We start from the raw sequence: 56,504 nt of genomic DNA on the forward strand, positions 1-56,504 counted from the left end.
GCAGACTGTCGGCCTGCCGCCGCACCTCACCGAACAGCACATCGGCGACCTCGGGGTCCTGCCGGCGCAGGACGTCGAGTTCCTCATCGGGGGGCGCGGTGACGGACATGGACGACTCCGGACGTGGAGGGATGTCAGCACCAATGTAGGCAGCCGCGCCTCACCCCGCCTCCCGAACGTCAGCGCGCGGCGGAGACGCCCGACCCAATCCCCGACGCCCCCCTCGCACCACTCGGCCCCGAGAGGGCCTCCCGGGCTTCGGGACGCTGCGGCGGCCTCCGACCGCCGGACATGACCCGGGCCGTCAACGCTTGGCCGAGACGCCCGTCAGCGCCGTGACCACCGGATCCAGCGCCTGGTTGATCTCGTCGCCGATCGAGCGGAAGAAGGTGATCGGGGCGCCGTACGGGTCGTTCACCTCGTCCGCGTCGACCGACGGGGCCAGGAGCCACCCGCGTAGAGCTGCGGCCGCGCGGACCAGGGCGCGGGCGCGTTCCACCATGCCCTCGTCGCGCGGGTCCGGGAGCGTGGCCGGGTCGATCGCGCGGACCAGGCGGGTGAACTCCTTCAGGGTGAAGGTGCGCAGGCCCGCCGAGTGGCCCATCGAGATGACCTGCGCGCGGTGGTCGCGGGTGGCCGTCAGGACGAGGTCGGCGCGGATGACGTGCTCGTCGAGGAGCTCGCGCCCCACGAAGCCGCTGTAGTCCGCGCCGAAGTCGGCGAGGACCAGTTCCGCGTTGGTCTCCATGGGGGCGCCCTCGTGGCCCCAGGTGCCCGCGCTCTCCACGATCAGGCCGCCGCCGAGGGGGTCGCCGAGGCGGTCGCTCAGGGCATGGCGGGTCAGCCGCTCGGTGATCGGCGAGCGGCAGACGTTGCCGGTGCTGACGTGGAGGATGCGGAAGGTGTCGCTGTCTTCGTGCCCCGCTATGCCACGCCCCTCAGGGGCGGTCAACTGGCCACCTCGAGGTCGGGTACGACCTTCCGGAGCTCCTCCGGGGACAGCGCGCCCTCGCGCAGCAGCACCGGCACCTTGCCCGTGACGTCGACGATGGACGAGGGGACGAGGCCGGGGATCGGGCCGCCGTCGAGGTAGACGGAGACGGAGTCGCCGAGCATGCCCTGCGCCGCGTCGCAGTCCTCCGGCGCCGGGTGGCCGGTGAGGTTGGCCGAGGTCACGGCCATCGGCCCGACCTCGGTGAGCAGTTCGATGGCGACGGGGTGCAGCGGCATCCGGATGGCGACGGTCCCCCGGCTGTCGCCGAGGTCCCACTGCAGCGACGGCTGGTGCCGGGCGACGAGGGTGAGCGGGCCGGGCCAGAAGGCGTCGACGAGCTCCCAGGCCTGCTCCGAGAAGTCGGTGACGAGCCCGTGGAGGGTGTTCGGGGAGCCGATGAACACGGGCGTGGGAACGTTGCGGCCGCTGCCCTTGGCGGCGAGCAGGTCCCCGACGGCCTCGCCGCTGAAGGCGTCCGCCCCGATCCCGTACACGGTGTCGGTGGGAAGCACGACCAGCTCGCCCCGGCGGACGGCGGACGCGGCCTCGCGCAGACCGGTCGCGCGGTCGGTCGACTCGTTGCAGTCGTATCGCCGTGCCATCAGTTCCCGTCCTCCTCGTTCACGTCGTGCTTGCTCATGGCATCGCCTTGCGGGCGGTCGCGAACCGCGGCCGGTTGTTGAGGTCCGGGTGGTCGGCGGCGTCGGCCCAGCCCGCCTCCTCGTTGAAGATCCACGGGACCTGCCCGCCCTGGGTGTCGGCGTGCTCGATGACGACGAGGCCGCCGGGGCGGAGGAGACGGTGGGCGGTGCGCTCGATGCCGCGGATGGTGTCGAGGCCGTCCTCGCCGGAGAAGAGGGCCATCTCCGGGTCGTGGTCGCGGGCCTCGGGCGCCACGTACTCCCACTCGGTGAGCGGGATGTACGGCGGGTTGGAGATGACCAGGTCGACCTGGCCGTCCAGCTCGGGCAGCGCGGTGAGCGCGTCGCCCTCGTGCAGCACGACGCGGGAGCCCTCGACGTTCTTGCGGGTCCACGCGAGCGCGTCCTCGGACAGCTCCACGGCGTGCACCCGCGAGCGCGGCACCTCCTGGGCGAGCGCGAGGGCGATCGCCCCGGAGCCGGTGCACAGGTCGACGATGAGCGGTTCGACGACGTCCATGGCGCGTACGGCGTCTATGGCCCAGCCGACGACCGACTCGGTCTCCGGGCGGGGCACGAAGACGCCGGGCCCCACCTGGAGCTCCAGATAGCGGAAGAACGCCCGGCCGGTGATGTGCTGGAGCGGCTCGCGGGCCTCTCGGCGGGCGACGGCCTCCCAGTAGCGGGCGTCGAAGTCCGCGTCCTTGACGTTGTGCAGCTCCCCCCGCTTGACGCCGTGCACGAACGCGGCGAGCTCCTCGGCGTCGAAACGCGGTGAGGGAACGCCGGCGTCGGCCAGCCGCTGGGTGGCCTGGGCCACCTCGGCAAGCAGCAGGTTCACGCTGGTCCTCCGTGGTGCGGGGTGGGGCTTGAGGGGGGCCTTACGCTGCGACGGACTTCGCCCGCCTTACGCTGCGGCGAGCTTCGCCGCCGAGTCGGCGTCGACACAGGCCTGGATCATGGCGTCCAGGTCGCCGTCGAGGACCTGGTCGAGGTTGTAGGCCTTGAAGCCGACGCGGTGGTCCGAGATCCGGTTCTCCGGGAAGTTGTACGTACGGATCTTCTCGGAGCGGTCGACGGTGCGGACCTGGCTGCGGCGGGCGTCGGCGGCCTCGGCCTCGGCCTTCTCCTGGGCGGCGGCGAGAAGACGGGAGCGCAGGATGCGCATGGCCTGCTCCTTGTTCTGGAGCTGGCTCTTCTCGTTCTGGCAGGAGGCGACGATGCCGGTCGGCAGGTGGGTGATGCGGACGGCGGAGTCGGTGGTGTTGACCGACTGGCCGCCGGGGCCGGACGAGCGGTAGACGTCGATGCGCAGGTCGTTGGCGTGGATCTCGACGTCGACCTCCTCGGCCTCGGGCGTGACGAGCACGCCGGCGGCGGAGGTGTGGATGCGGCCGGCGGACTCGGTGGCGGGCACGCGCTGGACGCGGTGCACCCCGCCCTCGTACTTCAGCCGGGCCCAGACGCCCTGGCCGGGCTCCGTGGCGCCGTTGCCGCCCTTGGTCTTCACGGCGACCTGGACGTCCTTGTAGCCGCCCAGCTCGGACTCGGTGGCGTCGATGATCTCGGTCTTCCAGCCGACGCGCTCGGCGTACCGCAGGTACATCCGGAGGAGGTCGCCGGCGAAGAGGGCGGACTCGTCGCCGCCGGCTCCCGCCTTGATCTCCAGGATGACGTCCTTGTCGTCGCTGGGGTCGCGCGGGACGAGGAGCAGGCGGAGCTTGTCGGTGAGCTCCTCGCGCTGCTTCTCGAGTTCCTTGACCTCGGCGGCGAAGTCGGGGTCGTCGTGCATCAGCTCGCGCGCCGTCTCGATGTCGTCACCGGTCTGCTTCCAGGAGCGGTAGGTGGCGACGATCGGGGTCAGCTCGGCGTAGCGCTTGTTGAGCTTGCGCGCGTTGGCCTGATCGGCGTGGACCGAAGGGTCCGCGAGCCTGGTCTCGAGGTCGGCGTGCTCGCCGACCAGTTCCTCGACCGCCTCGAACATCGGGGGCTCCTGGGTTTTCGTGGGTTGCTACGGGACGGCAAAGCGCCGGTCCCGGCCACCCCCGCACGGGGGCAGCCGAAGACCGGCGCAGTGGCTCGCTACTTGGCGGAGCCGGCAGCCTTGCCGAAGCGGGCCTCGAAGCGGGCCACGCGGCCGCCGGTGTCGAGGATCTTCTGCTTGCCCGTGTAGAACGGGTGGCACTCGGAGCAGACCTCGGCACGGATGGTGCCCTCGGTCAGGGTGCTACGAGTGGTGAACGACGCGCCACAGGTGCAGCTGACCTGGGTCTCGACGTACTCGGGGTGGATCTCGCGCTTCAAGGTGTCTCCTAGTTTCGGGAGGGCTCCGGGTCGCCGCCGCGGGTTGCGGACAGCGTGAACCGGGGCCGACGTACCAGTCTGCCAGGGACCGGCCGCATCTCCCAAAACGGGGGTCGGGCCGGAGGTATTCCCGGGTTCCCGCCGGCTATCTGACGAGGCCGCCGGCCTGGCCCGTGGCGGTGTCCTTCGTGGCCGACGCGGGGATCGGGAGGTCGCTCTTGAGGGCCTTCCAGACCTGCCGGGCCTGGGCGTCGAGGGGGACGACGCGGTTCGGGTCCCGGGGGTCGTACCGGACGGGCAGCGTGACCATGTGGACGTTGCCCGCGGAGATGCCGGAGAGGCCCTTGGCGAAGCCCATCAGCTTCTGGACCGAGTCGAGCTCGGAGTCGGGCGTGATGGCCTTGGTGGCGGCGTCGGCGAGGCCGTACAGCTTGGTCGGGTCGGTGAGGACGCCGACGCCCTTGACCTGCTCGATGAAGGCCTTCATGAAGGCCTGCTGGAGCTGGATGCGGCCGAGGTCGCTGCCGTCGCCGACGCTCTTGCGGGTGCGGACGAGGCCGAGGGACTGCTCGCCGTCCAGGGTGTGCGTCCCCGGGGCGAGGTCGAGGTGGCTCTTGGAGTCCTTGATGGCCTTCGTGGTGGTGATCTCGACGCCGCCGAGCTCGTCGATGAGCTTCTTGAAGCCGGTGAAGTCGACCTCGATGTAGTGGTCCATGCGGATGCCGGACATCGACTCGACGGTCTTGACGGCGCAGGCGGGGCCGCCGACCTCGTACGCGGTGTTGAACATGGCCCGCCGCTCGCCGGGGACGGCGGTCCCCTGGGTGTCGGTGCAGGAGGGCCGGGTGATGAGGGTGTCGCGGGGTATGGAGACCACGCTGGCCTTCTTGTGGCCCTCGTAGACGTGCACGACCATCGCGGTGTCGGAGCGGGCGCCGCCCTCGTCCTTGCCGTAGGCGCCGTTGTCGCCGGAGCGGGAGTCGGAGCCGAGGACGAGGATGTCGAGGGAGCCGTTGTCGACGTCGTCGGGGCGCTCCTTGCCCAGTTGGGCGTTGATGTCGACGCCCTGGAGGTTGCCGTCGAGCTTGAGGTAGACGTAGCCGAGGGCGGCGCCGCCGAGGACGAGGACCGCGGCGGCCCCCGATATGAGAACGGGCGCCTTGCGCCGCCTGGCGCGCTGCTTGCGGCGGGTGCCGCTGCCGGCGCCGCGGGCGCGGCCGCCCTTGTTCTGCTCGGTCATCGTCTTCCCTCCCTCGGCCCTTGGATTCACCTTCAGTGACGGCTCTGCACCCGAAAGGGTTGCACAGCGGACCGTGAGGTTTGCGTGAGCTCTGCCCGGAAACGGCACTGCGCCCACCGTGCGGGGCACGGTGGGCGCAGCGGTTCACGCAGGTCACGACGGGGTTACGGGACCGGGGTCCGGATCTCGTCGTGTGACGCGGCTCTCGCGTCAGTCGTTGTTGCCGGCTCCAGGGGTGGTCTTCTGGATCTGGAGCAGGAACTCGCCGTTCGACTTGGTCTGCTTCATCTTGTCGAGGAGCAGCTCGATCGCCTGCTGCTGGTCGAGCGCGTGGAGCACGCGACGCAGCTTCCAGGTGATGGAGAGCTCGTCGCTGCCGAGGAGGATCTCCTCCTTGCGCGTGCCCGAGGCGTCGACGTCGACGGCCGGGAAGATGCGCTTGTCGGCGAGCTTCCGGTCGAGCTTGAGCTCCATGTTGCCGGTGCCCTTGAACTCCTCGAAGATCACCTCGTCCATGCGCGAGCCGGTGTCGACCAGCGCGGTGGCCAGGATGGTCAGCGAGCCGCCGTCCTCGATGTTGCGCGCGGCACCGAAGAAGCGCTTCGGCGGGTAGAGCGCGGTCGAGTCGACACCACCGGACAGGATGCGGCCGGAGGCGGGCGCCGCGAGGTTGTACGCGCGGCCCAGACGGGTGATCGAGTCGAGCAGGACGACCACGTCGTGACCCAGCTCCACGAGGCGCTTGGCGCGCTCGATGGCCAGCTCGGCGACGGTGGTGTGGTCCTCGGCCGGGCGGTCGAAGGTCGAGGAGATGACCTCGCCCTTGACCGACCGCTGCATGTCGGTGACCTCTTCCGGACGCTCGTCGACCAGGACGACCATCAGGTGGCACTCGGGGTTGTTGTGCGTGATCGCGTTGGCGATCGCCTGCATGATCATGGTCTTGCCGGTCTTCGGCGGGGCCACGATCAGACCGCGCTGGCCCTTACCGATCGGCGACACGAGGTCGATGATGCGGGTGGTGAGCACACCCGGGTCCGTCTCCAGGCGGAGGCGGTCCTGCGGGTACAGCGGGGTCAGCTTGTTGAACTCCGGGCGGCCGCGGCCGGAGTCGGCGGCCATGCCGTTCGCGGAGTCCAGGCGGACCAGCGCGTTGAACTTCTCGCGGCGCTCGCCCTCCTTCGGCTGACGCACGGCGCCGGTGACGTGGTCACCCTTGCGCAGGCCGTTCTTGCGGACCTGGGCGAGGGAGACGTACACGTCGTTCGGGCCGGGCAGGTAGCCGGAGGTCCGGATGAACGCGTAGTTGTCGAGGATGTCCAGGATGCCCGCGACGGGGATCAGGACGTCGTCGTCGGCGACCTGCGGCTCGCCGGCCTGGAAGTCGTCACGGCCACGACGGCCACGACGGTCGCGGTAGCGCCCGCGACGCCCGCGGCGGCCGCCCGCCTCGTCGTCGTAGTCGTCCTGCGGACCGGCCTGCTGGCCGCCCTGCTGCTGGCTCTGGCCGCCCTGGCCCTGGCCCTGGCCGCCCTGGCGCTGGCGCTGGCCGCCCTGGCCGCCGCCCTGCTGCTCGTCGCCCTTGCGGTCGCGCTGACGGTCGCGGCGGTCGCGGCGGTCGCCGCGCTCCCCGCGGTCACGGCGGCTGCGGCCCTCGGCGCCGTCGACGGCGGCCTCGGCCTTGGCGTCGGCCTGCGGCTCGGCCTTGACCTCGCGGGTCTCGGTGCGGGCCTCGGTCTTGACGACCTGGGCGGCCTCGGCCTTGGCCTCGCCCTCCGGCGAGCCGGCGGGCGCGGTGGCACGGCGGCGTCGGCGCTCGCCGGCCGGGGCGTCGTCGGCGGCGGGCTGGCCCGGGATGTCGATCTGCTGCTGGGCGACGGCCTTCTCGGCCTTCTCCGCCTTGGGCGCGGCGGCCTCGGCGGTCTCGCCCGTGCGGGCCTTGGAGGTGGTGCGGCGCTTCGGCTTGGTCTCGGCGGCGTCGGCGGTCTTGGCGGGGGCGGCGGAGCCTCCGGCCTGCGCCTCCTTGATGACCTCGATCAGCTGGCTCTTGCGCATGCGCGCGGTGCCCCTGATGCCGAGGCCGGACGCGACCTGCTGCAGCTCGGCCAGGACCATGCCCTCGAGGCCGGTGCCGGAGCGGCGGCGCCGTGCGGTGCCGGTGGCACCTGCGGCGGGCGCGGCGGTGTCGACACTGTTGTCGGCAGTCACGCCCATCAGATCGGTGGTGTCGCTCACGAAGGGTCCTTCCCTGGAGCGGACGTCGGCCTTCTGGCTCGGCGACCGGTTGTGCTGTCCGGCAGGGTCCTGGTTCGTGGACCGTGTCCGGGGCGGTGGTCCCGCCGGGTACGGCGGAGAGAGAACGTGCTGTGGGTCCGGCCCGAGCGCCCCCTGCTCGGCCCTCGGCTCGAAAGAAGAGCGAGGGGTGTCGTGCCGGTTCCGGAGCGTGCTCGAAACTGCTCAGGCAGGCTGCTCAGGCAGTTGGGGAGGCTCCCGGAAGAATGGGTGGTCCCTGATGGGGACACTCCGCACCGCTCCACAAAGAGGTCGGGTGCAGACTTGAGGTTAACACTACCGGCTCCAACAAACATTCCCCCTCTCCCTCACCGGCAATCTCCTGTCCGAGGCGCACCCGGCGCCCCGGACGTCCGAGGCGCTGCCCGGCGCCCCGGCCGCCACACGCCTAGGGCGCCAGCGGCAGGACGCTCGCTCCGGGCGCGTCGAGGTCGAGCCGGTTGGCGGCCCAGCCCTCGCCCGCGAGGCGGGCGACCTTGTCGGCCGTCCCGTGTTCGGCCAGCGCGAGGACCGTGGGCCCCGCGCCGGAGATGACCGCGGGGATGCCGTCCGCGCGCAGCCGGTTCACGAGGGCGATGCTCTCCGGCATCGCGGGGGCCCGGTACTCCTGGTGCAGCCGGTCCTCGGTGGCCGCGAGCAGCAGCTCGGGGCGGCGGGTCAGGGCCTCGACGAGGAGGGCGGCACGGCCGGCGTTGGCGGCGGCGTCCACGTGCGGGACGGTGCGCGGCAGGAGTCCGCGGGCGGTCTCGGTCAGCACGGGCTTCCCGGGGACGAAAACCACCGGAACGATGGAATCCGAAGGATCCATCCTGATCGCCCGCGCGGCACCGGACTCGGTCCAGGCGAGCGTGAATCCGCCGAGCAGACAGGCGGCGACGTTGTCGGGGTGGCCCTCGATCTCGGTGGCCAGCTCCAGGAGGGCGGCCTCGTCGAGCCTGGCGTCCCCGCCTATGGTCACGGCGCGGGCGGCGACGATGCCGGCGCAGATGGCGGCGGAGGAGGAGCCGAGGCCGCGGCCGTGCGGGATGCGGTTGGCGCAGACGACCTCGAGGCCGCGCGGCTGTCCGCCGAGCAGGTCGAAGGCCGTGCGCAGGGAGCGTACGAGCAGGTGGCGCTCGTCGCGCGGGAGCGTCTCGGCGCCCTCACCGGCGATGTCGACGTGCAGCCCGGAGTCGGCGACCCGGACGACGACGTCGTCGTAGAGCCCCAGCGACAGGCCGAAGGCGTCGAAGCCCGGGCCGAGGTTGGCGCTGGTGGCGGGGACGCGCACCCGTACGGCGGCGGCGCGGAACGCTGGACCGGCCATCGCTCGTTGACTCTCCTTGATTGCGAAACGGTGTTTCGGACAGCGGGTGGTGCAAGGGAAGTACTCGGGACCCGCGCCCCGGGGGGCCGTTTCGGCCGCGGAGGCGACAACGGCAACGACACCGCGCATATGCGTCGGGGCGGGTTCGGTACAGCCTATCGAAGGAAGGTTCTGTGGCGACATAGGGCGCACAGGAGGCGCACGATGCGTGTCGCGAGCCATCCTGTGCGCCTATGTAGGTTCCTGATCGGGTTTCACCCGATCAGGAACCGGCGGAGCCGTGCTGTTTCAGGCCCTTTTCAGGCCAGGCCGAGGCGCTCGGCGGCGGTCGCGGCGTCGACCGGGACGGTGACCGGCTGCGGCGCGCCGGCGACGGCCCAGTCGGGGTCCTTGAGGCCGTTGCCGGTGACCGTGCAGACGATCGTCTGGCCCGGGTCGACCTTGCCCTGGGCGGCGGCCTTCAGCAGGCCGGCGACCGAGGCGGCCGATGCGGGCTCGACGAAGACGCCCTCCTGCGCGGCCAACAGGCGGTAGGCCTGCAGGATCTCACGGTCCGTCACCTCGTCGATGAAGCCGCCCGACTCGTCGCGCGCGGCGATCGCGTAGTCCCACGAGGCCGGGTTGCCGATGCGGATCGCGGTGGCGATCGTCGACGGGTCCTTGACGACCTCGCCGCGCACGAGCGGCGCGGAGCCGGAGGCCTGGAAGCCCCACATGCGCGGGCGGTGGGTGGCGAGACCGTCGGCGGCGTACTCGCGGTACCCCTTCCAGTACGCCGTGATGTTGCCGGCGTTGCCGACGGGCAGGACGTGGATGTCGGGGGCGTCTCCGAGCATGTCCACGATCTCGAACGCGGCGGTCTTCTGGCCCTCGATGCGGACCGGGTTGACCGAGTTGACCAGCGCCACCGGGTAGTTCTCGGAAAGGCTGCGGGCCAGGGTCAGGCAGTCGTCGAAGTTGCCGTCCACCTGCAGGATCTTCGCGCCGTGCACGAGGGCCTGGCCCATCTTGCCGAGCGCGATCTTGCCCTGGGGCACGAGGACCGCGGAGACCATGCCGGCGCGCACCGCATAGGCGGCGGCGGAGGCGGAGGTGTTGCCCGTGGACGCGCAGATGACGGCCTGCGCGCCCTCCTCCTTGGCCTTCGTGATGGCCATGGTCATGCCCCGGTCCTTGAAGGAGCCGGTGGGGTTGGCGCCCTCGACCTTGAGGTGCACCTCGCAGCCCGTGCGCTCGGAGAGGACCTGAGCGGGGACGAGCGGCGTGCCGCCCTCACGGAGCGTGACGACCTGCGTCGTGTCCGTGACCGGAAGGCGGTCCCGGTACTCCTCGATGATGCCGCGCCACTGGTGGGTGCCCTTGTGGGTCATGGGTCCTTACTCCCCTTCAACACGCATGATGCTGGCGACACCGCGCACGGTGTCGAGCTTGCGCAGCGCCTCGACGGTCCCGGAGAGGGCGGCGTCGGGCGCGCGGTGGGTGACGACGACGAGGGAGGCCTCGCCGTCCTTGCCCTGCTGGCGCACCGTATCGATGGATACGCCGTGCTCGGCGAAGACCGTCGCGACCTGGGCGAGCACGCCAGGCTTGTCGGCCACGTCGAGGCTGATGTGGTACCGCGTCACCACGTCGCCCATGGGGCTCACGGGCAGCTGGGTGTACGCGGACTCGCCGGGGCCCGTCGCCTCGTTGAGACGGTTGCGGCAGACGGCGACGACGTCGCCGAGAACGGCGGAGGCGGTCGGCGAGCCGCCCGCCCCGGGGCCGTAGAACATGAGCCGCCCGGCGGCCTCCGCCTCGACGAAGACCGCGTTGTACGCCTCGCGGACGGAGGCGAGCGGGTGGCTGAGCGGGATCATCGCGGGGTGCACGCGCGCGGTGACGGACTCGCCGTCGGCGGCCCGCTCGCAGATCGCGAGCAGCTTGATGGTGCAGCCCATCTGCTTGGCGGAGGCGAAGTCCGCGGCGGTGACCTCGGTCATGCCCTCGCGGTGGACGTCGTCGAGGCGCACGCGCGTGTGGAAGGCGATCCCGGCGAGGATGGCGGCCTTGGCGGCGGCGTCGAAGCCCTCGACGTCGGCGGTCGGGTCGGCCTCGGCGTACCCGAGGGCGGTGGCCTCGTCGAGCGCCTCGGAGTACCCGGCGCCGGAGGTGTCCATCTTGTCGAGGATGAAGTTCGTCGTGCCGTTGACGATGCCCATCACCCGGTTGATCTTGTCGCCGGCGAGGGACTCGCGCAGCGGCCGGATCAGCGGGATGGCGCCGGCGACGGCGGCCTCGTAGTAGAGGTCCTGCCCGTGCTGCTCGGCGGCGGCGTACAGGCTCGCGCCGTCCTGGGCGAGCAGCGCCTTGTTCGCCGAGACGACGGAGGCGCCGTGCTCGAAGGCGGTGGTGATGAGGGTGCGGGCGGGCTCGATGCCGCCGATGACCTCGACGACGACGTCGATGTCCCCGCGTTTGACCAGGGCGGTCGCATCGGTGGTGACGAGGTCCGCTGGGACTCCCCCGCGGACCTTGTCCGGCCGGCGGACGGCCACGCCGGCGAGCTCGACCGGCGCGCCGATGCGCGCGGCGAGGTCGTCGGCGTGCGTCGTCATGATGCGCGCCACCTCTGAGCCGACCACTCCACAGCCCAGCAGCGCCACCTTCAGCGGACGCGTACGCATCATCCGACCTCGATTCTCGTACTTCTGATTCGTATCTCTACGGTTCTCTTGCGAGTGGGATCCAGTCTCACTCACCGGACGGGGTATTCCATGGTTGGTCCGGATCGTGAGACATGAATTCCATCACTCGACTATTTCATCAGCCGACGTCCAGACGCAGGAGATCTTCCTCCGTCTCGCGCCGGACGATGACCCGCGCCTCGCCGTCCCGGACGGCGACGACCGGCGGCCGGAGCGCGTGGTTGTAGTTGCTGGCCATGGAGCGGCAGTACGCGCCGGTGGCCGGAACGGCGACGAGGTCGCCGGGCGCCAGGTCCGAGGGCAGGAAGGCGTCCCGTACGACGATGTCACCGCTCTCGCAGTGCTTGCCGACGACGCGGGAGAGCATCGGCTCGGCCTCGCTGGTCCGCGAGACGAGGCTGACGCTGTACTCGGCGTCGTAGAGCGCGGTGCGGATGTTGTCCGACATGCCGCCGTCGACGCTCACGTACGTCCGGAGCCCTTCGAGCGGCTTGACGGTGCCGACCCGGTAGAGGGTGAACGCGGTGGGCCCGACGATGGCGCGCCCGGGCTCGACGGAGATGCGGGGCGTCCGCAGACCGGCGGCCTCGCACTCCCGCGTCACGATCTCACTGAGCGCCTTGGCGATCTCGTGCGGCTCACGCGGATCGTCCTCGGAGGTGTAAGCGATGCCGAGCCCACCGCCGAGATCGATCTCGGGCAGCTCGACTCCGTGCTCGTCCCGCACCTCGGCGAGCAGCTGGACGACGCGCCGCGCGGACACCTCGAAGCCGGCCATGTCGAAGATCTGCGAGCCGATGTGGGAGTGGATGCCGATGAGCTCGAGGCCGTCGAGCTTGAGCGCCCGCCGCACGGCCTCGGCGGCCTGCCCGCCGGCGAGGGCGATGCCGAACTTCTGGTCCTCGTGGGCGGTGGCGATGAACTCGTGCGTGTGCGCCTCGACGCCGACGGTGACGCGGATCTGCACGCGCTGCCGCTTCCCGAGGGACTGGGCGACATGAGCGACCCGCACGATCTCCTGGAACGAATCGAGCACGATCCGCCCGACGCCGACCTCGACGGCCCGCCGAATCTCCTCTTCGCTCTTGTTGTTCCCATGGAAGGCGATGCGCTCGGCGGGCATCCCGGCGGAGAGCGCGGTGCTCAGCTCGCCCCCGGAACAGACATCGAGGTTGAGCCCCTCCTCCTTGAGCCAGCGCACGATGGCGCGGGAGAGGAAGGCCTTCCCGGCGTAGAACACGTCGGCGTCCTTGCCGAAGGCCTCGGCCCAGGCGCGGCAGCGGGCGCGGAAGTCGGTCTCGTCGAGGAAGTAGGCGGGCGTGCCGAACTCCTCGGCGAGGGCGTCGACGGCGATCCCGCCGACGGTGACGACCCCGCGCTCGTCCCGGCTCACGGTCCGGGCCCAGACCTTGGGGTCGAGCTGGTTGAGGTCGGCGGGCGGAGCGGTGTAGTGCCCCTCGGGCAGGACGTCGGCGTGGCGGGGCCCGGCGGGGTGGGCGGAACGGCTCATGGCGACTGGCTCTTTCAGATCTGGTCGGGTGCGCTGATGCCGAGCAGGGACAGGCCACCGGCGAGCACCGTCCCGGCGGCTTCGGCGAGCGCGAGCCGGGAGCGATGGGCGGCCGAGGGTTTCTCGTCGCCGAGCGGCAGCACGGTGTGCTGGAAGGCGAGCAGCGCGTCGGCGGTGGCTTCGAGGTGCCGGGCGACCCGGTCGGGGGCGCGGTGGCGGGCGGCGGCGAGGAGGACGAAGGGGTGGTCGCCGAGGACGCCGAGAAGCTCGGGGGCTTGGATGTCCGTGTCGTACGAGGGGCTGAAGCCGAGGTCCGCCGCGTTGACGAGCAGCCGGCGGACCCGGGCATGGGCGTACCGCACACGGAAGAGTGAGTTGCGCTCGTGTTGGACGAGCAGAGGAGCCCCGTCGAGAACGCGATCATGAGTGGCGGCCCGCAGCAGGGCCCACCGAGCGGCGTCGACGCCGAGGAGCCCTGGCTGGTACGCCCCACCCCGTACGGGGATCCGCTCGTCCCCCCCGAAGTCGGCGTCGGCCCCCTGCCCCCGCAGCAGCCGCAGCACGACGTCGGTCACGACCGAGGCGCGCGGCTCGGTCACGTCGGCGAAGCGCACGACGGTCCCGGCGAGAGCGCTGCCGTGCCCGTACCGCAACCCGGCCGCGCGGATCGCCCGTACGAGATCACCGCCGGCATCGGCACGCAGGGTGAAGTTCAGGAACCCGGGCCCGGTGATGTCGACGGCGAGGATCCCGGGGCTCTCACGGAGCCGCTCCTGGAGGATCTGCGCGACGTCGAGAGGCGCGCGCCCGGCAGGCCGGGCGAGACTCAGCGCGACGTTGCTGGCGTACTCCCCGGTACCCCCGGGGCGGGCCCGCTCGACCTTGACGCGGGAAGGGACATCGACCCGCAGCGCACCGTCGTCGACCGCACGGCGCACGGCGTGCTGCACGGTGAGGGAGAGGTCCGCGGGGGTCACGGGACCAGCCTAGGGGAGGAGGGGGGTCGGAACGCGAACCGGTTTCGCCATGCGGGCACCGCGGCTCAGCTCACCCCGCGCGAGCTCCCGGCACGTCGGACGTCCTGCTCCTTCGGTACGACGACTGCGGCAGGGTCCTCTCCCCCGTCGGGCCCGGCCGCCTCGGGGCGCTCCCGCCGCTCGCGGTGCATCAACTGCCGCACGACGCGCACGAGCTCCGAGGGCTCGAAGGGCTTGGCGAGGAACGCGTCGACACCGGAGGAGACCCCGCCGACCTCGTGCTCGCCACAGGCGCTGATGATCGCCACCGGCAGATGACTGGTCCGCGGGTCGGCCCGCAGTCGCTCGGCCGTCTTGATCCCGTCCAAGCGGGGCATGACGACGTCCAGGGTGACGACATCAGGACAGACTCGATGTACGACATCCAGACACTCGGCACCATCGGCCGCGGTCACGACCTCGAACCCCTCGAGTTCGAGATTGACCCTGATCAACTGGCGGATCACCTTGTTGTCATCGACAACGAGCACCCGACCGGACACGCCTGACACACGAACGAGAGTAGGCCGCCCCGAAGGGCCGCGTCCGGGTTTTGCCCACTTCTGACCCGTGCGGGGGACGCACCCCTCGGTGACGCCCCGGAAATACCTGTTCACAGGCACACCCACAGAGCTGGTAGGGTTCTACCCGTCGCCGAGAAACACGGCGGACGCCCCCGTAGCTCAGGGGATAGAGCAACGGCCTCCGGAGCCGTGTGCGCAGGTTCGAATCCTGCCGGGGGCACTTCGCAGAAGTGCCACACAGACCCCGTGATCAGCGGAAACGCTGAGGACGGGGTCTTGTTGTATGTGCAGGCGTGTGCCGGGGTGAGCGGCCGTATGACGGAGGACGCGGCCTATTCGCGGCCTGGGCCGTGAGGCATCTAGGCAGGTCAGGTCCAGGTATCGGGCCGACGAGCGAGGGGGAACAGCGGATGGTCTCGGGAATCGGGGAGACCTCGACGGAGCCAGGCCGGCCGGTGTGGGTGCTGAACCCACTGGAGAGCGTCGGCCCGCTGCGCTTCGGCATGTCCCCCGACGAGGTCAGGGCTGCGCTCCCGGAAGCCTTTGAGCTGAAGCGTTTCTCAGCTGAACCCTTCTACCCGGACGTCTACGGCTTCCAACTCGGTTTCCATCCAGCGGTGCCCGCTGTCTACGCGTACTTCGAGGGCACCGGCCGGCTCTTCTGCGTGGCTGCCGACGCTGCCCACGGCCCGCGCGTGACCCTGGGCGGACTGGAATTGACCGGCCGCGTGCCGGCCGTACTCGAAGAGACGGTCCTGGACCTCTATTCCTCGCCTGCTCGCAGGGTGTCGTACGGACCGCGGGGCAACCCCGGGATCACCGACTTCGGCCTGGTCCTGCGCGTCCAGGACACCGCGGGCGAGGTGCTTACCCGGCCGGTACTGGTGGGCCGTGAGTGGGCCGACCGCTGCACTGACGACTGGGAAGGCTCCGTACCGGAGTGCGAGTGGCTGGGCCGTCAGTGGTGCATGTACAAGGGTTCTGATGTCTGGCCCCCGCCTGGGTATGCGACGAGGTGGCCGCCGGGGTGGACTCCCCCGTTCTAGACGTCGTCCGTCCGAGATCGAAGCAGCTGAAAGGCCCCCGGACAGGTCCAGGGGCCATGAGGACAAGGGTGTCAGGCGACACTCACTCGTACTCGCGCAGCAGCTCCTCGATACGCCGGTTCGCCACCTCCTGGCGGCCGTCGAGGCACTTCGCGTACCGAGTCAGCAGCACCTCCACGCTGTTGCCGGCGCGCTCGGCGACCTCAGTGGCGTCCACGCCCGCGTTGAGCCACGTGGAGAGCGCGGAGTGCCGGAGGTCGTACGGCCGTCGGGCGAGCGGCGAGGCGACGACGGCCGGCGGAAGCGCGAGCTCCCGGGCTTCCTGCCAGGCCCGGTAGTAGGTGGAGGAGGACACCACTCCCCCGTTCTCGCTGAAGAACAACCGCCCGTCGGCTGCGGTGCCGAAGGTCTCGATGTGCTCCCGGAGAATCCTCACGAGCTGGGGAGGGATCGGCACCCGCCGTACATCCTCCGTGGGCCGGTTCTTGAGGCCGCGGTCGTCGTGGCTCTCGCCGGAGTCGGTCCACTGCTTGCCGACGCTGGGACGGGTCCGGTGCAGGAGGGCGGTCCCCCAGCCGGAAGCAGGAAGGGTGAGATCCGGCTCGGTCAGGCCGACCACTTCGGCAGGTCGGAAGCCTCCGAAGTACATCCCGGCGAAGAGTCCGACCAGGCGCCGGCCGCGGGCCCGCCGGTAGCCACCGATGTACGAGACGGCGTGGAGGAGCGACCGGGCTTGCTCAGGATTCGCAACGACCCGCGGATCCACTTCATTGGAGACCTTCGGCTTCTGCCAGCGAACAGAGGCCAGCGGATTCTCTGAGAACTCCCCAAGATCGACGGCGTAATTCAGCGCGTTAATGAGCGTGCGGCGCTTCCGCCGTACGGTCTCGGCAGCGGCAGCGGTCCCGTCCAGCTTGAGTTTCAGGGAGTCGAGAACGGCTCGCCCGACCACGGGATCGGCGAGGACCGCCATGGGGCGGCACGCCTTCGCCACCCAGTGAAGCGTGTTGCCGACATCCACGGGCAGCTCCCTCTCCCCCGGCGCGGGAAGCACGAAGGCCCACGACCGCAGCGTCTTACGAAGGACATCGTCCGCAGGCCTGCCGGGCCAGTCCTCCAGGAGCGCGATGGTCACGGCGGTCAGTGATTCATTGATGCCGTCACGCGTGTTGGGGGCAGCGTGCGGCCACTTCATGGCCAGGTACTTCAAGGCGAATTCGTACCAGCTCAGCGTGGCTTTCTTCTCCGCCATCGAGTCGGGCAGTCCGGACTCAGTGTCGAATTCCTCGCCATCACGCGCGGCTCGAAGCAGCTTCGACCGGAAGCTGTCGGCGAGCGCCTTGGTCTTCCGCGTCTGAGAGAACGGCTCACCCGCCACCTTCCACCGCACCTCATAGGACGGGCGGACTCCCTGCTTGGTCCGAATCGACCAGACGCGCACATCAGTCGACTTCACGCGGCGGCTCCTTCGAGACCCCGGAGCCAGGCCGAGAAGTCCGACCGCCACACGCGAAGCTCACCGTTCGGCAACTTGAAGGCGTTCGGTCCCTGCCCCAGCTCACGCCACCGATAGAAGGTCCGTCGTGACACCCCACCCAGCTCGGCAAGGATCTGCGGCACGGTCATCAACTCGTCCTTCACAGCAGCTCATCCCCCTGGGCTTCGAGTTCGGTGCGGATCTCTCTGGCGTGTTCGCGGTTGTGCTGGATGTCGCGGCGGATGTTGGCGGCGAGCCAGGACTCACCGGGTGTGGCGCCGTGGCCGGCGTAGGCCCAGTGGGCGACGACGAGGAGAGTGGACTCGGGGTTTTCGTCGGGGTCGGGCAGGCCGAGGGCGGTGCGTTGCTGGGCGGCGCGGTAGTCGGCACGGACCTGGCGCAGGGCGCCGAGGGTGGTGGAGTAGGCGCGGGATTTGGTGGAGAAGTGGCCGCGGAAGCCGAGCATGTGGGCCCAGGCGCGCAGGCGCCGGTCCGGATAGGCCGCGTCCAGGTCCATGCAAGCTTCGATGAGGCGTCGGGGGTGGTCGGGGACGTCGAGGAGGAGCAGGGCTTCCTTGTTGCCGACGGGGCGGGCGACGGTGCCGGTGGTCTCGGCGGCTTTGGTGGCGTATTTGGCGACGTAGGCGGCGACGGCCTGTTCGGTGAGCTCTTCGCCGTGGTCGAAGGCGCCGATGGGCTGGATGTCGAGCTGGGTGCCCCAGGTGAGCTCAAGGTCCTGGTCCACGCCGTGCGCGGGGGCGGCGGGGACGACGACGCGGACGCGGGCGGCGGCGGCGTAGATGGCGTCGGTGAGGAGGTCGAGGGTGGCCCAGGCCGGGGGCGGGGTGGCCGGTCCGTCGGGGCCGTCGAAGCGGATGACGGCGTGGAAGTGGACGGCGCCGCGTTTTTGGTACTCGGCGACCTTGCCGAAGGAGACGCGGGACTGTTCACGGGCGGCTTTCTGGGTGAGGCTGGCGCGGGCGGCGATCTCGCGGCGGAGGTAGATCGTGAAGTAGCGCCACAGCTCGGAGGCGTGGTTGTTCCACAGCACCGCGCCCGCGTAGTCGTACGTGTACGGGTCGAGCGGGGTGCCCAGCTCCGGGGCGTCCTCGGCGTGCCGGGTGCCGCAGCGGCAGGGCCGGGTCCCGGGACGGTTGTGGACCGGGCCGAAGGACGGGGCGGTGAGGGTGGCGAAGACGCGGGGGTGATCGCGGATGGTCTCCGGGGTGCCCTTGTCGGGGTCGCCGGTGAGTCCGGCGCGAATGAGGTGGTAGGTGTCGCCGGCGTAGGTCCAGGCGCAGGAGGGGCAGCGGGAGGCTCGCCGGTTGCCGCAGGCGACGCGGAGGACGCCGCCGGGTTCGGCGTCGGTGTTGTACGCGTGGAGCACGGTCTTGGTGGCCGGGTCGAGGAGTTTGGTGGCGCCGGTGAGGCGGATGGGGGCGGTGCATCCGCCGGTGCGGCGGAGTTGTTCGGTGAGGCGGTCGAAGCCGGGGGACCCGGCCAGCCGGAGCAGGTCGCTCAGGGTGGCCGGGTCCAGGCCCGCCGCAGTGGCGGTGTCAGTCAACGGGTCACTTCCCCGCGCGGACGAGGGCGGCGGGGGTGGTGTGGCCGAGGCCCCGGCAGCTGGGGCAGTTCACGCGGATCGTGTCCCGGGCGCCGTCGATGGTCCGGAGGCCGCTGGTGATGGTGGCGGTGGCGAAGCCGTCGCAGTCGCGGCAGACGCGCGTGGTCGGGGTGGTCTGGGCCATGATGAGTACTCCCTTTCGGGTCTAGTGGATCTGGAATGGGGTTGAAGGCGCCCGGGGCGGCGGAAGTTTGGCGACCGAGGCCGCTCCGGGGGCCGCTCAGTGTGTGTTGTTGCGCCTGCCGTGGCCCTTGGCCGCGTACATCGAGGAGTCAGCGGCCGACAGAGCGTCGGTGAGGACCGGGACCAGCAGCTGGTCGCGGTGGCAGTGCCCGACCGAGGCCGACACCGGCAGGACGTGACCGTCGTGGGTGACCGGCTCGTCGAGGGCGAGCCGCAGGGCGAAGAGGCCGGCGGTGCGGTCGGGGTCGGTGACGATGGCGGCGAACTCGTCCCCGCCGAGCCGGGCAGCGATCCCGTGGCGTCCGCACCAGGTGGTGAGCCGCTGGGCGGTGGCGGTGAGGACCGCGTCACCGGCGGCGTGGCCGTGGGTGTCGTTGATGGCCTTGAAGTCGTCCAGGTCGACCAGGAGCACCAGGGCGCCGGGGTGCTTGGACAGGAGGTGTTCGGCGCGGGCGGTCCATCCGGCGCGGGTGTGCAGGCCGGTCAGGGGGTCGCGGCGGGCGGTGGCCAGGCGGCGCAGGAGGAGTCCTCCGTGCAGGGCCCACCCGAGGGCCGGTAACCCGGCGGCCGCGATCGTCTGGGTGTCCATGGGGGTCACCGGCCCTTCTGCATGTCACGGACGAGCAGCCGCAGGACGATCGCCACGACCGCGATGGAGGCGCCGGTGATGGCGACGGCGAGGAGCATGGAGACCAGGACGGCGCCGACGACCAGGACCACGGCGCCACCACCGGCGGCGAGGGCGAGCGCGCTGCCCGGGGTGAGCTCGATCGCCGTCCGGGTCGGGGCGGTCGGCACCGGGGCCGGGGTCGCGGTGACCGGCTCGATGTCGGTGGTGGTGGGCTGGATGGGCGGGGTGACGAGGCCGGTCGGAAGCGGGTTGACCGGGATGCGCGGCTGGAACATGGCGGGTCTCCCTACTTGATGGTGGTGTCGATGACGGGGGCGAGGACGCTGTCGGCGAGGAGGTAGCCGCCGAGGAGGATCACGGCGACGAGCCACCAGGGCGGGCGGATGAGCTTGATTCCGAGGCCGCCGACGACGATCAGGGCGAGCCAGAGCGGGACGTCCATGACGGGGTTTCCTTCAAGGTCAGCGGGGCTGGCAGCGGTGGGTGCGGGCGGCGAGTTCGGCGGCCGGGCGGGTGTTGTAGTCGGCGGAGAAGTCGCAGCCGGGGGCGGTGCACACGGCGGTGTGCTTGGTCCGGCCCCGGCCGTCGCGGTGGGTGCCGACCTGCACCGGGCCGATCCGGATCACGTCGTGGAAGCGGTTCGGACGCACGGGTGTTGCCTCCTTCCTGGTCAGGCGAGTTGGAGCGCGATGGAGTCCGCGAGCGCGGCGGGCATGCCGTGCCGGGTGCGGAGGGTCTCCGCGTCGATCGGCGCACCGGTCTGGGCACGGTGGGCGTCCGCGATCTTCTGGGCATGGGCCAGCAGTGCGGGCGGTACCGGGACGGCGGGCGCCGAGGGGGCGGGCTCCGGCCGTTCTTCCTGCGGGGCGGGCTCCGGCAGGGCTTCCACGGTGGCGGGTTCGGCCGGCGGCAGCTCGGGGGCCGGTTCCGGTGTCCGCTCGACAACGAGGTCGACCGCGGGTTCGGGCTCCGGCACGGGGACGGGAGCAGGTTCGGGGGTGGGGTGGGCGGTGTGGGCGAGGAGGGTGCCACCGAGGAAGGCCAGGGCGGGCCACCCGGCGACGAGGATGCGCAGCCAGTCCGGGACGTCGTTCATGTCGAGGAGTCCGGCGGTGGCGACGTTGGCGCCGAGCGAGGCGATCAAGGCGATGGCGAACCACAGCCAGGCGTCGCGGTTGCCGGGGGTGGTGCGCATCCGGCGCCAGGCGGCGACCAGGAGCAGGTCGACGCTGACCGGGTAGGCCCACGCCTTCCAGCCGTCCTGCCCGGCCGCTTCGGCCAGGTCGTGCAGGTGGGCGAAGGACAGGGCCCCGGCAATGACGGCCTGGATCAGCACGGCGTCGGGACGGAGGGTGCGGAACACGAGGGTTCACCTCCTTTCAGGCATGGGTCGGTAGGGACCTGGCGTGAGACGGTCACGCCGACCAAGGGGGAACAGCAGCGCTACGTGGTGGCCGGACTCGGCTTCACCAGCGGCACCGGCGCCGGAGCGGCACCACCGGCCGGGAAGGCCGGGCGGTAAGCGGCGACAGCGGGCAGGTCCGGGGTGAGGTGCGCGTGTGCGGTGCAGATCGCGGCGGCTTCGGCGGCGGTGAGGGCGGGGGTGCGGATGCGGGACCAGCCGCCGGAGGTGTCACCGGCCACCGCGACGCCGGGCCGGTCCGGCGGGATCGTCAGCACGGTGACCACCGCGTCGGGGGCGATGTCGCCGACGCCCATTTCGGCGGTCTGCTTGTCGTTGACGCGGTGGACGGTCCGTCCGGTGAGCTGGGCGCGCAGGGCGGTGGCTCCCTTGCCGAGGTCGGAGCCGAACCGCTGTCCGCAGATTTCCAGGTAGATGCCGGCGGCGCGGGCCAGCTGCCCGAGTCGGATGAGCTGGGTGACCATCCGGTCCCGGCGTTCCTCGTCCTTCTTCGTCGCCACGAGGAACAGCTCCGCGACCTCGTCGACCAGGACCACGACCGGCGCGGGGCGGAGGTGGTCGGGCAGGTCCCAGATGTCGGCGACACCGTGGTTGCTGAGCAGGTCGAAGCGGTCTTCCATCTCCTCGACCAGCCCGTCCAGGAGCCCGTCGGCCTCCTCCGGGGTGGTCGCGAGGGCCGACAGCCGGGGCGCGTAGCCACGCTGTTCGACGCCCCGCTTGCAGTCGATCCCGACCAGGGCCACCGGAAGCCGGGCGAGCCCGGCGACCAGGTTGCGCTGGTACATCGACTTGCCGGACTGGTTGGCACCGAGGGTCAGCGCGTGCGGGACCTTCAGGTAGTCCCGGACGAACGCGGTCCCGTCCTCGCGGAGAGCGACCGGCACCGTCATCGGCCCCGAGGGGCTCTGGCGAGGCATCCTTACCCGGTTAAGGACGTCATACCCGGTCATTCGCAGTTCCACGAACCCGGGCTTGGTCTCGGCGACGGTGACGGAGTGGACGCCCCAGGCGTGCCGCAGGCGCTCGGAGGCCGCCATCACGTCGGCGGGCTCCAGACCGGCCGGCAGCCGCAGTGTGACCCGCAGGCCGGTCGAAGTGCCCCGCACACGGCGGACCTTCGGCGGCACGGCCTGGACGTCGGGGCGGCGGGCGAGGTTGCGAACCATGAACGCCCGCAGGCGGGACGGCTGCACCGTCAGCCCGCACACGTCCATCGTCGACCGGTAGGTGACCGCGAACCGCGTCGTGGTCACCGGCAGGCCCACCAGCGACCAGAAGACACCCGGCGCGCGGACCTTCGCGTAGCCGAGACCGCCTGCGGCTCCGGCGAGCGGGAGGCCGACCTCCCATAAGGTCGCCATGTCCGTCATGGTCAGACGCCCATCGGGGTGACCGCGACGGCGCGGAACGAGATGCCGTGCCGGGTTTGGCCGTTGAACGTGTTCTCCCAGTCCCGGGCCTTGAGTCCGATCACCGACACCGGCATACCCGGCGTCAGGCCCTCGGGGAGACCGGTCTCCGGGATGGTCACCTGGTAGAGGTTGCCCTCCCCTTCGTCCGAGATCAGCAGGCCCACCGTGGACAGCCCGGCACCGGTCTCCCGGTCCATGGCGCGCTCACCGGTCTGCTTGCTCACGAGCTTCGGGACGGGGGCCGTGGCCACGAACACCACGGCGGTCGAGGTGTCCACCTTGAACGACGGCATGGGTTTCTCCTTCGAGATGGCAGGACGAGGCTAGATGACCAACTTGGCTAACCTGGTTGGTCACATCTCGAAGTTATGGGAGATGGCTAGCCATGTCAACAACATGACTGCCATGGCTGTCCTGCTTGAGTTGAGTCGCCTACCATCGGCTTCATGACCTTTGTCCCCGAGCCCCTCGACCCCGACGACGACCGAGCCCCGTATGAGCAGGTGGCCAGCAGCCTTGGAGCAGCGATCCGCACCAGGCGCCTGGCGCCCGGCGAGAAGCTGCCGTCACACAAGGAGCTGACGGAGCGATACGGATTCGCGCGGGCGACGATTCAGCGAGCGCTCCGGGACCTCGAAGACGAAGGACTCGTGGTCTCCCGCAAGGGCAGCGGCGTCTACGTCCGCAACCGAACCGAGCGGCCGGCGGGCCTCCGCCCGTACGTCGAGCAGGCATTCGCGAAGGACCACGTCACAATCGACTTCGCGGGGTTCTCCAGCGAGACCCTCCACGGCGCGCTTCAAGAGCCGCTCGACAAGATCCGCATCGGCAGGCTGACCCCGTCGAGCATCACCATGCGGATACTCGTCCCGGACATGGCCGTGCCCCAGGCCGCCCCGGTGCGGATGTCGGACGGGGCCGACGACAAGCGGCTCCGCGACCGGATGCACGACATCATGGTCGGCTACACCCGCAGCATTCGGGACGCGATCACCGAGCTGGAGCATCTGGGGCTTGTCGCCGAGACCCGCATCAGCGTGCGCGTCCACAGCGGCACTCAGTTCTTCAAGCTGTACGTGATCAACAACGAGGACGCGTTCTTCGGGTACTACCCGATCCGTCCCAACAAGGTCGTCGCCCAGGGCGAGACGATCGAGATCTACGACCTGGTGGGCAAGGACACGACGCTCTTCCACCACTCGGTCAACGACGGCGAGTCGTCCAGCGGAGCGCAGCAGGTCCAGCAGGCCCGGATGTGGTTCGACAGCGTCTGGGAGACGATCGGAAGGGACTTCGACCTTGACGCACACTGACCCACTCACCGAAACCCTGGCCAACGCCCGAGTCATCCTCTTCGACTTCGACGGGCCCGTGTGCGACGTGTTCGCCGGACTGCCGGCACCCGAGGTTGCGGGAGAACTGACCGCCCTCCTCTCCGCCGAGAACGAAGCCGCGGGCGCGAAGGCCGCCCAGACGGACGACCCGATCGAGGTGCTGCGCATCGCGCACGAGGCCGACAGCGCGCTTGGCCAGAAGATCGAGCAGGCACTGACGGACGCCGAGGTCCGAGCCGTCGCGGTAGCCGGGCAGCCGACACCAGGTGCGGCCGAAGCACTCCGGGCGGCGCGTTCCGCCGGGCGAGGCGTGGCAGTCGTGAGCAACAACTCTGCTGAGTGCGTACGGACTTTCCTTGAGCGGCACGGGCTGGACGAGTACGCCGCCAAGATCGTGGGCCGCCCCTCCGAACAGCCGCACCTGATGAAGCCGAATCCCTTCCCGCTCATCACGGCAGCCGAGTTGATGCACGTCGACGTCACGAGCTGCACGCTGATCGGCGACTCACTCACGGACATCCAGGCCGCCCACGCCGCCGGAGCAACGGTCATCGGCTACGCGAACAAGCCCCACAAGTCCGAGGCGTTCACCAAGGCGCAGGCCGACGTAGTCACCCAGGACATGCAGTCCATCGCCGATGCGCTCAACGCGGCGTAGCCGAGGATCAGCGGGACCTGTTACAGATTTCTCTACCTCATCAAGGCACCCGCCGCGCACGGCGCGGCGCGCGCGGCCCGTCGCCCGGGCCTGCGCTCCTGTCTGACGCCCCGCTCCAGCCCGGGCGCCGTCCGCACGCCTGACAGCTTGGGTTGATGGGCAGCCGAAGTAGGCCTTCAAGCACGGCAACCGTCACATGGCACGCGTAGCCACGAGCGCTGCCGACTGCGGCCAAAACGGGCGGCCTGAAGACGGCTAGCAGCAAGGGGAGAGGTGGTCTCTTGCGCGGCGTCGGCTGACTGCCAGGCCTGAGTGAGGCAGGGCGCCGTACCCCCGCCGTCACGGATGACGGAAGCGTGAGGCGACCGCACCACCGGAAATGGGCTGGTTGGGGAGCAGCTGCTGCCGCGATGTGGCGGAGGCCGGTGTGGTCGCTCCGCGTCGGTACCGCTATCACCGTGGCTAATGAGCGTGTCGTCCAGCCACAAGCCCCGCAGCCGTGCCCCACGCGTGCCCGATCAGACAGAGCCGAGGAGGGAACCGCGGGGAGGGTCGGTGATTCCGCCGCTCCTCCGCGGGTCAGGAACGCCGCAGGTCGGCTGGGATCCGCATACGAGGTCTTCCAAACTGGTGCTCCACGAACCACGCAAAAACGCTTGCCTGGGTCATTGAGACCCCGCCGACCGTGCTGAACGTTCAGCTTGGGGACGCTTCAGTGACAACCTCAGGCTCTCGTCCCAACCACGCGTCGACGGCTGCCTTCATTGACTGCCTAAGCTCTCGTTCGAGCGACCACATCTTGTCCGCCAGTGCTTCAACGTCACAGACGGCGACCTGTCGCTCTTCGAGACCCTTTCGATAGCGGCTGCGGCATACGTGGAAGATCCGATGGTCGGGGGGACCACTGGAGGACCGCGGCGCGCACTCTTCCCAATCCAAGCAGTCTATGCGCCATTCCCCATGGACCATCAGGTTACGCAGACGGCTAGCATCCAGAGCCGTCCGCAGGGCGTCGCGGATACGATCCGAGTTTTCCTGCGGCCATCGTTTCATGGACTCCAACTGCCCCAGCGCAGCAATGCCGTTCTGCACCAGCCACTCGACAGACTGCCCCTCGAAGATGATCCATCCGGCATCGTCCCCGCCTGCCAGCTCGGACACTACGTAGCGCAGGCGAGACTCCATACCGGCGCTTGCTACGACAAGCATGCCGAGGGCGGGGTAGAGCTCTTCGAACCCGTACGTCGGTGCATCCGTGGCAGTCATGCTGGCTAGCCTGCACCAACGACTCGACACTGTGCGTGGCATTTTCCACTGACGAGGCAAGTTGCGTACAGCAGCGAAGTACAGCAACCCCGGCTGACCAGGACTAGCCGGCCCGTGCCCTCACGGACCGTCTGACCAGCCCAGCCGACCTCGACAACCACCCCGCCCGTAGTTCGCATCGAGGAGCGCACCTGGTCAGGCGGGTGTCCGTCCGTCTCAGTTTCCGGCTCATTCAGCGACGGGCACCACCGTTCAGGAGGCCCGGCCGTCGGCTCGCGCTGAATAATGAGACGGCCACGAACGCAGGTGAACCACCCGGCACGAGAGGCCCTGGACTACCAACAGACTTGGGAGTCGTGTGGGTCGAGGCCAGATGGGGTGGGAGCTGCAATGGGCGTGGCCGGCACCAACTCCCAAGGGGTGCGGCCGACCTATGATCCATCGCAGGTGGTCTAGTGCAGGCTGGGCCAAGTCAAGATGGGGGAGACGTCGTGTCGACAACGTGTAATTACCTGGCTGACGGCGGCTGTGGCAACGAGGCTCAGCCAGGTACGCGTTACTGCTCCGATCACGCGATCTTGGAGACGCTGGACTTCAACCTGGCCATGCTTGGAGTACCCGACTGCCCTAAGTGCGGCAACAGCGTTCCCGAGGGATTCATGCTGCACGACTGTCAGGCCCCTGCCCCACAGCCCCCGACTGCCGAGCGCTGACTCACAGGTTGGTGGGTGTCTAACTGCGTGACAACGCCGACGAACAGCAGCGGACGAGCGCGAACGTCTGCGGACTATCAGCACAGGAGAGAGGCACAGCGGGCCCGGGGAACGCCCACGCCCGAGTTGCTTCGGGGCGAAGAAGTCCCCGTGTCGCATCCGTACCAGATTGTGCGGGGACTCACGGGGAGCGAAGGGCGTCTAGGGATCCCGGTGCGGATCGATCAGTATCGCAACCGTGCAGGTTAGGCCCAGGGGCTCTCTCCTGCTCTTGTCTCGCTGCACACGGCAAACGCGCTGAATCACCGTGCCCCACGTCTGTCCGAGCCGGCGGGGAAACGCGGGGTACTAGCGGTAGCGGACGGGCGCCGCTGGTTGAGCTGCCGATGTGGGCTGCTGCCGGTCGGCGCCTTTGCCCTGATTCCTAAGGCGGCACGGTTCTGGGAGGGCGCACGCCACCCACCCCCAGTAGGACGGCGGCGTCATCCCTAACCCGTACTACGAAGATCCGACGGCCTCACCCTTCTGCCCCACGTGCAACCACGGCTGCGATCCCCGCGTCTACGCGGGCTGACACCCCGGCCCCCGGCGCAAGTCGGGGCCCGCATGGGGCAGGCATGGCAGCGCCGGCGCCGTACTGCCGGGTCGCGAGCCGTTGCTGTAGCCATTGCTGACCGATCCGACTGGAGCTGGGCCTTAAGGCTGGCCTGCTCTGCGTTCGTCTGGCCATCGATGGAAGGCGAGGGACTGCCATGGTGAATCTACGAACAGTCACGGAACGGCCTGGCGTGCCGAGTTGAGGTTCCGTCATTCCTCAGGAAAAACCGCCAGGCGGATTACTAGGCTGTATCGTAGGCAACGGAACGGCGGCCCAGAGCGCTGTATCCGGGAAGATCGCCGCGCTCTGAGCCGCCTCATCAGCCCTGACGGGCCATACGAAGGGTACGCCGCATGGGGTTCAACCAGCACGACACGACGCTCGATGAGGCCGCCAAGGCCCTTCGTGACGGATCGATCACCCTCCCCTCGAAGTTCGAGGCGATCGGCTTCATGTCCCACGCCGGCTCGATGGGGAAGATCACCTTCACGGTGCCGTTCAAGGAGGTCGCCGAACGCCTCACCTTTGAGCGGTTGCTGACGCGGCACGACTTCGACACGGAGAGCCTCACGACTCCGGGGCAGCGCGACATCAGCGACAAGCATGCGGAGAAGATCGCCACCTTCCTCACTGAAAGTGACCGTCCGTACCTGGGAACGCTCACGATCGCCATCCCCGAGGATGACGTGAAGATCGAGATCCTCCAGCCGATCGCCAACAATGTCTGGCTCGTCAAGTTCGTGGTTCCGGTGACGAGTGAGAACCCGATCGTGGAGGACGGACAGCACCGCGTGAAGGGCCTCACGGATGCGTGGCGGAGGGTGATGCAGGACCCCTCCTCCGAGGAATTCCGTGAGGCGCGCGAGATGCTTGAGAAGAGCAGCATCGAGATGACCCTGCTCCTCGAAGGTGACCCGGCTGTTCTCTCAACGATCTTCGTCAAGATGGCGAGCACGCGCCCCATCAGCGCGAGCTTGATCGCGATCATGGACAGCAGCGCGGTACAGAACCGGCTCGGTCAGCAGGTGACACGCAAGAGCCGCTACCTGTCCGACCGGACCGCGTACTTGGGCGCGAAGGCAGCCCAGAAGCTCGCAGCAACCAAGGGGCGCAAGTACGACCCGCTCTACCCCGCCGCCGCCGTACGGTCCGCCGCTGCCGCGATCGCCGGAGTTGGGGTGCGTGACCGTACACCTGACCAGCGCGAGGACATCCTGAACCAGATCTTCGAAGATCGCGCCAAGCGGGACGGAAGGTCGCTCGACCAGATCATTGAAGCCGTTTCGACGGAGATCGTCGCCATCCTGGACTACGCGTTCACGCGCGTACCCGGATGGGGGGAGATGGCCGCTGATCGCCTGACAGCCTCGGAGTTCAAAGCGGAGTACGTCCACTCGGCCGCCGCGGGCCTCCACGTCATCGCGAACGTCATCGCCGCCGCGGGCGTGGCGGGACTGGACGCGCGTCAGGTCGTAGACGAGTTGTCCAAGCTGCCGTGGCGGCGTGACGACCTCCGTGAATCCACGAAGGACAACGAGAAGGTCTTCGTCCACCAACTGTTCGAGGACACCCTTGTGCGAACCTCTTTCGACTCCAAGTCGGGCACCTGGAAGGCCGGACAGGCCGGCGCCACTCGTGGCGCCTACGAGGAAGCGACTCGCAAGGTGATCAGCACCCTCGCTCGACAGTCGCCGGAGCTGGCTCCCATGGACGAGGTCAAGGTGCTCTCGGCGCTTGGTCTGGTCACCGCGGGGCGTGGACGTCCGCGAAAGAGCCAGTGACGCACCACGGCACACCTCTGAGCTGCGAAGTCGAAGGAGCTTCCATGATCGGCGAAGTACCCAACACGTACGTTGGTCAGCGATTCACTAGTCGGCGGCTCGCACACGAGGCTGGCATCCACCGCCCCCTTATCGCAGGGATCTGCGGTGTGAAGAAGAACGGCGCCGAGTCCATCGTCGTGTCTGGTGGATACAAGGACGACGAGGACTACGGCGATGTCATCATCTACACCGGTCACGGTGGCCAGGACTCATCCAAGAATCAGGTCAGCGATCAGACCATCGACGACTCCGGAAATGCGGCACTGGTCACGAGCTACTTGGAAGGGCTGCCGGTTCGTGTCTTGCGCGGAGCTCACGCGGGCTCCGAGTGGGCACCCGACGAGGGGTACCGGTACGACGGCCTGTTCCGCGTAACCAGCTACGGCAGCAAGCTGGGAATCGACGGGTTTCTGATCTGGCAGTTCAGATTGGAAGCCCACGAGGGAACTCTCCTGCCCACCCGGGTACAGCAGGAAGAGCTTCCGACCGATGAGGGCAGACTGGCTCCTACTGACGCTGGTAACGTTCCGGCCGGTGCCGAATCACCCGGGCGTGTCACCACTACCGTGCAGCGAATCGTGCGCAGTAGCGCTGTGACGCGCCAGGTGAAGGCCTGGCACGAGAACCGCTGCCAGATCTGCGCCCTGCGGATCGACGTACCAGGCGGCAGCTATAGCGAGGGCGCTCACATACAGGCCCTGGGAAGCCCGCACAACGGACCTGATGTCATTGGCAACGTCTTGTGTCTTTGTCCAAACTGCCACGTGATGTTTGACGCCGGGGCCATCGTGCTGAGTGACGAGCTCACCGTAATTCGCGGAGGTGTCGAATCAGGTTCTCTGCGGACGCACCCCCGTCACATCATCGATCTGAATTGCGTAAGGCAGCACCGCGACCGCTGGCGGGCGTGAGCGCTGCAATAGAGCAGTGGAGTACGGCAACCAGAGCGAGCGGCGCCTACCGTCAGCGAGCCAGAGGGACTGTAAGGCGAATAGGCATGACCTTCCCTGGCCAATCCTGCTAGAGACGGGCCAGAATGCCCGGAGTGTCGAACCCATGCCAGGCACGGGATGGTAAAAGGCGTCAATGGCGGGTGCCAGTGTGAACCGTTGAGTTCGCCCTCGCACCCGCTTCCACTGGTCACGAGCTGGATGACATGCTCAAGCCGGCGTGATGCGACCGCACCGCTGGGAACGGGTGGAGCAGCTGCCGCCGCTATGGGGCGGAAGCCCGGTGCGGTCGCTCCACGTCGGCACTGCTATCGCCTTGGCGGATTAGCTTGTCGCAGAACCTGCCAGAGCTGCCTGCCTGCCTGCCGGGCGACAGCGACTGCACCTTACCTTGAATTGGGAGAATTCAGATCCTCGCCAAGGTTCAGGAGTAGGTAACTGCGATGCTCTCGACCGCCAAGCGACCGCGCAGTAAGGACGTGTACATCAACGAGCACTTGGTGCTGTGTGTATTCGGCTAGAAGCTGCGTGACATCGATTTTATCGGTTCGGATTACCAAAACACGACCGTCGGCGCCCTCAAGCTCAATGAATCCACGCAGCTTACTTCCGCCAACTAGTGTTCCCAGTAGGCGCTCTCTGCTGTCTTCGATTTTTGCCGACTTTAGCGTCTTACGACAGTGTGCGGCGTTCTCATTCGTTAGCCGCGCGAAGCGACGGCCTGTCACCTTAGATTCCCAGGTGAAGGACGCGTTTGTGCCCGTAGAGGCCAACACGTCCGACAGCTCTGAAAGGTGTCCAATTGCTCGACGACCAAGAGGGAGTGCCGCATCTAGAACTGCTTCCTCAGCTTCAGGTGATACGCCGGCCTGGTCAGCTATATCGAGGATTCTATTAATAGCCCGATCTAGTAGTAGGTCACTCCCAGTACCTGGAATTTCAGCCCGAGATGCTACTGGAGAACTCTCTAGGATCATTCCGTAGGAGGAGGCGAAAACTGGACCAGAAAGCAGTCTAGTGACCCCTTGGATTCTCTTCGGGATTGGCCCTACTTCGCTCCGAGAGCTCATTTCGTCGAGGGCGTAGGCGACGGAATTCACCGCATTTTGAAAGGCCTGCAGCCAAGTCCCGAGCACGCTAGCTTCGACTTTGTGGCCTGGAACGGATTCACCATCGAGGGAAAACCGAAGGATAGGCCGGAGCTCCTGCTCAGCTGATCCCGACGGAGCTTCTGCTAGGGCGCACCCCAGCTTGCGCAGCTGACGCTCACGCACCTCAGCCTTGGTCCTGGGTGGCGGCGTGGTTGCGTCGTGACGCCTGGCGGTCATCCATGCACGCAGAGCAGCCTTGTCGGTGGCATTGGGCAACGCTTGGGGAGTGCTCATTGCGATACCTCCACGTAGCCCCTTCGGTGACCGTTACCTACGCGGCAACGCTGCCAGATCTCGTCATACAGTCCAAGTCGTTGGAACACCTCAGCGTCACCTGTCGCCATGGCGCCTGTCACACCCAGACTACGGAAGTCTTGCGTGGCGGGGAGGCTGAGGACGTAGGCGTCGATGCGCATCTGATTGCGAAAGCACCATTCGCGATCTTCCAGGTTCGCCAGATCTGCAAGGTCATCCTGCTCAGAGATTGCCCCGTAGGCCTCTGCCTCAAGCAGGTAGGTCACATCGATGTCGCTTGGATCAAGCTTGGAGCTAACGAAGCTGCCAGCGAGCCAGACACGGCTCGGCGGGCCAGCAAGAAGTTCCACCAGGGCCCTGTGAACTCGCAGCTCCTCCCACAGGGCGCCCCTTACGGTCGAGCTGCTGAACCTGTCCGCGTGTACAAGGGACGCCTCAACCTCGTCCCAGGTCATGGCATAACGACCCGGTGGTGGGCACCCCGTGGCCTGCTCAAACGGCGGAAGCGGAGACATGCAGCTCCAAGGCAATTCGTGTGGTGCGAACACTCTACGTGCCTATGCGACACCGTTGGGCCACAAGGGTGATCTTTGGTTGATCATCACGGGAGGCCTGATGGTGCTCAGTGGGGGGGGCGGCGCAACCTCTGTGTCCACGCCGCCACGGGTAATGTCCAGGAGCACCTCCCGCACTTGCGGCCCATTCGTGGACCAGTAAAGCTCGGAATGCCACTCGTAGGCCGCTGACCTGCGGAAACTCGTGAGGCGCACGCGCCCTCCGGAGCCGTGTGCGCAGGTTCGAATCCTGCCGGGGGCACTTCGCAGGAAGTGCCAAGAGACCCCGTGATCAGCGGAAACGCTGAGCGCGGGGTCTTTTTGTGTGTCCCGGTTCAGGCGTTCAGGCATTCAAGCGGAAGGCCCCGCCCCCGGCTGGTGCCGGGGGCGGGGCCTTCGTGTGGTGCCGGGGGTGTTACTTCACGTTGATCGCGGTCCAGGCCGAGGCGACCGCGTTGTACTGGGTGCTGCCGGTGCCGTAGAGGTCCGCGGCGGCCGAGAGGGTGGCCGTGCGGGCGCCCGCGTAGCCGGTGGTGGAGGTCATGTAGGTGGAGAGGGCCTTGTACCAGATCTTGTACGCGGCCTGGCGGCCGATGCCCGTGACCGTGGAGCCGTTGTAGGTCGGCGAGTTGTAGGTGACGCCGTTGATCGTCTTCGTGCCGCTGCCCTCGGAGAGCAGGTAGAAGAAGTGGTTCGCCGGGCCCGAGGAGTAGTGGACGTTGAGGCGGCCGACCGTCTTCGACCAGTAGTCGGCGGAGCTGCCGTCCTTGCTGGGCTTGTCCATGTAACGGAGCGGCGTGCCGTTGCCGTTGATGTCGATCTCCTCGCCGATGAGGTAGTCACCGGTGTCGGAGGCGTTGTTGGCGTACCACTCGACCGAGGTGCCGAGGATGTCGGAGGTCGCCTCGTTCAGGCCGCCGGACTCGCCGCTGTAGCGGAGGTTGGCGGTGGAGGAGGTCAGGCCGTGGGACATCTCGTGGCCGGCCACGTCGAGGGACGTGAGCGGGTGGGTGTTGCCGATGCCGTCGCCGTAGGTCATGCAGAAGCAGGAGTCGTCCCAGAAGGCGTTCACGTACGCGCTGCCGTAGTGGACGCGGGAGTAGGCGGCGACGCCGTCGCCGCGGATGCCGAGGCGGCCGAGCTCGTTCTTGTAGAAGTCCCACGTGACGGCCGCACCGTAGTGGGCGTCGGCGGCCGCGGTCTCGCGGTTGGAGGCGAGGCCGTTGCCCCACGTGTCCGTGGAGTTGGTGAAGAGCGTGCCCTGGCCGGACGTGCCGCCGTTCAGGTCGTACGTCTTGTGGCCGCCGCGCGTGGCGTCGTTGAGGGTGAAGGTGCCCGTGCCCGAGGTGCCGAGGGCGACCTGGCCGGCGTACATCGTGTTGCCGACGCCCGTCTCGATCGTCTCGACGGAGGAGAGCTCCTTGCCGGTGGTGGCGTCGGTGACGACCTGGCGGCGGCTCGGGGTGCCGTCCTTCTGGACGCCGGTGACGTAGGTCTCCCAGGCGAGGACCGGCTTGCCGGTGGCCGCCCAGATCACCTTGCGGGCGGAAGCGACCTTCTCGTCCGCGTTGGCGGCGGAGGCGAGGGCGGACTTGCCCGCGACGGCGGACGAGACGGCGGCCGTCGTGGTGGCGACGGATATCCGGGCCGAGGTCGCCTTGGTGGTGGAGCGGGCGCCCGACTTCTTCTGGTGGACGACGAGGTCGCCGCCGAGGACCGGGAGGCCCTCGTAGGTGCGCTCGTAGCGCGTGTGCACGGTGCCGTCCGCGTCCTTGACGACGTCCCGGACGACCAGCTTCTCCTGGGCGGGCAGGCCGATGGCCTGGGCGGCGGCGGCGGCCTCGCCCTGCGCCTCGTGGATGGCGGCGGCGCGCTGGCTGCCGGTCAGCTGGACGGCGGTGGCACCGGCCTCGCGCTGGGCGTCGGCGCTGGCGGATCCGGTCTGGACACCGACGACGACCATGGCGGCCGAGGCGATCAGCGCGGCGGCACGGGCGGTGGTGCGGCGGGACGAAGACTGCTGGCGGGTCACGCGGGCTCCTTCGCTGGAAAGCGTGGGGGATGTGGTGGGGGTGTGGTGCGGGGTGAGCGTGCCAGCGAAAGTCCCCGTTTGACAGGTATGCAACAAGGATTTGACCATCACTTGTCCGAAGGGCGGCCAAGAGCGTCCGCTATGCGGCGAGTTGGCTCATCTTCAGCCCCTGTTCATTTATCGGACACCTGAGTTGAAGCGACCGTCTGGCCGTACGAGGAGCGCAGCGCCGCCGTCGGCTCCACGGCGAGGTGGAGGAAGCCGGATCGGTGGATATGCCCGAACTCGTCCACCGAGGGGTGCGGGAACGCGGTGAAGGAGCGGTTCCGTTCCGGGATCCGGGGCAGCCGCAGCGCCGGCGATCCCGGCTCCGAGACCAGGCTCGGGCCGGTCACCGCTCCGGGCAGCAGCCGGGCACGGGCCAACGGCTCCTCCCGTACCGCCGGCGGAGAGAAGTCCTCCAGCCGGTCGTGCGGGATCTCGGCACCGGTCGACAAGTGGAGCGTCCTCGTCATGGTGCTCCTCGGCGACGGCCCGCGCCGCTACTCCGAGCTCCGCCGCTCCGTCGAGGACATCTCCCCGCGCATGCCGACCCCCACCCTGCACAGCCTGGAACGCGACGGCCTCGCCCTGCGCACCGTCACCTCCAGCTCACCGCCCCGCGTCGACTACGCGCTCACGCCGGTCGGCCGGACCCTGTCGGCCTAGGTGGGCGGGCTCATCCGGTGGGCGGAGGAGCGCCGTTCGTACATCGGGCGGTCCCGGCGGGTGTACGACGACGGCGCCGCCGACCGGCTCGTGCTCGACCTCGACCCCGGGCCGCCCGCCGGCGTCGTCGACTGCTGCCGGGTCGCGCTGCACCTGCGTGACCGGCTCGCGCAGGACGGTCTTCAGGCCTTCGCCGGGATCTCCGGCTCCAAGGGGATGCACCTGCTCGTCCCGGTGGCGCCGGCGCCGTCCGCGCGGGTCTCGGCGTACGCGAAGCATCTCGCCGTCGAGGCGGAGGCGAAGCCGCCGGACCTCGTCACGCACCGGATGACCGGGGCGCTGCGGTCCGGGAAGGTCTTCGTCGACCACGGCCGGAACGCCGCCGCCAAGACCACCGCCACCCCCTACACCCTGCGGGCGCGGCCCCTGCCCTCCGTCTCGGCGCCCGTCGCCCGGGAGGAGGTGGAGGGCTGCGCCTCGCCCGAGGATCTCGTCCTTCCCATGGGCGACATCGCGCCACGTCTGGAGCGGTACGGGGACCTCATGGAGCCGCTCTTCGAGCCCGGACGGGCGGGGGCCCTGCCGTGGGCGGGGCCCGGAAGGCGGCGCCGTCGTGCTGCCGCCGCCCGTCGACGTCATGCGGCCCCGGGCCGCCGACGAGATCCCCGCACAGGCGGTGCCGCCCCGGGAGCTCCAGTACTCCCTCGATCCGGACGGCTTCCGCGCGCCGGCCTTCGTCCTCGACGGCGGGAAGGCCGCCCTGCGGTCCCGCTCCCGCCGGGACCTCGCGCCGGGGTTCCCCGGCATCGCCGCGCACCTGCGCGAGCAGCTGCCGCCGGGGCTCGTCCTGGACGGCGAGCTGTACGCCCACCGGGACGGGCGGCTCGGCTCCACCGACCTGATCCGGTCGCATGCCGACCGGGTACGGGCCGGGGCGCCCGTCTCGTACGTCGCCTTCGACCTGCTCGCCGTCCCCGGGCGCGACGTGCGCGCGCTGCCGCTCCGCGACCGGCGGGAGCTGCCCGGGGCGGCCCTGCGGGAGGCCGAGCCGCCGCTCCAGCGGGTCCTGGCCCCATCGGACGAGGAGACCGCGCGGGGCTGCTTCCGGGACCTGTGGGACGCGGGCGTCGAGGGGGCGTCGCGAAGCGGCTCGACTCCCCCTACCGGGCGGGCTCCACCTGGGCCTGGCGCAAGATCCGGCACGCCGACACGAGCGACGCCCTGCTGCTCGGCCTCGTCGGGCCGCCCGAACGGCCCGGGCCCTGGTCGTCCGGCTCACCGACGGCCGCACCCTGACCACCTCGCCCCGGCTGACCCCGGCGCAGTCCCGCCAGGTCGGGGAGCTCGCGGACGACCGCGCGGGGTCCCTCACGGGGTACCCGGAGCACGGCCGGTGCGCTGGGTGGACCCGCCGCTCGCGGTCGAGCTGCGCCAGGTCGCGGGGCGGCACGGGACGGCGGCGTTCGTCCGGGTCCGGTCGGAGGGGTAGGGGCGGCGTGGGGGGCGTCCGGCGGGGGCCGTCCGGTGGGGCTCTCGGTGCTCCTCGTCCGGCGCCGTCCCGCGCCTCTCGTCCGGCGCCGTCCCGCGGTCCTCATCCGACACCGGCGTGTCGCCCGTTCCGACACCGACCGCAACTGCCTTGCTCCGCACCGTACATGGCGCAAAGAGACCGCAACACGCGCCCCGGGCACGGCAGGTGTCGCCGGTTCGGCTTTGTTGTCCGTCCTGTGGTGCACACTTGCTGCCTGGCACAGCGCTCACGGGGAAGGCGGCCTGGCAATGCTGACGGGGATCGAGGAGGTCGACTGGGCCTCGCTGGGGCACGCGTACGGCCCCGCGGACGACGTGCCGGAGCTGCTCCGCGGACTCGCCTCCGCCGACCCCGCGGAGCGGGAGACCGCCCTCGACGGCATGTACGGCGCGGTGCACCACCAGGGCGACGTGTACGACTCGACGCTCGCCTGCATCCCCTTCCTCCTCGAACTCGTCGCCGACCCCGCGGTCCAGGACCGGGGCTGCATCGTCGAGCTGCTCACCAGCATCGGCGGGATCGAGCTCGACGACGACGAGGAACTGGACGAACTCGGCGCGGATGACGAGGAGTTCATCCCCGCCGCCAACTACGCGATGGCGGCGGCCGCCATCGCCGCCGGGGCCGACGTCTTCCTCGACCTCGTGTCGGACGCCGACCCCGAGGTGCGGCTGGCCGCGCCGTGCGCGCTCGCCTCGCTGCACCCCGAGCCCGCCCGGGTGCTGAACCTGCTGCGGGAGCGGCTCACCGTCGAGCGGGACACCGAGGTGCGGCTCGCCCTGGTGGCCGCCGTGGGGCGGCTCGCCCTGCGGCACGCGTCGCTGCGCGCCGAGACCGTCGAGTGGCTCGGCTGGCTCGCCCGCGCCGCGCAGGACCCCGGGCTCCGGCTCGCCGCTCTCGCGCAGCGGGCGCGCTGCGCGCCCGGTGACATTCCGGACGATGTGGTGCAGTGGGTGACGGGGCTCCTGGAGGAGATCAGGACCTCGGCGAACCGGCCGGCCGCCCCCGGGACGGAGCGGGCGGCGACGCCGACCCTCATCGGGCAGGTCCGCGAGCTCCTGGAGGAGCACGCCGCCGGGCGGCCCGCGCCGTGGACGGAGGAGCTGCTGCGGACCCTTCACGCCGCGCTGGACGACCGGGTCGACGACCGGATCGCGCTGATCGTCGCGCAGCTGCGGAGTCCCGACTGGGGGCAGCGTTCGGACGCGATCTGGATGTGCGGCGGTTTGATACGGGTCTGGCGCGGGCGGTACGAGGAGGTCGTCCGACTCGTCGGTGCCCAACTCCAGGACCCCGAGCCCCGGCTCCGCGAGGCGGCCACGTCCTTCCTGGAGCGACTCTTCGAACTGGGCGCACCCGCAGCGGACGCACTCGCCGCCCGCCTCGCGGCGGGCCCGGGAGCCGCGGGCCCGGCCACTGCGGGGCCGGTCGGGTCCGGGCGGGACGGTGCTCTGCTCGCGCTCGCCCGGGCCGGGGACACCCGGGCGGTCCCGTTGCTCGCCCGGGCGCTGGAGGAGCCCGAGGTGCGGCGCGAGTTGCTGTACGCCATGGACGGGCTCGGGCCCTCCGCGGCGATGCTCTCCCCGCTGCTCACGCGCCGGCTCGCCGAGGTCGAGCTCGACGAGCGGCTGTACGACCGGGCGGCACCGCTGCTGTACGCCCTGGCGGCCGTGCGGGGCGCCCAGGCCGTGCCGGAGGTGCTGCGGGTGCTGCGCGGGGCGCCGGCGAACCGGCGCGACTGGGTGCGGGAGGCCACCCTGCGGACCCTGGCGGCCTTCGGGCCCGCCGCCGTGGAGGCCGTACCGGACATGCGAAGACTCCTGGCCGCCGATTCGGCCGCGGTGGCCACGACGGCGGCGCGGGCACTGTGGGCGGCCGAGGGTGATCGCGGGGACGTGCTGCCGGCCCTGGAGGGGTGGCTCCGGCCGGGCGCGTCGGGTGCGGAGTGGTGTGCGGCCGCGCAGGCCCTCGGCGAGATCGGTCCGGCGGCGGCCGCGGCGGCCCCGGCCCTGCGGCCGGGTCTGGCCTCGCGGGACCTGTGGGTGCGGGTCCGCAGCGCGGCGGCGCTGTGGCGGGTGTCGGGTGACGCGTCGGTGGCGCTCCCGGTGCTGCTCGCGGCCTGGGAGGAGAACCGGCACGCGCGCGTGGACATCGCGGAGTGTCTGGCGGAGATGGGCCCGGCGGCCTCGGCGGCGCAGCTGGTCGTCCTCACCGAGCTGACCCGCAGGCGCCGTCACAACGCCCGCGAGGACGGCTCCGGCAGCCATGACATCCACGTGGACGAGAAGCTGCTGACCCTGTGCCGGGCGGCGCTGGCCCGGATGGAGCGGGGTACGTTCTAGGACCGCCCGAAGGGAACCGGTCCGATGATGAGACAAAAAGGACTTCATTCCGCATAAGGTCTACGGGGAGCCCGACCCCCATCGACCGACCGAGGAGCAGTGTGAGACCGCGCGGAGTGCAGTGGGCCGTCGGCGTCCCGTGCGTGCTCGCCCTCGCGCTCTCCGGGTGCGGCGGCAAAGTGGGCGGGCTCAGGAGTGCCGGGCCCACGCCCACCGCGGTGGGGCCCGTCCGGCTCTGGCCCGATCTGCCGCCCGCCACGAACCCGCCGCTCGACTACGGCGAGTCCGACACCCAGCGCGTCCCCGGCGTCGAGGTCGCCGACAACGACGTCCACTCCGTCGACCCGGTGGCGGTCGTCCAGGCCGAGGTGCGCGCCCACCCCGACACGTACACCGGCGCGGACGGCCTCTACGCGCAGACGGCCCGGGCGATCGAGGCCTGCGGGACGGCACCGGCCGCCTGTCCGGTGCTGCGGCCGTACTACCGCGACCTCACCGGCAACGGCCGGGACGAGCTGATCGTCGGGATCCGGATGCCGGACCAGCAGGTCGGGGTGCGGGTCTACCTCGCCGAGAACGGCGGCCTCACCCGGATCATGTCGACCGTCGACCAGGTCATCAGCGTGGAGCTGGCGGGCCGGGACCTGATCCTGCGGGTCGGCTCGGCCGGCATCCCCGGGTACGAGTACCGGACCGCCTGGTCCTGGGACGAGCAGCAGGGCAGCATGCTGCCGACCCGCGACGAGATCGTGCGGGTGAAGCCCTCCGGCACCGGGCCCTCCATGGTGCCCGCGCCCCACCTGGTGAGCCCGTCGCCGACTCCGACGGACGGGCCCGCGCCCGTACCCCTGCCCCCGGAGGCGACGCCGTGAGGGCGCCCCGGCGGCCCGCCTGGACCGCGACCCTCACCTGGAAGGCCGCGGTCTTCATCACGGTGATGTGCTGCGCCCTGGCCGCCCTGCTCGGTGTCCTCGTCCACGTCTCGGTGGCCGGCCAGACCGTGAGCGACTCCCGGGAGAAGGCCCTGACGCGGCTCACCGAGGTCGGCGAGCTGTACGAGGCGGGCGAGCCGCTCCCCCGGTTCGCCGGGGTGGATCCGCCCGGCCTCCCCGCCTCGCTGCGGGCGCTCGCCGTGCGCGGGGAGCGCGGCACGATGGTGTCCGAGTACGCGGGCCGGCCGACGATGTGGGCGGCGGGCCCTGCGGACGGCCGCGCCCTCGCCGTACGCCTCGACTACACCCAGAGCGCCGAGACGATCGACGCGCTCGACCGCTCGATCCTCGGCTCCTCCGTCCTGGCCATCGGGGCGACCCTGCTCGTGGGCGCCTTCGCGGTCACCCGGGTCACCCGCCGGTTGCACCTCACCGCGCAGGTGGCCCGCCGGATCAGCGCCGGCGACCTCGACGCGCGCGTCGACGACCCCCGCACGAAGGACCCGACCCGGCCCCAGGACGAGGTGGCCACGGTCTCCGGGGCCCTCGACACGATGGCCTCCTCGCTCCAGCGCAAGCTGCAGAGCGAACAGCGGTTCACCGCCGACGTGGCGCACGAGCTGCGGACCCCGCTGACCGGGCTCTCGGCGGCTGCCGAACTGCTGCCGGAGGGGCGGCCGTCGGAGCTCGTCCGGGACAGGGTTCGGGCGATGCGCGGGCTCACCGAGGACCTCCTGGAGATCTCGCGGCTCGACGCCCGCACCGAGACCGTCGACCTGGCGGTGCACGAGCTCGGGCCGCTCGCCGAGCGGGTGGTGCGCGCCTCGGGCACGGCTGCAGAAGTGCGGGTGCTCCGGGACGCCACGGTCGAGACGGACCGGCGGCGGGTGGAGCGGGTGCTCGGCAATCTGGTGGCGAACGCGCACAAGCACGGGGCGCCGCCGGTGGTGGTGACGGTGGACGGCCCGGTGGTGTCCGTGCGGGACCACGGGCCTGGCTATCCGGCGTACCTCCTGGAGTCGGGACCGCAGCGGTTCCGTACCGAGGGCGGGAGCAAGGGGCACGGCCTCGGGCTGACGATCGCGGCCGGGCAGGCGGAGGTGATCGGCGCCGAGCTGGTCTTCGCCGCCGCCCCGGACGGGGGCGCCGAGGCCCGGCTGCGGCTGCCGGAGTACGTGGCGCTCGCCCCTTCCGGCGCGGAGGAGTGACGGCACACCGTCACACAAAAGGGACATAGGGCATACCGCTTGCTACGTTGCGGCCATGACCGCACCTCCGCCCGGCATCCGCGTCCCGAAGCGGCGCGGCGTGGAGCTGTCGCTCCTGATCGGCGCGGTCCTGATCTCCGTCCTCGGGTACGCGGAGGTGGGCCTCGCCCGCAGCGGCGCGGTGCCGCCCGACGCCGCCCGCTACGGGGCCGGGCTCGGGCTGCTCGCGCTCGTCGCCCACCTCGCGGTCCGCTTCCGCGCCCCGTACGCCGATCCCCTGCTGCTGCCGATCGCGGTCCTGCTCAACGGCCTCGGCCTGGTGCTGATCTACCGCCTCGACCTGGAGACGCCGAAGGACCAGGCGGCGACGACGCAGCTGGTCTGGTCGACGCTCGGGGTGGCGCTGTTCATCGTGGTCGTCCTGCTGCTCCGCGACCACCGGACGCTCCAGGGGTACGCGTACGTGTCGGTGGCCGCCGCGCTCGCCCTGATGATCCTGCCGATCTTCTTCCCCGCGGTGAACGGCGCCAAGATCTGGATCCGGATCGGCGGGTTCTCGTTCCAGCCGGGCGAGTTCGCCAAGATCCTGCTCGCGGTGTTCTTCGCCGCGTACCTCGCCGCCAACCGCAACGCGCTCGCGTACACCGGCCGCCGGATCTGGAAGTTCCAGTTCCCGACGGGCCGGGTCCTCGGGCCGATCGTGGCGATCTGGCTGCTCAGCGTCGGCGTCCTCGTCCTGGAACGGGACCTGGGCACCTCGCTGCTCTTCTTCGGCCTCTTCGTGATCATGCTGTACGTGGCGACCGGCCGGACCGGCTGGATCGCGGTCGGCCTCGTCCTGGCCTCCGCCGGAGCCTTCCTCGTCGGCTCGCTGGAACCGCACGTCCACACCAGGGTCCAGGACTGGCTGGACCCCTTCGCCTCGATCCGCGCGGGGGACGGGCCCGGGCAGCTCGCCCAGTCGCTCTTCGCCTTCGCCGCCGGCGGGATCCTCGGCACCGGGCTCGGTCTCGGCCATTCCGTCCTCATCGGCTTCGCCACCAAGTCCGACTTCATCCTGGCGACGGCCGGCGAGGAGCTCGGGCTCGTCGGCCTCACCGCGCTCTTCCTGCTGTACGCGCTGCTCGTCGCCCGCGGCTACCGCGCCGGCCTCTCGCTGCGCGACCCCTTCGGGCGGCTGCTCGCGATCGGCCTCGCCTCGATCGTGGCGCTCCAGGTCTTCGTGATCGCGGGCGGGGTGATGGGGCTGATCCCGCTGACCGGCATGGCGATGCCGTTCCTGGCGCAGGGCGGCTCCTCGGTCGTCACCAACTGGGTCATCGTCGCGCTCCTCATCCGCGTCAGCGACTCGGCCCGCGCGCCGCAGCCGGACGCCGCCGACACGGGGGAACTGGCCAGGATCGGGGAGGGCACACGGTGATCCGCTACATCCGGAGGGCCGCCGCCCTCTGCCTCGTCCTCCTGGTGGCGCTGCTCGTCAACGCCGCCCGCGTGATGGTCTTCCAGGCCGACTCCCTCGACGACGACCCGGCCAACCGGCGGATCGCGATCGACCGGTACGCGCATCCGCGCGGCGGGATCGTCGTCGACGGGAAGCCGGTGACCGGATCCCGGGACAGCGGACAGCAGTTGCGCTGGGAACGGACGTACAAACAGGGCCCGTTGTACGCGCCGGTGACCGGCTACTCCTCCCAGACGTACGGCACGACGCTCGTCGAGCACGCCGAGGACGACGTCCTCGCGGGCACCGACCCGATGCTGGCACCCCTGCCCTTCTGGAACGACCTCACCCGCGGCCGGCAGCCCGGCGGCGACGTCGTGACGACGATCCGCGCCCCGATGCAGGAGGCCGCCTTCCGGGGGCTCGACGGGAAGCGGGGCGCGGTCGTGGCGGTCGAGCCGTACAGCGGCCGCGTCCTCGCGCTGGTCAGCTCGCCCTCGTACGACCCGGGGGTCCTGTCCGGGACGGGCGAGGCGGTCGAGGACGCCTGGCGGCGCCTCAACACCTCACCGAACCAGCCGATGCTGAACCGGGCGCTGCGGCAGACGTACCCGCCGGGCTCCACCTTCAAGATCGTGACGGCCGCGGCGGCCCTGGACGCGGGGGTGGTGCGGGACCCGGACGCGGCGACGGACACCCCGGACCCGTTCGTGCTGCCCGGCACCCGGCAGGTCCTGCCGAACGAGGCGACGGGCTGCGGCGACGCGTCCCTCGCGTCCGCGATCCAGTGGTCCTGCAACACGGTGATGGCCGGACTCGGGGTGAAGGTGGGGCTGACGGGGATGGTCGACGCGGCGGAACGGTTCGGCTTCAACGACACGGGGCTCCGGGTGCCGTCCTGGGTGGCGAAGTCCAACTTCGACCGGGAGATGAGCCCGGACCAGCTGGCGCTCTCGTCGATCGGGCAGTTCGACACGACGGCGACCCCGCTCCAGATGGCGATGGTGGCGGCGGCCGTCGCCAACAACGGGGAGATCGCCCGGCCGTACCTCGTCGACCGCACCACGACCTCCGGCGGCACGACCGTCGACCGCACGGCCCGCCGCAGCTACCGCCAGGCGATGAACCCCGCGACGGCGATGCAGCTCCAGCGGCTGATGGTGCGGGCCGTGGAGGAGGGCACGGGGACGAACGCGATGATCCCCGGGGCCCGGGTCGGCGGCAAGACGGGCACCGCCCAGCACGGCTTCGGCAACACGGGCACCCCGTACGCCTGGTTCATCGCCTGGGCGCAGGCGGACGACGCGGCCCAGCCCGCGGTGGCGGTGGCGGTCGTCGTCGAGGACGCGGAGGCCTCCCGTACGGACATCAGCGGGGGCGGCAGCGCGGCGCCGATCGCCAAGGCGGTGATGGAGGAGGCGCTGAGGCTGGAGGCGGAGGCGCGGAAGCCGTAGCCGTAGCCGTAGCCGGGGGCTGGATCGTGGATCCAATATCCCGTAGCCAGGAGGCTGGATCCAGGATCCTGGATCGCGGATCGCGGATCCGATACCCCGTAGTCAAGGAGCTGGATCCTGGATCGCGGATCCAATATCCCGTAGCCAGGAGATTGGATCCTGGACCGTGGATCCAATATCCCGCCCCCTCCACGTGCGTCAGCCGATCGGCTTGCGGATCTCCGCGCGGATCTTGACCGTGGTCTCGGCGAGCTCGGCCAGGTCGACGTCCTTCGGGTCGGCGGTGGCCGACTCGGCGGTGACGAGGGCGATCGCGGCCGCGGTGTTGTCGTCGCCCCAGGCGCACATGGGGAGCGTGGTCGTGCCGAGCGCGCTCTTCGACGTGGTGACCTGGCAGCTGACGGTCACTCCGGATCCGGCGGGCGTGAAGTTCCTGGGCCGGACGACGAGCGTGGAGCCCTCGTCCGTGGCGGCGCCACGGAGGATGGACGCGCGGGTGGCCCCGGGGTTCTTGATGCGGCCGTACATCCCGGAGAGGACGAGGGTGGCCTGGTTCTCGCCGCGGTACTGCCCGACCGCCGCCTGGGCGTCCTTCACGGTGAAGTCGGGGGTGTTCTCGATCTCCTTGCCCTGGGTGTCGGAGAGGTCGGAGACCAGGGTGTACCGCTCGGCGAGGAGGGTCTTGGGGACGACGAGCTTGTGCGTCGCCTCGGGGAAGGAGCCGGTGACGCCGTCGAGCCCGGCCTTGGCCGCGTAGCCGAGACCGCCGACCAGGACCAGGGATCCGACGACGATGCCGGTGATCGCCGCGGCCGACAGCTTCTTCTTCGGCGGCCCCATGGGCGGCTGCCCCCAGACCGGCGCGCCGGGCCCCGGGTACTGCGGGGGAACCCCCTGCGGCGGAACACCGTGCGGCGGGTAGCCCTGCGGGGCGCCGAAGGCACCGGGCTGCTGCGGGACTCCGTACGCGCCCGGCTGCTGCGGGGGCGGTACGGGCCCGCTGTACGGCTGGTGGGGCGGCGGGGTCGGCGATGGCGGCATGGTCATGACGAGCACGCTACGTCACCCGTATGACGACCCCCGCCCCTACTCCTACTCCCCCGCCGACCCCTCAGCGATCGCGGCCTCCACCTCCGCGACCCGCTCGGACTCCTCCGTCGCGAACCGTTCGCGGTCCAGCGCCTCCGCGATCTCCTCGTCCTGGGTCATCAGCAGGTCCAGGTTGGAGTCGCCGAGGTCGAAGACGCCCATGTCGAGGTAGGCCTTCTGGAGGCGCTCGCCCCAGAGGCCGATGTCCTTGACGCAGGGGACGATCCGGCTGAAGAGGAGCTTGCGGAAGAGGTGCAGGAACTCGCTCTGCTCACTGAGTTCCTCCGCCTCCTTCTTCGGGATGCCGAAGTTCTCCAGGACCTCGACCCCGCGCAGCCGGTCGCGCATCAGATAGCAGCCCTCGATGACGAACTCCTCGCGCTCGCGCAGTTCGGCGTCGCCGAGCTGCCGGTAGTAGTCGCGCAGGGCCATCCGGCCGAAGGCGACGTGCCGGGCCTCGTCCTGCATCACGTACGCGAGGATCTGCTTGGGCAGCGGCTTGTCGGTGGTGTCGCGGATCATGCCGAAGGCGGCGAGGGCGAGGCCTTCGATGAGGACCTGCATGCCGAGGTAGGGCATGTCCCAGCGGGAGTCGCGCAGGGTGTCGTCGAGGAGGCCCTGGAGGTTGTCGTTGATCGGATACAGCATCCCGATCTTCTCGTGGAGGAAGCGGCCGTAGATCTCGGCGTGTCGGGCCTCGTCCATGGTCTGGGTGGCCGAGTAGAACTTGGCGTCCAGGTCGGGGACGGACTCGACGATCCGGGCGGCGCAGACCATGGCGCCCTGCTCGCCGTGGAGGAACTGGCTGAACTGCCAGGAGGCGTAGTGCCGGCGCAGGTCGCCCTTGTCCTTCTCGGTCATCTTCGCCCAGTGGCGGGTGCCGTGGAGCGTCAGGACCTCGTCGGGGGTGCCGAGCGGGTCGTACGGGTCGACCTCGATGCCCCAGTCGATCCGGGTCGCGCCGTCCCACTGCTTGTCCTTGCCCTTCTGGTAGAGGGCGAGGAGGCGCTCGCGGCCGTCGTCGTAGTCCCAGGAGAAGCGGGCGGAACCGGCGGCGGGGACCTCCCAGACGGGTCCGGCCGGGGCGTTCACGTAGAGGTCGTGCGTCGACACTGGCGACTCCTTCCGTCCTTTTCCAGCAGGCTCACACGGTGGTAGACGGATCGTCAACAAGTCGCGCACAAGGCTTTGTCGCCCCGGCGCCCGAGCGATCCGCTCCGCGGATACGCTGCGGTGCATGACGAGCGCCGCCACCCCCGCGTACCGCAGGCTCAGCGTCGAGGAGCGGCGCGGGCAGCTCCTCGACACCGCCCAGGAGCTCTTCGCCCACCGGGCGCCCGAGGACGTCTCGCTCGACGACGTCGCCGAGGCGGCCGGGGTCTCGCGGCCCCTCGTCTACCGCTACTTCCCCGGCGGCAAGCAGCAGCTGTACGAGGCGGCCCTGCGCTCCTCGGCCGACGCCCTGAACCGCTGCTTCACCGAACCGCCGGAGGGGCCGCCCACCGAGCGGCTCGGCCGGGTGCTCGACCGCTACCTGGCCTTCGTCGACGAGCACGACACCGGGTTCAGCGCCCTGCTGCGCGGCGGCAGCGTCGCCGAGACCTCCCGGACCTCCGCGATCGTGGACGAGGTGCGGCGGGCCGCCGCCGGGCAGATCCTCGTCCACCTCGGGGTGGAGCGGCCGGGCCCCCGGCTCGGCATGCTCGTCCGGACGTGGATCGCGGCCGTCGAGGCCGCCTCGCTCATCTGGCTCGACGAGGAGAAGCGGCCGCCGGCCCGGGAGCTGCGGGAGTGGCTCGTCGACCATCTCGTCGCCCTGCTCGCGGCGACCGCGGCGGGCGACCCGGAGACGGCGGAGGCCGTGAGGCGGCTCCTCGCACAGGAGACCCCCGAGGGGCCGGTGGCGGCGCTCGCCCGCCGGGTGATCCCGATGGCGGGCGAGGCGGCCCACCTGCTGTGAGGCCCTGGACCGGGAGAGACTGTGGGGGTGAAGAGCGAGAACACCCCCTTCCGCGGCGGCCCCCTCGACGGCCGGGTCCTGCCGATCCTGGTCGGACCGACCGGCAACCCGCCGAAGTGGTACGAGATCCCGGTCCCGGCGCACGACGGGCGTCCGCCGACCCTGTACACCTACCGGCGCGAGCCCTCGGGATACACGAAGCGGCTCGGGCTCCAGCGCGGCTGGGTCTACCAGTACGCCCCCGAGGGGCGGGAGCGGCGCGAGCTGAAGTGGCCGTGGTCGAAGCCGACGCCGGGGCCGGGGCCGGGGCCGGGGCCGAACGAGTGACGCGCGAGGGCACGCCCCGATTCGTACGGTAATCAGATGAAGTGACCCGTCATCATCCCCGTGGAGGTGATGACGTGTCGCGAAGGCTGCTGCGCACGGTCTGCACGGGGGCGCTCGCCGCGGTGACGGCCCTCACGGGAGTCCTCCCGGCGGCGGGCGCCGCCCCGGACCCCCCTCCGGTGGACCCGCCGACAGGGGCCCCTATCGCCTGGGCCGACCCGGCGGCGGAACCGGTGGGACCGGTGGATACGGGCACGCCGGGCGTGACGGCCGCGGCCCCCGCGCCGCCTGCGGGCACGAGTACGGCTCCCGGCGCGGATCCGGTCGCACCTTCGGGTACCGGTACGGATCCCGTCTCGCCTGCCGGTACGAGTACGGATCCCGTCGCCCCGGCCGCCACCCCTCCCCCCGTCACGGCCGCTCCCCCCGCGAACGGCACCGCCGAGGACGACGACGCCGCAGCCCTCCCGCCCCCCGGCGGGGACTCCGTCGGCGGGCTGCTCACCCGGCTTCGGACGCTGTACCAGCAGGCCGAGGCGGCGACCGAGAAGTACAACGCCGCCGAGGAGGCCCTGAAGCGCCAGGCCGCCGACACCAGGAAGGTCACCGCCCGGCTCACCGCCGCCCGGACCGCGCTCGCGGAGGGCCGCGCGGCGGCCGGCCGGATCGCCCGGGACCAGTACCAGGGCAGGTCCGATCCCTCCTCGTTCCCCTCGTACCTGGGGCTGCTCTTCGCCGCGGACCCCCAGTCGGCCCTGGACGAGGGGCATCTGATGGCCCGCGCGGCCCGCGACCGGGCCGGTGCCATCTCGCGGCTCACCCGGGCCGAGCGGCAGGCCGGCAGCCTCGCGATCGCCTCCCGCAAGGCGCTCGACCGGCAGCAGGGGCTCGCGGCCGCGCAGCGCACCCGGCGCGACGAGGTGCGGGCCAAGCTCCAGGAGGTCGAGAAGCTGCTCGCCGCCCTGTCGCCGGACCAGCTGTCCCGGCTCACCGCGCTCGAACGCGTCCAGACCGCCGGCGCGCAGCGCGAGCTGCTCGACTCCGGGGTCCTGGACGGCGTGCGCACCCCGTCGCGGGCGGGGGCGGAGGCCCTGCGCTTCGCGGTGGGGCAGATCGGCAAGCCGTACGAGTGGGGGGCGGAGGGCCCGGAGGCGTACGACTGCTCGGGGCTGACGCAGCAGGCGTGGGCGGCGGCCGGCCGGGAGCTGCCGAGGACCAGCCAGGAGCAGTGGGCGACCCTGCCCCGGGTGCCGCTGTCCGAGCTGCGCCCCGGGGACCTGGTGGTCTACTTCCCGGGCGCGACCCATGTGGCGCTCTACCTGGGCGGGGGCCTGGTGGTGCAGGCCCCGCGCCCCGGCGGCAGGGTGAAGGTCTCCCCGCTCGCGGCGAACCCGGTGCTCGGGGCCGTACGGCCCGATCCGGAGGGCAGGGCCCTGGAGACGTACACCCCGCCCGCGCTTCCGGCAGGTGCGAGGGACGGCGGGGACGAGGGCTACGACAAGAACTGAACTCCCTTTCCCCGCACACCTCTTGCTCTTGCACGTAATATGCAACAAGCTTGACGGGTCCTTACAGACTTCCGACCGCCTGTCCCGGAGCGGAGCCCCGTCATGCCCCGACTGCTGCCGGACACCCGGCCCCAGCGCGCGCTCGCCGCCTCGAACTTCGTCAATGCCGTCGGCAGCGGCCTCTTCCTGACCGCCGGAGTGCTGTACTTCACCCAGGCCGTGCACCTCCCGGCCGCCACCGTCGGCCTCGGGCTCGGCATCGCCGGGCTCCTCTCGCTCGCCGTCGGGATCGCCGTCGGCCACCTCGCGGACCGGTGCGGGGCGCGCGGGGTCTTCGTGACCACCCTGGCGGTGCAGGCGCTCGCCACGGCGGCCTTCGTCCTCGCCGACAGCTTCTGGCCGTTCGTGCTCGCCGTCTCCGCGGCGACCGGCGCGAAAGCGGCCGGCCTCGCCGCCCGGGCGCCGCTCGTCCGGCACTACGGAGGGGACCGGCCGCAGGATTTCCGCGCTTATCTGCGCGCCGTGACCAACGTCGGCATCTCCCTCGGCGCCCTCCTCGCGGGATGGGCGGTCCAGGTCGGCACGCTCGGCGCCTACCGGGTCCTGGTCGCCGGGAACGCGCTCGCGTTCGCGGCCTCCGCCGCCGTCCTGCTCCTGCTGCCGCCCGTCGCGCCCGCGCCCGTCGCCCGCGGCCCCCGGTGGATCGCGCTGCGGGACCGGCCGTATCTGGCGCTCACCGCGCTCGACGGTGTCATGGCGGTCCAGTTCAAGGTGCTCACGGTCGCGATCCCGCTCTGGCTCGTGGGCTCGACCGCCGCCCCGCACTGGCTGGTCTCCGGCACCATGCTCGCCAACACGGTCCTCGTCGTCGGCCTCCAGGTGCGGGCGAGCCGCGGGATCGACTCGCCCCGGGCCGGCGGCCGGGCCTACCGGCGCGCCGGAGCGGCCTTCCTCGTCTCCTGCGCCCTCGTCCCGCTCTCCGCCGGGACATCCGTGGCGGTGGCCGTGGCCCTGCTGCTCGCCGCCGTGGTCGTCCACACGGCCGGCGAACTCTGGCACGCGGCGGGCGGCTTCGAGGTCTCGTACGCCCTCGCACCGCCCCACGCCACGGGCCAGTACCTGGGCGTCTTCGGCCTCGGCGCCGGTCTCTCCGAGGCCCTCGGACCCGGTCTCCTCATTGCTCTCTGCATCGGCTGGGGCCGCCCCGGCTGGTTCGCCGTGGGCGCCCTCTTCGCCCTGACCGGCCTCCTGACCCCGCTCGCCGTCCGGCGCGCGGAGCAGGGCCGTCAGTCGCTGAAGAGGGAGATGACGCCGAGCACCCAGACCCAGCCGAAGGCGATCGTCCCGACCAGGCAGCCGACGCCCGCGGCGACGCCGCCGGCCGTCCACCCGTCGGCGTCCGGCGCGCGCTGCCCGTCCGCGTCCTCGTCGTAGGAGGCGGGGTCGTCCCAGTCGACCGGCCGCCCCAGCTCCCCGGCGCGGGCCGTCCGCACCTCCGCCAGCTGCCGCTCGGCGAACGGGGTGGCGGCCAGCGCCTCGGGGCCGCGCCACGCGAGGGCCTTCATGCGCCACGCGGGAGACCCGTACCGCTCCTCGAAGGCGGCCGTCTCGTCCGTACGCCGGTCCTCTTCGAGATACATCCAGCGCCCGGCCTCCGCCGCGTCCCCGTACAGCCGGTACACCCCGGCGAGCCGGCGGCGGAGGGTCAGGTCGTACGGGAAGGAGGAGACGAGACCGCGCAGGCGCTGGCGCGCCATCGGCACACGGCCGGCGGCCAGGTCCGCGTCCACGCGGGCGAGGGTCTGTGTCGGGGGCATGCCTCATGATCGAACACGGGTACGCGCCGGATCGACCGGATTTCGACGGCCGGCGCGCGGGCGCCGGCCGTCGGGGCACTAGCCGGCGGAGACCTCGGCCAGGTACGCGGACGTCTTCTCCGGGTCGAAGAAGAAGTTCTCGAAGTCCGCCGGGTCGTTGAAGCCGTTGGCGAAGCGGTCGGCGACGGGCTGGAGCCCGCCGGCCGCGCCGAGCAGGTTCAGGACGTGCTCCGGCGGGGGCGCCAGCATCGCGTTCGTCCACTTGGTGACGTGCTGGGCCGTGTTCCAGTAGCGGTCGAAGGCGCCCTGCATCCACTCCTCGTCGAAGGGCTTGTCGCCCTGCTCGACGATGGCGGCGAGGTACGCGGCGGCGCACTTGGACGCCGAGTTGGAGCCCTGGCCGGTGATCGGGTCGTTCGCCACGACGACGTCGGCGACGCCGAGGACCAGGCCGCCGCCGGGGAGGCGGCCGATGGGGTTGCGGACGGTCGGCGCGTACCGGCCGGCGAGGGTGCCGCCCGCGTCGGTCAGCTCGACCTTGGTGGCGCGCGCGTACTCCCAGGGCAGGAACTTCTCCATGAGCTCCAGCGTCAGCGCCAGGTGCTCCGAGGGGTCCTTGACGCCCTTGAACGCGTCGACGGGGCCGCCGGGGACGCCCTCCCAGAAGAGGATGTCGGCACGGCCGCCGGTGGTCAGCGTCGGCATGACGAAGAGCTCGCCGACACCGGGCACGATGTTGCAGCGGACCGCGTCGAACTCCGGGTGCTCGGGACGCGGGCCGAGGCCGTGGACGTACGCGACGGCGAGAGCGCGCTGCGGCTCGCTGTACGGCGAACGGGCGGCGTCCCGGCCGAACATGGAGACCAGCTCGCCCTTGCCGGCCGCGACGAGCACCAGGTCGTAGCTGCGGGAGAAGTAGTCCAGGTCGCCGACTGCCGCGCCGTGTATCACCAGCTGGCCGCCGCGCTGGGCGAAGGTGTCCATCCAGCCGGCCATCTTCACGCGCTGGTCCACGGACTGGGCGTATCCGCCGAGCCGGCCGACCCAGTCGATCACGCGGGCGGACTCGGGTCCCGCGACGGAGACGCCGAGGCCCTCGATCCGCGGGGCCTGGGACTCCCAGAAGTTCAGCCCGAGGTCGCGCTCGTGCTGGAGGGCGGTGTCGAACATGCACTGGGTGGACATGACCCGGCCGGTACGGATCTCGTCCGCCGTCCGGTTCGACATGAGGGTGACCTCGTACCCCTGCGACTGGAGTCCGAGGGCGAGCTGCAGGCCGGACTGGCCTGCGCCGACTATGAGTATCTTCCGCATGGGTGGTGCTCCTGGCGACGGTGAGCTGTGGGGAGGGCGGTTCTGGGCCGGCTATTCGGGCGTGGCTTCGAGGGCGTGCGCGACCATCGCGAGCAGGGTCTCGACGACGCTGTACCGCTTGCGCGCATCCATGATCACCACGGGCACGTGCGCGGGCACGGTCAGGGCCTCCCGTACGTCGTCCGCCTCGAACAGCTCCGTGCCCTCGAAGTGGTTGACGGCCACGATGTACGGCAGCCCGCAGCTCTCGAAGTAGTCGAGCGCCGGGAAGCAGTCGGTGAGCCGGCGCGTGTCGGCGAGGACTATCGCCCCGATCGCGCCCCGCACCAGGTCGTCCCACATGAACCAGAAGCGCTGCTGCCCCGGCGTGCCGAAGACGTACAGCACCAGGTCGTTGTCGAGCGTGATCCGGCCGAAGTCCATCGCCACCGTGGTGGTGAGCTTGTCCGGCGTGGCGGTGAGGTCGTCGGTGTCCTCGCTCGCCCGGGTCATCAGCGCCTCGGTCTGGAGCGGGGTGATCTCCGAGACGGCGCGGACGAAGGTGGTCTTGCCGACGCCGAAGCCGCCCGCGACGACGATCTTCGTCGCGATCGGGGCGCGCGAGTGGTCGAGCTGCCAGTCCTGGGCGCCCTCTTCGGTGTCCGGGACCGGACCCTCGGGCCCCGGCTGCGCGGGGATGCCGGCGACCGCCGGGCTTTCGGAGACGGCGGTGGCGTCAGAGACGACGGAGTCCACTCAGCACCCTTTCGAGGAGCGCGCGGTCGGGCTGGCCGGTGCCGTGACCGGTCCCGTACACACGGATCTTTCCCTGGTCGGCCAGGTCGCTGAGCAGCACCCGGACGACCCCCAACGGCATCTTCAGAAGCGCCGAGATCTCCGCGACCGTCCGCATCCGGCGGCAGATCTCGACGATGGCCCGCATCTCCGGCATCAGCCCGCGGACGGCGGGCCCGCCGTCCGTGAGGACCTTGCGGGCGGCGGGCGCTTCGAGCGCCGCCACGAAGGTCTCGACGAGCAGGATGTGCCCGAATCGGGTGCGGCCGCCGGTCAGCGAGTACGGGCGCACGCGCGCGGGGCGGCGGTTCTCCCCTCGTACCGGCAGCTTGAACCCGTGGGCTGAGGACATGGCCGTCACTGGGTGCTCTCCATCGATTTGCGCAGCTCACTGCGGACTTCGGGGGTGAGTACGTGACCGGCGCGGCCCACGAAGAGCGCCATGTGGTACGCCACGACGCTCATGTCGCAGTCGGGCGTGGCGTGCACGCCGAGCAGCGAGCCGTCGCTGATCGACATGACGAAGACGCTGCCCTCGTCCATCGCGACCATCGTCTGCTTGACCCCGCCGCCGTCCATCAGCCGGGCCGCCCCGATGGTGAGGCTGCCGATGCCGGAGACGATGGTGGCCAGATCGGCGCTGGAGCCGCGCGGCCCGCCGGGACGGCCGGGGCCGTCGGCGGCCGTCGCGGCCTGCTGGGTGGCCGGATCCGACGAGAGCAGCATGAGGCCGTCGGAGGAGACGACGGCCACCGAGCGGACACCCGGGACCTCCTCCACCAGATTCCCCAGCAGCCATTGCAGGTTGCGGGCTTCCGTGCTCAGTCCGAACGTTCCCGTCGCGGTCAACTGCGTGCCTCCTCGACTGTGTCCCCCGTCTTCTCCCCTGTACGTGCAGTCTGTGTGGCCTCTGCGCGAGCCGTGTCCAGCTCCGCCTCCACGTCCCGGCGCCCCGCCTTGGCGCCCTGGTGGAAGCCGCCGAGCCGGCGCCGCAGCGCCTCCGCGTCCACGCCGCCCCGGCGGGGCGTGGTGGCGGCGGCCGGCTGGCGGACCACCTGCGGAGTGCGCTTGGGCAGGCCCTTGTCGGTGACCCGCTCCCACTGCGCGGGGCGCGGACCGGGCACGTCTGCGGTGGTCGCGTCGGCGGCGGGCGCCTCGGGCCGGGCCGTCTCCTCGTCGTCGGCGGCGCGCTCGTGCGTGTCCGGCTCGGGCGGCGGGTCGGGCAGCCGGACCTGGAGCGTGGTCTCGGAGACGGACTCCCCGAGGGGGGCCGGCTCGTACGGCTCCTCCGGCGCGGGCTCCGGTGCGTGCGGGGCCTCCGGCTCGGGGGCGTACGCCTCTTCGGGCTCCGGGGCGTACCCGGTCTCCTGAGTCTCCGCCGCCTCCGCCGCCAGGAACGCCGCCTCCGCCGCCTCCACGAGCGGGTCGCGGTTCCGGGACGGCAGGGTGTTGGAGTTGGCCTCCGCGACCGAGCCGGGCAGCTGGATGACGGGCGCGGCGCCCACGACCCGTACCGGCTCCGACACGGCCGTCGGCGGTGTCGTCGGCAGCAGGGGCAGGGGCAGGACCACGACGGCGGCCGTGCCGCCCTGCTGCTGCTCGCGCAGCTCGACGCGGACGCCGTGGCGGGCGGCGAGCAGGGCGATGACCCGCATGCCGAGCCCCTCGCCCTCGAAGGCCTCCGGGTCGGCCTCGGCGAGGCGCGTGTTGAGCTCGGCGGACCGGGAGGCGGTCATGCCGATGCCCGCGTCCTGCACGGAGAGCATCACCTCGCCGCTCTCCAGGAGCCAGCCGGAGAGCTGGACCTCGGCGTCGGGCGGCGAGAAGGAGGTGGCGTTCTCCAGGAGCTCCGCGACCAGGTGGCTCAGGTCGTCCGCGGCGAAGCCGGCGATCTGGGCGTGCGGCGGCAGCGACTGGATGGTGACCCGCTCGTACCGCTCGATCTCGCTGACGGCGGCGCGCAGCACGTCGACGAGCGGAACGGGCCCGGCGTGGCCGTGGACGTGCTCGTGTCCGGCGAGGACGAGGAGGTTCTCGCTGTGGCGGCGCATGACGGTCGCCATGTGGTCGAGCTTGAAGAGGGTCGCGAGGCGGTCCGGGTCCTGCTCGCGCTCCTCCAGCTTCTCGATGACGCCGAGCTGCCGCTCGACGAGCCCGAGGCTGCGCAGCGAGAGGTTGACGAAGGTGTGGTGGACGCTGTTCCTGAGCCGTTCGAGGTCGGCGGTGAGGAGGGCGACCCGGCCCTGGAGGTCGGCGCGCTGGGCGGCGAGTTCGGCGCCGACGGCGTCCTTGGCGGCGGCCAGGTCCTCGCGCTCGTCGGTGAGCCGCTCGGTCTGCGCGGCGAGGCCGGCGAGCTTGCCGTGGAGGGCGTTGAGGGAGCGGACGACCTGGGCGAACTCGTCGTTGCGGCCGGTGAAGCGGACCGCTTCCTCGGTGTGCGGCTCGGGGGCGGCGGCCAGTCGGGCGGCACCGAGGCGGAGCACGGCGAGCGGCCGGGTGAGGGTGCGGGCGACGTAGGTGGAGATGCCGATCGCGACGAGGAGGCAGCCGCCGAGGTAGGCGAGGCGCAGTTCGAGGGCGGTGACGTCGTCGTCGCGGAGGGCGGCGAGGCGTTCGACCCGCTCGGTGGCGAGGGCGGACTCGACGCCGCGCATCTGCTCGATACGGGCGGAGAGCGCGGCGTCCAGGGCGACCGGGTCCGTGCCGCGCTCGGCCTCGGTCAGCCTGGGCTGGTCGGTGAGGCTGGCGAGGGCGAGCTCGGCGGTCTTGACGTCGGGGCCGGTGACGGTGGCCGCGAGGGAGTCGCGGGCGGTGGCCCCGGTGGCCTGGTCGAAGTCGCCGAGGGCGGCGAGCTCGCGGACGCGGGCCTGCTGGGCGGCCGCGGTGAGGCCGTCGCGGGCCCGGTCGGCCTCCGCCGCGCCCTCGGGCTCGTCGGCGACGTAGGTGCCGGTCTGGGGGTCGTAGTGGACGTCCCCGGTGGGCTCGGGCTGCGGCACGGAGAGCGCGCCGAGGAGCAGGCCGCGGGTGGCGGAGGCCTGTTCGACGGCGCGGCCGAGGGCGGCGGGGGCGCGGGTGGCCCCGGTCAGCGCGGTGTCGGAGGCGCGGGCCGGGGTCTTGTCGGCGAGTTCGTCGGCGAGGGCCTGGAGCTTGGCGATGACGTCCGAGTACGCCTTGTGGGCCTCCAGGGCCGTGCCCTTGCCGGTGAGGGCGGTGCGGCGGACGGAGGGGACTCCGGCGAGTTCGCGGCGGAGTTCGGCGGGGGCGGCGGGCCGGATCTCGTCGATCTGGCGGTCGACGCGGGTGGAGCGCGCGTCGGTGATCTGCCGCTTGTGCTTGGCGTCGCCGCTCTGGTTCTCGCGGCCGGCGGCGATGTACGCCACGACCTCGTCGCGCTCGTCGGCGAGGGAGTGCGCGAGGGTGACGGCCTGCCGGTCGAGTTCGGCGAGGGTGACCAGGCGCTGGGACTCGGTGAGCTCGGCGGAGGCGGCGAGGACCGCGGGGGCTCCGGCGGCGAGGACGGTGACGCTCACCAGGGCGACGCCGGCGACCAGCCGGTTGCGGACGCGCTTGGGCCGGCCGGCGGGGGCCTGCGGCTCACCGGGGGTCTGGCTCTGCGTGCCGTTGTTGCTCCGAGGCCGCTTCTTCTGCACCGGTGCTCGCATTCTTGATTCGTCCGCCGATGAAGCAGAGGTGACGGCCGGTCACTAAGGAGCACCCCCACCCCTGGTACGGCTTCCGACCATTCCAGCGCTTCCGGCAGGGGGACGGGCATCGGCCGCTCCGCCACCCGAACGAGTGAACAACACTCCGTAGTTGGCGGACAACTCGCGGAGGTGGGTTCCGGGGGCTCGCACGGGGCGCCGGTTGGATCTTCCGGGCAGGCTTTGGCAGGATGCGCGCCCGCAGTTTCCCGGAGGTAACCCTTCCGCCTCTCGCACCGCTTCTGCGGGCTTGGTACAGGCCTTTTCCGGCCGTTTGCAGGTCCGGTGAAGGAGTTCAGGGGGGAATGCGCGGCGGCGGGCACACTGGAAGGCATGCGCAGCGAAGTCGCCTCTCTTCCCGGCAGCCCCGAACGCCCCAACGAGGACTGGGTGGCCGCTGTTCTGCCCGCCTCGGGCAGCGGGGGGACCCTCGTCCTGCTCGACGGCGTCACACCTCCCGCCGGTGATGACGGTTGCGTGCACACGGTCCCCTGGTTCACCGCGCGACTGGGCGGGGCTTTGACCGAACTGTCCGGTTCCCGCCGGGACATGCCCCTGTCCGAGATCCTGTCGCTGGCAATCCGGCGCACCGCGGACGCCCATCGCGACACCTGTGACCTTTCTCACGTGCGAACACCTCAGGCGACCGTGGTCCTCGCCCGCTGGGACGAGACCTCGGTCGAGCACCTCGTCCTCTCCGACTCCGTACTCCTCCTGGAGTCCCCGGACGGGACGGTGCGGGCCGTGCTCGACG

Annotated in this window: 53 protein-coding genes, 1 tRNA gene and 2 pseudogenes (2 of these 56 cut by a window edge); 19 read left to right on the plus strand and 37 right to left on the minus strand. The window is 70.9% G+C overall.

From position 1 onward, the window contains the following. The 14 genes from glyA to ACFYX3_RS00245 all read right to left on the minus strand — a co-directional run. Positions 1–109: the beginning of a serine hydroxymethyltransferase gene (gene glyA / locus ACFYX3_RS00180; protein WP_382662450.1), read on the minus strand. It extends 1,139 nt beyond the left edge of the window; 109 of the gene's 1,248 nt are visible here — the first part of the coding sequence; it begins with the start codon at positions 107–109; its stop codon lies beyond the left edge, outside the window. Between the two features lie 195 nt (positions 110–304). Continuing rightward, positions 305–952, minus strand: a complete 648-nt coding sequence (locus ACFYX3_RS00185; RefSeq protein WP_389006540.1) for a protein-tyrosine-phosphatase — start codon at positions 950–952, stop codon at positions 305–307. Then, entirely contained in the window at positions 949–1,596 is a 648-nt protein-coding gene (locus ACFYX3_RS00190) for an L-threonylcarbamoyladenylate synthase (protein WP_382662448.1), read from the minus strand. The genes ACFYX3_RS00185 and ACFYX3_RS00190 overlap by 4 nt, the downstream gene beginning before the upstream one ends. A gap of 34 nt (positions 1,597–1,630) precedes the next feature. Further along, positions 1,631–2,476 carry a peptide chain release factor N(5)-glutamine methyltransferase gene (gene prmC / locus ACFYX3_RS00195; RefSeq protein ID WP_352028391.1) on the minus strand — a complete coding sequence of 282 codons (846 nt, stop codon included), beginning with the start codon at positions 2,474–2,476 and terminating at the stop codon, positions 1,631–1,633. A gap of 66 nt (positions 2,477–2,542) precedes the next feature. After that, positions 2,543–3,619, minus strand: coding sequence for a peptide chain release factor 1 (gene prfA, locus ACFYX3_RS00200; RefSeq protein ID WP_388845157.1), 1,077 nt, complete (start codon positions 3,617–3,619; stop codon positions 2,543–2,545). A gap of 98 nt (positions 3,620–3,717) precedes the next feature. Beyond that, on the minus strand, positions 3,718–3,939 hold the full coding sequence (rpmE, locus tag ACFYX3_RS00205) for a 50S ribosomal protein L31 (protein ID WP_015036196.1): 222 nt from the start codon (positions 3,937–3,939) through the stop codon (positions 3,718–3,720). Between the two features lie 145 nt (positions 3,940–4,084). After that, positions 4,085–5,179 carry an LCP family protein gene (locus ACFYX3_RS00210; protein ID WP_389006546.1) on the minus strand — a complete coding sequence of 365 codons (1,095 nt, stop codon included), beginning with the start codon at positions 5,177–5,179 and terminating at the stop codon, positions 4,085–4,087. 210 nt (positions 5,180–5,389) lie between these two features. Further along, positions 5,390–7,414 (minus strand): transcription termination factor Rho, encoded by a 2,025-nt coding sequence (rho, locus tag ACFYX3_RS00215; protein ID WP_389006549.1) that lies wholly within the window; start codon positions 7,412–7,414, stop codon positions 5,390–5,392. Between the two features lie 445 nt (positions 7,415–7,859). Then, entirely contained in the window at positions 7,860–8,777 is a 918-nt protein-coding gene (gene thrB, locus ACFYX3_RS00220) for a homoserine kinase (protein WP_376589650.1), read from the minus strand. Between the two features lie 299 nt (positions 8,778–9,076). Continuing rightward, entirely contained in the window at positions 9,077–10,147 is a 1,071-nt protein-coding gene (gene thrC, locus ACFYX3_RS00225; RefSeq protein ID WP_389006553.1) for a threonine synthase, read from the minus strand. A gap of 6 nt (positions 10,148–10,153) precedes the next feature. Then, positions 10,154–11,446 carry a homoserine dehydrogenase gene (locus tag ACFYX3_RS00230; protein WP_389006556.1) on the minus strand — a complete coding sequence of 431 codons (1,293 nt, stop codon included), beginning with the start codon at positions 11,444–11,446 and terminating at the stop codon, positions 10,154–10,156. 136 nt (positions 11,447–11,582) lie between these two features. Continuing rightward, positions 11,583–12,974, minus strand: coding sequence for a diaminopimelate decarboxylase (gene lysA, locus ACFYX3_RS00235; RefSeq protein WP_116158834.1), 1,392 nt, complete (start codon positions 12,972–12,974; stop codon positions 11,583–11,585). 14 nt (positions 12,975–12,988) lie between these two features. Further along, complete coding sequence (gene nrtL / locus ACFYX3_RS00240; protein ID WP_389006560.1) at positions 12,989–13,951, minus strand: ArgS-related anticodon-binding protein NrtL; 963 nt, start codon at positions 13,949–13,951, stop codon at positions 12,989–12,991. Positions 13,952–14,016: 65 nt separating this feature from the next. Further along, positions 14,017–14,619, minus strand: coding sequence for a response regulator (locus ACFYX3_RS00245; protein ID WP_376589658.1), 603 nt, complete (start codon positions 14,617–14,619; stop codon positions 14,017–14,019). A gap of 43 nt (positions 14,620–14,662) precedes the next feature. Here ACFYX3_RS00245 and ACFYX3_RS00250 point away from each other — a divergent pair. Both ACFYX3_RS00250 and ACFYX3_RS00255 read left to right on the plus strand, forming a co-directional pair. Next, positions 14,663–14,734: transfer RNA gene (locus tag ACFYX3_RS00250), tRNA-Arg, on the plus strand. Positions 14,735–14,924: 190 nt separating this feature from the next. Next, complete coding sequence (locus ACFYX3_RS00255; RefSeq protein ID WP_389006564.1) at positions 14,925–15,560, plus strand: hypothetical protein; 636 nt, start codon at positions 14,925–14,927, stop codon at positions 15,558–15,560. An 82-nt stretch (positions 15,561–15,642) separates the two neighbouring features. Here the strand turns inward: ACFYX3_RS00255 and ACFYX3_RS00260 are convergent, their stop codons facing one another. The 11 genes from ACFYX3_RS00260 to ACFYX3_RS00310 all read right to left on the minus strand — a co-directional run bounded on the left by ACFYX3_RS00260 (position 15,643) and on the right by ACFYX3_RS00310 (position 22,603). Then, a complete protein-coding gene (locus ACFYX3_RS00260; protein ID WP_389006567.1) occupies positions 15,643–17,016 on the minus strand; it encodes a tyrosine-type recombinase/integrase in 1,374 nt (457 codons plus the stop codon). Continuing rightward, entirely contained in the window at positions 17,013–17,186 is a 174-nt protein-coding gene (locus ACFYX3_RS00265; RefSeq protein ID WP_362524122.1) for a helix-turn-helix domain-containing protein, read from the minus strand. The genes ACFYX3_RS00260 and ACFYX3_RS00265 overlap by 4 nt, the downstream gene beginning before the upstream one ends. 11 nt (positions 17,187–17,197) lie before the next feature. Continuing rightward, positions 17,198–18,601 (minus strand): replication initiator protein RepSA, encoded by a 1,404-nt coding sequence (gene repSA / locus ACFYX3_RS00270; protein WP_389006571.1) that lies wholly within the window; start codon positions 18,599–18,601, stop codon positions 17,198–17,200. A gap of 4 nt (positions 18,602–18,605) precedes the next feature. After that, entirely contained in the window at positions 18,606–18,785 is a 180-nt protein-coding gene (locus tag ACFYX3_RS00275; RefSeq protein ID WP_389006574.1) for a hypothetical protein, read from the minus strand. A gap of 96 nt (positions 18,786–18,881) precedes the next feature. Then, positions 18,882–19,433 carry a GGDEF domain-containing protein gene (locus ACFYX3_RS00280; protein ID WP_389006577.1) on the minus strand — a complete coding sequence of 184 codons (552 nt, stop codon included), beginning with the start codon at positions 19,431–19,433 and terminating at the stop codon, positions 18,882–18,884. 5 nt (positions 19,434–19,438) lie between these two features. Then, on the minus strand, positions 19,439–19,750 hold the full coding sequence (locus tag ACFYX3_RS00285) for a SpdD-like protein (RefSeq protein ID WP_389006580.1): 312 nt from the start codon (positions 19,748–19,750) through the stop codon (positions 19,439–19,441). Between the two features lie 11 nt (positions 19,751–19,761). Then, complete coding sequence (locus tag ACFYX3_RS00290; protein ID WP_389006583.1) at positions 19,762–19,917, minus strand: hypothetical protein; 156 nt, start codon at positions 19,915–19,917, stop codon at positions 19,762–19,764. A 19-nt stretch (positions 19,918–19,936) separates the two neighbouring features. Beyond that, complete coding sequence (locus ACFYX3_RS00295; RefSeq protein ID WP_389006586.1) at positions 19,937–20,125, minus strand: mobile element transfer protein; 189 nt, start codon at positions 20,123–20,125, stop codon at positions 19,937–19,939. A 20-nt stretch (positions 20,126–20,145) separates the two neighbouring features. Beyond that, positions 20,146–20,838 (minus strand): DUF2637 domain-containing protein, encoded by a 693-nt coding sequence (locus ACFYX3_RS00300; protein WP_389006589.1) that lies wholly within the window; start codon positions 20,836–20,838, stop codon positions 20,146–20,148. Between the two features lie 80 nt (positions 20,839–20,918). Beyond that, the gene (locus ACFYX3_RS00305) at positions 20,919–22,268 is read right to left on the minus strand and encodes an FtsK/SpoIIIE domain-containing protein (RefSeq protein ID WP_389006593.1); all 1,350 of its coding nucleotides are present in this window, start codon (positions 22,266–22,268) and stop codon (positions 20,919–20,921) included. Between the two features lie 2 nt (positions 22,269–22,270). Beyond that, a complete protein-coding gene (locus ACFYX3_RS00310) occupies positions 22,271–22,603 on the minus strand; it encodes a hypothetical protein (RefSeq protein WP_389006596.1) in 333 nt (110 codons plus the stop codon). A gap of 153 nt (positions 22,604–22,756) precedes the next feature. On the opposite strand from ACFYX3_RS00310, the gene ACFYX3_RS00315 reads away from it, so the two are divergent. Together ACFYX3_RS00315 and ACFYX3_RS00320 are read left to right on the plus strand one after the other, a co-directional pair. Next, entirely contained in the window at positions 22,757–23,623 is an 867-nt protein-coding gene (locus ACFYX3_RS00315; protein WP_389006599.1) for a GntR family transcriptional regulator, read from the plus strand. Continuing rightward, complete coding sequence (locus ACFYX3_RS00320; protein WP_389006602.1) at positions 23,610–24,302, plus strand: HAD family hydrolase; 693 nt, start codon at positions 23,610–23,612, stop codon at positions 24,300–24,302. Before ACFYX3_RS00315 ends, ACFYX3_RS00320 begins: the two co-directional genes overlap by 14 nt. Before the next feature lie 696 nt (positions 24,303–24,998). Here ACFYX3_RS00320 and ACFYX3_RS00325 read toward each other — a convergent pair. Further along, a complete protein-coding gene (locus tag ACFYX3_RS00325) occupies positions 24,999–25,568 on the minus strand; it encodes a hypothetical protein (protein WP_389006605.1) in 570 nt (189 codons plus the stop codon). A gap of 1,664 nt (positions 25,569–27,232) precedes the next feature. On the opposite strand from ACFYX3_RS00325, the gene ACFYX3_RS00330 reads away from it, so the two are divergent. Both ACFYX3_RS00330 and ACFYX3_RS00335 read left to right on the plus strand, forming a co-directional pair. Then, the gene (locus ACFYX3_RS00330; protein WP_389006608.1) at positions 27,233–28,660 is read left to right on the plus strand and encodes a DNA sulfur modification protein DndB; all 1,428 of its coding nucleotides are present in this window, start codon (positions 27,233–27,235) and stop codon (positions 28,658–28,660) included. 44 nt (positions 28,661–28,704) lie between these two features. Beyond that, positions 28,705–29,613 carry a YDG/SRA domain-containing protein gene (locus ACFYX3_RS00335; protein ID WP_389006611.1) on the plus strand — a complete coding sequence of 303 codons (909 nt, stop codon included), beginning with the start codon at positions 28,705–28,707 and terminating at the stop codon, positions 29,611–29,613. A gap of 1,420 nt (positions 29,614–31,033) precedes the next feature. On the opposite strand, the gene ACFYX3_RS00340 is transcribed toward ACFYX3_RS00335, so the two are convergent. The 3 genes from ACFYX3_RS00340 to ACFYX3_RS00350 all read right to left on the minus strand — a co-directional run bounded on the left by ACFYX3_RS00340 (position 31,034) and on the right by ACFYX3_RS00350 (position 34,159). Continuing rightward, entirely contained in the window at positions 31,034–31,573 is a 540-nt protein-coding gene (locus ACFYX3_RS00340; RefSeq protein ID WP_389006614.1) for a DUF6932 family protein, read from the minus strand. A 454-nt stretch (positions 31,574–32,027) separates the two neighbouring features. Further along, positions 32,028–33,644 (minus strand): M4 family metallopeptidase, encoded by a 1,617-nt coding sequence (locus ACFYX3_RS00345; RefSeq protein ID WP_389006617.1) that lies wholly within the window; start codon positions 33,642–33,644, stop codon positions 32,028–32,030. 173 nt (positions 33,645–33,817) lie between these two features. Further along, a complete protein-coding gene (locus ACFYX3_RS00350; protein ID WP_389006620.1) occupies positions 33,818–34,159 on the minus strand; it encodes a hypothetical protein in 342 nt (113 codons plus the stop codon). Here ACFYX3_RS00350 and ACFYX3_RS00355 point away from each other — a divergent pair. The 8 genes and pseudogenes from ACFYX3_RS00355 to ACFYX3_RS00390 all read left to right on the plus strand — a co-directional run bounded on the left by ACFYX3_RS00355 (position 34,158) and on the right by ACFYX3_RS00390 (position 43,260). Then, on the plus strand, positions 34,158–34,352 hold the full coding sequence (locus ACFYX3_RS00355) for a winged helix-turn-helix transcriptional regulator (RefSeq protein ID WP_389006622.1): 195 nt from the start codon (positions 34,158–34,160) through the stop codon (positions 34,350–34,352). The genes ACFYX3_RS00350 and ACFYX3_RS00355 overlap by 2 nt on opposite strands. 78 nt (positions 34,353–34,430) lie before the next feature. After that, positions 34,431–34,937: pseudogene (locus ACFYX3_RS00360) on the plus strand (ATP-dependent DNA ligase); the annotation flags it as partial. A gap of 28 nt (positions 34,938–34,965) precedes the next feature. Further along, positions 34,966–35,841, plus strand: coding sequence for a DNA ligase (locus ACFYX3_RS00365; RefSeq protein ID WP_389006624.1), 876 nt, complete (start codon positions 34,966–34,968; stop codon positions 35,839–35,841). Between the two features lie 290 nt (positions 35,842–36,131). After that, positions 36,132–38,225, plus strand: a complete 2,094-nt coding sequence (locus tag ACFYX3_RS00370; RefSeq protein ID WP_389006627.1) for a PBS lyase — start codon at positions 36,132–36,134, stop codon at positions 38,223–38,225. A gap of 101 nt (positions 38,226–38,326) precedes the next feature. Continuing rightward, complete coding sequence (locus ACFYX3_RS00375; RefSeq protein ID WP_376589668.1) at positions 38,327–39,097, plus strand: hypothetical protein; 771 nt, start codon at positions 38,327–38,329, stop codon at positions 39,095–39,097. Further along, positions 39,094–40,365, plus strand: a complete 1,272-nt coding sequence (locus ACFYX3_RS00380; protein ID WP_389006629.1) for an ATP-binding protein — start codon at positions 39,094–39,096, stop codon at positions 40,363–40,365. The genes ACFYX3_RS00375 and ACFYX3_RS00380 overlap by 4 nt, the downstream gene beginning before the upstream one ends. Positions 40,366–40,420: 55 nt before the next feature. Further along, positions 40,421–41,785, plus strand: a complete 1,365-nt coding sequence (locus ACFYX3_RS00385) for an FtsW/RodA/SpoVE family cell cycle protein (RefSeq protein WP_389006632.1) — start codon at positions 40,421–40,423, stop codon at positions 41,783–41,785. Beyond that, positions 41,782–43,260, plus strand: coding sequence for a penicillin-binding transpeptidase domain-containing protein (locus ACFYX3_RS00390; RefSeq protein WP_389006635.1), 1,479 nt, complete (start codon positions 41,782–41,784; stop codon positions 43,258–43,260). Before ACFYX3_RS00385 ends, ACFYX3_RS00390 begins: the two co-directional genes overlap by 4 nt. A gap of 198 nt (positions 43,261–43,458) precedes the next feature. Here ACFYX3_RS00390 and ACFYX3_RS00395 read toward each other — a convergent pair whose 3' ends face one another. Both ACFYX3_RS00395 and ACFYX3_RS00400 read right to left on the minus strand, forming a co-directional pair. After that, positions 43,459–44,307: a hypothetical protein gene (locus ACFYX3_RS00395; protein WP_389006638.1), complete on the minus strand. Its 849-nt coding sequence runs from the start codon at positions 44,305–44,307 to the stop codon at positions 43,459–43,461. A gap of 45 nt (positions 44,308–44,352) precedes the next feature. Next, positions 44,353–45,462, minus strand: coding sequence for a ferritin-like domain-containing protein (locus ACFYX3_RS00400; protein ID WP_389006641.1), 1,110 nt, complete (start codon positions 45,460–45,462; stop codon positions 44,353–44,355). Between the two features lie 124 nt (positions 45,463–45,586). Here ACFYX3_RS00400 and ACFYX3_RS00405 point away from each other — a divergent pair, with 124 nt between their 5' ends. The 4 genes and pseudogenes from ACFYX3_RS00405 to ACFYX3_RS00420 all read left to right on the plus strand — a co-directional run. Continuing rightward, positions 45,587–46,309, plus strand: coding sequence for a TetR/AcrR family transcriptional regulator (locus ACFYX3_RS00405; protein ID WP_389006644.1), 723 nt, complete (start codon positions 45,587–45,589; stop codon positions 46,307–46,309). Between the two features lie 27 nt (positions 46,310–46,336). Next, a complete protein-coding gene (locus ACFYX3_RS00410; protein WP_389006647.1) occupies positions 46,337–46,636 on the plus strand; it encodes a hypothetical protein in 300 nt (99 codons plus the stop codon). A gap of 74 nt (positions 46,637–46,710) precedes the next feature. Further along, positions 46,711–48,144, plus strand: a complete 1,434-nt coding sequence (locus ACFYX3_RS00415; protein WP_389006650.1) for an NlpC/P60 family protein — start codon at positions 46,711–46,713, stop codon at positions 48,142–48,144. Positions 48,145–48,246: 102 nt separating this feature from the next. Continuing rightward, positions 48,247–49,113: pseudogene (locus tag ACFYX3_RS00420) on the plus strand (MFS transporter); the annotation flags it as partial. A 317-nt stretch (positions 49,114–49,430) separates the two neighbouring features. On the opposite strand, the gene ACFYX3_RS00425 reads toward ACFYX3_RS00420, so the two are convergent. From ACFYX3_RS00425 to ACFYX3_RS00450, 6 genes are all read right to left on the minus strand, one after another. Further along, complete coding sequence (locus ACFYX3_RS00425) at positions 49,431–49,961, minus strand: DUF6584 family protein (RefSeq protein ID WP_389006653.1); 531 nt, start codon at positions 49,959–49,961, stop codon at positions 49,431–49,433. 78 nt (positions 49,962–50,039) lie between these two features. Beyond that, positions 50,040–51,275: a styrene monooxygenase/indole monooxygenase family protein gene (locus tag ACFYX3_RS00430; RefSeq protein WP_376589685.1), complete on the minus strand. Its 1,236-nt coding sequence runs from the start codon at positions 51,273–51,275 to the stop codon at positions 50,040–50,042. Between the two features lie 51 nt (positions 51,276–51,326). Continuing rightward, positions 51,327–52,010 carry an ATP/GTP-binding protein gene (locus tag ACFYX3_RS00435; protein ID WP_389006657.1) on the minus strand — a complete coding sequence of 228 codons (684 nt, stop codon included), beginning with the start codon at positions 52,008–52,010 and terminating at the stop codon, positions 51,327–51,329. Then, a complete protein-coding gene (locus tag ACFYX3_RS00440; RefSeq protein WP_116165313.1) occupies positions 51,991–52,401 on the minus strand; it encodes a DUF742 domain-containing protein in 411 nt (136 codons plus the stop codon). The genes ACFYX3_RS00435 and ACFYX3_RS00440 overlap by 20 nt, the downstream gene beginning before the upstream one ends. A 5-nt stretch (positions 52,402–52,406) precedes the next feature. Then, entirely contained in the window at positions 52,407–52,898 is a 492-nt protein-coding gene (locus tag ACFYX3_RS00445) for a roadblock/LC7 domain-containing protein (protein WP_116158852.1), read from the minus strand. Continuing rightward, entirely contained in the window at positions 52,895–55,711 is a 2,817-nt protein-coding gene (locus ACFYX3_RS00450; RefSeq protein WP_389006662.1) for a nitrate- and nitrite sensing domain-containing protein, read from the minus strand. Before ACFYX3_RS00450 ends, ACFYX3_RS00445 begins: the two co-directional genes overlap by 4 nt. 372 nt (positions 55,712–56,083) lie before the next feature. Here ACFYX3_RS00450 and ACFYX3_RS00455 point away from each other — a divergent pair, with 372 nt between their 5' ends. Further along, positions 56,084–56,504, plus strand: the 5' portion of a protein-coding gene (locus ACFYX3_RS00455) for a hypothetical protein (RefSeq protein ID WP_389006665.1). 371 nt of this gene lie beyond the right edge of the window; only the first 421 of its 792 coding nucleotides appear in the window; it begins with the start codon at positions 56,084–56,086; the stop codon falls past the right edge of the window.

The organism is Streptomyces sp. NPDC002463, from assembly GCF_042889835.1.
In the GTDB taxonomy this organism is placed as follows: domain Bacteria; phylum Actinomycetota; class Actinomycetes; order Streptomycetales; family Streptomycetaceae; genus Streptomyces; species Streptomyces nymphaeiformis.

Bases quoted from the DNA above. Each gene is read 5' to 3' on its own strand.
- ACFYX3_RS00190 (WP_382662448.1), bottom strand. From the start codon at position 1,596: ATGGCACGGCGATACGACTGCAACGAGTCGACCGACCGCGCGACCGGT.
- prfA (WP_388845157.1), bottom strand. From the start codon at position 3,619: ATGTTCGAGGCGGTCGAGGAACTGGTCGGCGAGCACGCCGACCTCGAG.
- ACFYX3_RS00210 (WP_389006546.1), bottom strand. From the start codon at position 5,179: ATGACCGAGCAGAACAAGGGCGGCCGCGCCCGCGGCGCCGGCAGCGGC.
- thrB (WP_376589650.1), bottom strand. From the start codon at position 8,777: ATGGCCGGTCCAGCGTTCCGCGCCGCCGCCGTACGGGTGCGCGTCCCC.
- thrC (WP_389006553.1), bottom strand. From the start codon at position 10,147: ATGACCCACAAGGGCACCCACCAGTGGCGCGGCATCATCGAGGAGTAC.
- ACFYX3_RS00230 (WP_389006556.1), bottom strand. From the start codon at position 11,446: ATGATGCGTACGCGTCCGCTGAAGGTGGCGCTGCTGGGCTGTGGAGTG.
- lysA (WP_116158834.1), bottom strand. From the start codon at position 12,974: ATGAGCCGTTCCGCCCACCCCGCCGGGCCCCGCCACGCCGACGTCCTG.
- ACFYX3_RS00255 (WP_389006564.1), top strand. From the start codon at position 14,925: ATGGTCTCGGGAATCGGGGAGACCTCGACGGAGCCAGGCCGGCCGGTG.
- ACFYX3_RS00265 (WP_362524122.1), bottom strand. From the start codon at position 17,186: ATGACCGTGCCGCAGATCCTTGCCGAGCTGGGTGGGGTGTCACGACGG.
- ACFYX3_RS00275 (WP_389006574.1), bottom strand. From the start codon at position 18,785: ATGGCCCAGACCACCCCGACCACGCGCGTCTGCCGCGACTGCGACGGC.
- ACFYX3_RS00280 (WP_389006577.1), bottom strand. From the start codon at position 19,433: ATGGACACCCAGACGATCGCGGCCGCCGGGTTACCGGCCCTCGGGTGG.
- ACFYX3_RS00285 (WP_389006580.1), bottom strand. From the start codon at position 19,750: ATGTTCCAGCCGCGCATCCCGGTCAACCCGCTTCCGACCGGCCTCGTC.
- ACFYX3_RS00290 (WP_389006583.1), bottom strand. From the start codon at position 19,917: ATGGACGTCCCGCTCTGGCTCGCCCTGATCGTCGTCGGCGGCCTCGGA.
- ACFYX3_RS00305 (WP_389006593.1), bottom strand. From the start codon at position 22,268: ATGACGGACATGGCGACCTTATGGGAGGTCGGCCTCCCGCTCGCCGGA.
- ACFYX3_RS00310 (WP_389006596.1), bottom strand. From the start codon at position 22,603: ATGCCGTCGTTCAAGGTGGACACCTCGACCGCCGTGGTGTTCGTGGCC.
- ACFYX3_RS00315 (WP_389006599.1), top strand. From the start codon at position 22,757: ATGACCTTTGTCCCCGAGCCCCTCGACCCCGACGACGACCGAGCCCCG.
- ACFYX3_RS00325 (WP_389006605.1), bottom strand. From the start codon at position 25,568: ATGACTGCCACGGATGCACCGACGTACGGGTTCGAAGAGCTCTACCCC.
- ACFYX3_RS00330 (WP_389006608.1), top strand. From the start codon at position 27,233: ATGGGGTTCAACCAGCACGACACGACGCTCGATGAGGCCGCCAAGGCC.
- ACFYX3_RS00335 (WP_389006611.1), top strand. From the start codon at position 28,705: ATGATCGGCGAAGTACCCAACACGTACGTTGGTCAGCGATTCACTAGT.
- ACFYX3_RS00340 (WP_389006614.1), bottom strand. From the start codon at position 31,573: ATGTCTCCGCTTCCGCCGTTTGAGCAGGCCACGGGGTGCCCACCACCG.
- ACFYX3_RS00355 (WP_389006622.1), top strand. From the start codon at position 34,158: ATGGTGCTCCTCGGCGACGGCCCGCGCCGCTACTCCGAGCTCCGCCGC.
- ACFYX3_RS00350 (WP_389006620.1), bottom strand. From the start codon at position 34,159: ATGACGAGGACGCTCCACTTGTCGACCGGTGCCGAGATCCCGCACGAC.
- ACFYX3_RS00370 (WP_389006627.1), top strand. From the start codon at position 36,132: ATGCTGACGGGGATCGAGGAGGTCGACTGGGCCTCGCTGGGGCACGCG.
- ACFYX3_RS00385 (WP_389006632.1), top strand. From the start codon at position 40,421: ATGACCGCACCTCCGCCCGGCATCCGCGTCCCGAAGCGGCGCGGCGTG.
- ACFYX3_RS00395 (WP_389006638.1), bottom strand. From the start codon at position 44,307: ATGACCATGCCGCCATCGCCGACCCCGCCGCCCCACCAGCCGTACAGC.
- ACFYX3_RS00405 (WP_389006644.1), top strand. From the start codon at position 45,587: ATGACGAGCGCCGCCACCCCCGCGTACCGCAGGCTCAGCGTCGAGGAG.
- ACFYX3_RS00425 (WP_389006653.1), bottom strand. From the start codon at position 49,961: ATGCCCCCGACACAGACCCTCGCCCGCGTGGACGCGGACCTGGCCGCC.
- ACFYX3_RS00430 (WP_376589685.1), bottom strand. From the start codon at position 51,275: ATGCGGAAGATACTCATAGTCGGCGCAGGCCAGTCCGGCCTGCAGCTC.
- ACFYX3_RS00440 (WP_116165313.1), bottom strand. From the start codon at position 52,401: ATGTCCTCAGCCCACGGGTTCAAGCTGCCGGTACGAGGGGAGAACCGC.
- ACFYX3_RS00450 (WP_389006662.1), bottom strand. From the start codon at position 55,711: ATGCGAGCACCGGTGCAGAAGAAGCGGCCTCGGAGCAACAACGGCACG.